The organism is Amycolatopsis ultiminotia (genome assembly GCF_039536925.1).
Lineage (GTDB): Bacteria > Actinomycetota > Actinomycetes > Mycobacteriales > Pseudonocardiaceae > Amycolatopsis > Amycolatopsis ultiminotia.
Window position 1 is genome coordinate 1 of sequence record NZ_BAAAZN010000021.1, and the last position, 56,806, is coordinate 56,806.

The 56,806-nt window shown below is 69.0% G+C and carries 55 protein-coding genes, 2 tRNA genes and 3 pseudogenes (1 of these 60 cut by a window edge); 26 read left to right on the top strand and 34 right to left on the bottom strand.

Annotated features, from left to right (window positions below):
* Positions 1-389: pseudogene (locus tag ABD793_RS34740) on the top strand (integrase core domain-containing protein); the annotation flags it as partial.
* 480 nt (positions 390-869) lie between these two features.
* Here the strand turns inward: ABD793_RS34740 and ABD793_RS34745 are convergent.
* Positions 870-2,060 carry a cytochrome P450 gene (locus ABD793_RS34745; protein WP_344867560.1) on the bottom strand — a complete coding sequence of 397 codons (1,191 nt, stop codon included), beginning with the start codon at positions 2,058-2,060 and terminating at the stop codon, positions 870-872.
* A gap of 290 nt (positions 2,061-2,350) precedes the next feature.
* Here ABD793_RS34745 and ABD793_RS34750 point away from each other — a divergent pair, with 290 nt between their 5' ends.
* Positions 2,351-3,127 (top strand): class I SAM-dependent DNA methyltransferase, encoded by a 777-nt coding sequence (locus tag ABD793_RS34750; protein ID WP_344867562.1) that lies wholly within the window; start codon positions 2,351-2,353, stop codon positions 3,125-3,127.
* Between the two features lie 10 nt (positions 3,128-3,137).
* On the opposite strand, the pseudogene ABD793_RS42885 reads toward ABD793_RS34750, so the two are convergent.
* Positions 3,138-3,325: pseudogene (locus tag ABD793_RS42885) on the bottom strand (IS5/IS1182 family transposase); the annotation flags it as partial.
* 30 nt (positions 3,326-3,355) lie between these two features.
* Here ABD793_RS42885 and ABD793_RS34760 point away from each other — a divergent pair.
* Positions 3,356-3,583, top strand: a complete 228-nt coding sequence (locus ABD793_RS34760; protein ID WP_344867564.1) for a hypothetical protein — start codon at positions 3,356-3,358, stop codon at positions 3,581-3,583.
* 191 nt (positions 3,584-3,774) lie between these two features.
* Positions 3,775-7,059, top strand: a complete 3,285-nt coding sequence (locus ABD793_RS34765; protein ID WP_344867566.1) for a GH92 family glycosyl hydrolase — start codon at positions 3,775-3,777, stop codon at positions 7,057-7,059.
* Between the two features lie 82 nt (positions 7,060-7,141).
* Here the strand turns inward: ABD793_RS34765 and ABD793_RS42890 are convergent.
* Positions 7,142-7,435 (bottom strand): annotated as a pseudogene (locus ABD793_RS42890) (FAD-dependent monooxygenase); the annotation flags it as partial.
* Positions 7,436-7,901: 466 nt separating this feature from the next.
* Entirely contained in the window at positions 7,902-8,585 is a 684-nt protein-coding gene (locus ABD793_RS34770; RefSeq protein WP_344867568.1) for a GntR family transcriptional regulator, read from the bottom strand.
* 530 nt (positions 8,586-9,115) lie between these two features.
* Between ABD793_RS34770 and ABD793_RS34775 the strand changes: the two genes are divergently transcribed.
* Positions 9,116-9,188, top strand: a tRNA-Arg gene (locus ABD793_RS34775).
* Between the two features lie 376 nt (positions 9,189-9,564).
* On the opposite strand, the gene ABD793_RS34780 is transcribed toward ABD793_RS34775, so the two are convergent.
* Positions 9,565-10,485: a helix-turn-helix transcriptional regulator gene (locus ABD793_RS34780; RefSeq protein WP_344867570.1), complete on the bottom strand. Its 921-nt coding sequence runs from the start codon at positions 10,483-10,485 to the stop codon at positions 9,565-9,567.
* 195 nt (positions 10,486-10,680) lie between these two features.
* On the opposite strand from ABD793_RS34780, the gene ABD793_RS34785 reads away from it, so the two are divergent.
* The 9 genes from ABD793_RS34785 (at position 10,681) to ABD793_RS34825 (ending at position 19,967) form a co-directional block, all read left to right on the top strand.
* Positions 10,681-11,634 (top strand): aldo/keto reductase, encoded by a 954-nt coding sequence (locus tag ABD793_RS34785; RefSeq protein WP_344867571.1) that lies wholly within the window; start codon positions 10,681-10,683, stop codon positions 11,632-11,634.
* Between the two features lie 97 nt (positions 11,635-11,731).
* Complete coding sequence (locus tag ABD793_RS34790) at positions 11,732-12,103, top strand: TetR-type transcription factor C-terminal domain-containing protein (RefSeq protein WP_344867572.1); 372 nt, start codon at positions 11,732-11,734, stop codon at positions 12,101-12,103.
* 598 nt (positions 12,104-12,701) lie between these two features.
* Positions 12,702-13,355 carry a response regulator gene (locus ABD793_RS34795; protein ID WP_344867574.1) on the top strand — a complete coding sequence of 218 codons (654 nt, stop codon included), beginning with the start codon at positions 12,702-12,704 and terminating at the stop codon, positions 13,353-13,355.
* A 9-nt stretch (positions 13,356-13,364) separates the two neighbouring features.
* Positions 13,365-13,985, top strand: coding sequence for a trimeric intracellular cation channel family protein (locus tag ABD793_RS34800; protein WP_344867576.1), 621 nt, complete (start codon positions 13,365-13,367; stop codon positions 13,983-13,985).
* A 52-nt stretch (positions 13,986-14,037) separates the two neighbouring features.
* Entirely contained in the window at positions 14,038-14,730 is a 693-nt protein-coding gene (locus ABD793_RS34805) for a response regulator transcription factor (RefSeq protein ID WP_344867578.1), read from the top strand.
* A 23-nt stretch (positions 14,731-14,753) separates the two neighbouring features.
* A complete protein-coding gene (locus ABD793_RS34810) occupies positions 14,754-16,148 on the top strand; it encodes a sensor histidine kinase (protein WP_344867764.1) in 1,395 nt (464 codons plus the stop codon).
* A gap of 105 nt (positions 16,149-16,253) precedes the next feature.
* Positions 16,254-17,054 carry a DeoR/GlpR family DNA-binding transcription regulator gene (locus ABD793_RS34815; RefSeq protein WP_344867580.1) on the top strand — a complete coding sequence of 267 codons (801 nt, stop codon included), beginning with the start codon at positions 16,254-16,256 and terminating at the stop codon, positions 17,052-17,054.
* The gene (gene galT / locus ABD793_RS34820) at positions 17,051-18,133 is read left to right on the top strand and encodes a galactose-1-phosphate uridylyltransferase (protein ID WP_344867582.1); all 1,083 of its coding nucleotides are present in this window, start codon (positions 17,051-17,053) and stop codon (positions 18,131-18,133) included. Before ABD793_RS34815 ends, galT begins: the two co-directional genes overlap by 4 nt.
* 79 nt (positions 18,134-18,212) lie before the next feature.
* Positions 18,213-19,967, top strand: a complete 1,755-nt coding sequence (locus ABD793_RS34825) for a trypsin-like peptidase domain-containing protein (RefSeq protein ID WP_344867583.1) — start codon at positions 18,213-18,215, stop codon at positions 19,965-19,967.
* Positions 19,968-20,491: 524 nt separating this feature from the next.
* On the opposite strand, the gene ABD793_RS34830 is transcribed toward ABD793_RS34825, so the two are convergent.
* The 5 genes from ABD793_RS34830 to ABD793_RS34850 form a co-directional block, all read right to left on the bottom strand.
* On the bottom strand, positions 20,492-20,965 hold the full coding sequence (locus tag ABD793_RS34830) for a hypothetical protein (RefSeq protein WP_344867584.1): 474 nt from the start codon (positions 20,963-20,965) through the stop codon (positions 20,492-20,494).
* Positions 20,962-22,128: a molybdopterin-dependent oxidoreductase gene (locus tag ABD793_RS34835; protein WP_344867765.1), complete on the bottom strand. Its 1,167-nt coding sequence runs from the start codon at positions 22,126-22,128 to the stop codon at positions 20,962-20,964. The genes ABD793_RS34830 and ABD793_RS34835 overlap by 4 nt, the downstream gene beginning before the upstream one ends.
* Before the next feature lie 179 nt (positions 22,129-22,307).
* Positions 22,308-22,937 (bottom strand): methyltransferase domain-containing protein, encoded by a 630-nt coding sequence (locus ABD793_RS34840; protein ID WP_344867585.1) that lies wholly within the window; start codon positions 22,935-22,937, stop codon positions 22,308-22,310.
* Positions 22,934-23,611: a TIGR04282 family arsenosugar biosynthesis glycosyltransferase gene (locus ABD793_RS34845; RefSeq protein ID WP_344867586.1), complete on the bottom strand. Its 678-nt coding sequence runs from the start codon at positions 23,609-23,611 to the stop codon at positions 22,934-22,936. The genes ABD793_RS34840 and ABD793_RS34845 overlap by 4 nt, the downstream gene beginning before the upstream one ends.
* Positions 23,608-24,267 carry a glycosyltransferase family 2 protein gene (locus ABD793_RS34850; protein ID WP_344867587.1) on the bottom strand — a complete coding sequence of 220 codons (660 nt, stop codon included), beginning with the start codon at positions 24,265-24,267 and terminating at the stop codon, positions 23,608-23,610. Before ABD793_RS34850 ends, ABD793_RS34845 begins: the two co-directional genes overlap by 4 nt.
* A gap of 145 nt (positions 24,268-24,412) precedes the next feature.
* Between ABD793_RS34850 and ABD793_RS34855 the strand changes: the two genes are divergently transcribed.
* Genes ABD793_RS34855 through ABD793_RS34865 form a run of 3 tightly spaced genes read left to right on the top strand, consistent with a single transcriptional unit; the run spans position 24,413 to position 27,572 of the window.
* Positions 24,413-25,816 (top strand): hypothetical protein, encoded by a 1,404-nt coding sequence (locus ABD793_RS34855; RefSeq protein WP_344867588.1) that lies wholly within the window; start codon positions 24,413-24,415, stop codon positions 25,814-25,816.
* An 8-nt stretch (positions 25,817-25,824) separates the two neighbouring features.
* A complete protein-coding gene (locus ABD793_RS34860; RefSeq protein WP_344867589.1) occupies positions 25,825-26,526 on the top strand; it encodes a response regulator transcription factor in 702 nt (233 codons plus the stop codon).
* Positions 26,523-27,572, top strand: a complete 1,050-nt coding sequence (locus ABD793_RS34865; protein ID WP_344867590.1) for a sensor histidine kinase — start codon at positions 26,523-26,525, stop codon at positions 27,570-27,572. The genes ABD793_RS34860 and ABD793_RS34865 overlap by 4 nt, the downstream gene beginning before the upstream one ends.
* A 1,027-nt stretch (positions 27,573-28,599) precedes the next feature.
* Here the strand turns inward: ABD793_RS34865 and ABD793_RS34870 are convergent.
* Entirely contained in the window at positions 28,600-29,424 is an 825-nt protein-coding gene (locus tag ABD793_RS34870; protein ID WP_344867591.1) for an MBL fold metallo-hydrolase, read from the bottom strand.
* A 48-nt stretch (positions 29,425-29,472) separates the two neighbouring features.
* Positions 29,473-30,540 carry an SDR family NAD(P)-dependent oxidoreductase gene (locus tag ABD793_RS34875; protein ID WP_344867592.1) on the bottom strand — a complete coding sequence of 356 codons (1,068 nt, stop codon included), beginning with the start codon at positions 30,538-30,540 and terminating at the stop codon, positions 29,473-29,475.
* A 121-nt stretch (positions 30,541-30,661) separates the two neighbouring features.
* On the opposite strand from ABD793_RS34875, the gene ABD793_RS34880 reads away from it, so the two are divergent.
* The gene (locus tag ABD793_RS34880; RefSeq protein WP_344867593.1) at positions 30,662-31,162 is read left to right on the top strand and encodes a MogA/MoaB family molybdenum cofactor biosynthesis protein; all 501 of its coding nucleotides are present in this window, start codon (positions 30,662-30,664) and stop codon (positions 31,160-31,162) included.
* Between the two features lie 184 nt (positions 31,163-31,346).
* Positions 31,347-31,514: a hypothetical protein gene (locus ABD793_RS34885; protein ID WP_344867595.1), complete on the top strand. Its 168-nt coding sequence runs from the start codon at positions 31,347-31,349 to the stop codon at positions 31,512-31,514.
* 3 nt (positions 31,515-31,517) lie between these two features.
* Here ABD793_RS34885 and mscL read toward each other — a convergent pair whose 3' ends face one another.
* The 4 genes from mscL to ABD793_RS34905 all read right to left on the bottom strand — a co-directional run bounded on the left by mscL (position 31,518) and on the right by ABD793_RS34905 (position 33,829).
* On the bottom strand, positions 31,518-31,934 hold the full coding sequence (gene mscL / locus ABD793_RS34890) for a large-conductance mechanosensitive channel protein MscL (protein WP_344867596.1): 417 nt from the start codon (positions 31,932-31,934) through the stop codon (positions 31,518-31,520).
* 75 nt (positions 31,935-32,009) lie between these two features.
* The gene (locus ABD793_RS34895) at positions 32,010-32,669 is read right to left on the bottom strand and encodes an SAF domain-containing protein (RefSeq protein ID WP_344867597.1); all 660 of its coding nucleotides are present in this window, start codon (positions 32,667-32,669) and stop codon (positions 32,010-32,012) included.
* 129 nt (positions 32,670-32,798) lie between these two features.
* Positions 32,799-33,149 carry an FmdB family zinc ribbon protein gene (locus tag ABD793_RS34900; protein ID WP_344867598.1) on the bottom strand — a complete coding sequence of 117 codons (351 nt, stop codon included), beginning with the start codon at positions 33,147-33,149 and terminating at the stop codon, positions 32,799-32,801.
* Positions 33,150-33,238: 89 nt separating this feature from the next.
* Positions 33,239-33,829, bottom strand: coding sequence for a 5-formyltetrahydrofolate cyclo-ligase (locus ABD793_RS34905; protein ID WP_344867600.1), 591 nt, complete (start codon positions 33,827-33,829; stop codon positions 33,239-33,241).
* Between the two features lie 24 nt (positions 33,830-33,853).
* Between ABD793_RS34905 and ABD793_RS34910 the strand changes: the two genes are divergently transcribed.
* The 5 genes from ABD793_RS34910 to ABD793_RS34930 all read left to right on the top strand — a co-directional run bounded on the left by ABD793_RS34910 (position 33,854) and on the right by ABD793_RS34930 (position 37,861).
* On the top strand, positions 33,854-34,759 hold the full coding sequence (locus ABD793_RS34910) for a UTP--glucose-1-phosphate uridylyltransferase (RefSeq protein ID WP_344867602.1): 906 nt from the start codon (positions 33,854-33,856) through the stop codon (positions 34,757-34,759).
* Complete coding sequence (gene glp, locus ABD793_RS34915; protein ID WP_344867603.1) at positions 34,756-36,045, top strand: molybdotransferase-like divisome protein Glp; 1,290 nt, start codon at positions 34,756-34,758, stop codon at positions 36,043-36,045. Before ABD793_RS34910 ends, glp begins: the two co-directional genes overlap by 4 nt.
* 12 nt (positions 36,046-36,057) lie before the next feature.
* Positions 36,058-36,717: a GNAT family N-acetyltransferase gene (locus tag ABD793_RS34920; RefSeq protein ID WP_344867604.1), complete on the top strand. Its 660-nt coding sequence runs from the start codon at positions 36,058-36,060 to the stop codon at positions 36,715-36,717.
* 161 nt (positions 36,718-36,878) lie between these two features.
* Positions 36,879-37,718 carry a divisome protein SepX/GlpR gene (gene sepX, locus ABD793_RS34925; RefSeq protein WP_344867605.1) on the top strand — a complete coding sequence of 280 codons (840 nt, stop codon included), beginning with the start codon at positions 36,879-36,881 and terminating at the stop codon, positions 37,716-37,718.
* A gap of 70 nt (positions 37,719-37,788) precedes the next feature.
* Positions 37,789-37,861: transfer RNA gene (locus ABD793_RS34930), tRNA-Ala, on the top strand.
* Between the two features lie 533 nt (positions 37,862-38,394).
* On the opposite strand, the gene ABD793_RS34935 is transcribed toward ABD793_RS34930, so the two are convergent.
* The 16 genes from ABD793_RS34935 to ABD793_RS35010 all read right to left on the bottom strand — a co-directional run bounded on the left by ABD793_RS34935 (position 38,395) and on the right by ABD793_RS35010 (position 52,756).
* Positions 38,395-38,574, bottom strand: coding sequence for a hypothetical protein (locus tag ABD793_RS34935; RefSeq protein WP_344867606.1), 180 nt, complete (start codon positions 38,572-38,574; stop codon positions 38,395-38,397).
* 92 nt (positions 38,575-38,666) lie between these two features.
* On the bottom strand, positions 38,667-39,110 hold the full coding sequence (locus tag ABD793_RS34940; RefSeq protein WP_344867607.1) for a hypothetical protein: 444 nt from the start codon (positions 39,108-39,110) through the stop codon (positions 38,667-38,669).
* A 263-nt stretch (positions 39,111-39,373) separates the two neighbouring features.
* Complete coding sequence (locus ABD793_RS34945) at positions 39,374-40,219, bottom strand: methylenetetrahydrofolate reductase (RefSeq protein ID WP_344867608.1); 846 nt, start codon at positions 40,217-40,219, stop codon at positions 39,374-39,376.
* Positions 40,220-40,247: 28 nt separating this feature from the next.
* A complete protein-coding gene (gene purU, locus ABD793_RS34950; RefSeq protein ID WP_344867609.1) occupies positions 40,248-41,123 on the bottom strand; it encodes a formyltetrahydrofolate deformylase in 876 nt (291 codons plus the stop codon).
* A 46-nt stretch (positions 41,124-41,169) separates the two neighbouring features.
* Entirely contained in the window at positions 41,170-42,525 is a 1,356-nt protein-coding gene (locus ABD793_RS34955) for an aminomethyl transferase family protein (RefSeq protein ID WP_344867610.1), read from the bottom strand.
* A gap of 85 nt (positions 42,526-42,610) precedes the next feature.
* Positions 42,611-43,549 carry a thioredoxin-disulfide reductase gene (gene trxB, locus ABD793_RS34960; protein WP_344867611.1) on the bottom strand — a complete coding sequence of 313 codons (939 nt, stop codon included), beginning with the start codon at positions 43,547-43,549 and terminating at the stop codon, positions 42,611-42,613.
* Between the two features lie 176 nt (positions 43,550-43,725).
* A complete protein-coding gene (locus tag ABD793_RS34965) occupies positions 43,726-44,766 on the bottom strand; it encodes an AraC family transcriptional regulator (protein ID WP_344867612.1) in 1,041 nt (346 codons plus the stop codon).
* 271 nt (positions 44,767-45,037) lie between these two features.
* On the bottom strand, positions 45,038-45,754 hold the full coding sequence (locus ABD793_RS34970; protein WP_344867613.1) for an SDR family oxidoreductase: 717 nt from the start codon (positions 45,752-45,754) through the stop codon (positions 45,038-45,040).
* Positions 45,755-45,771: 17 nt separating this feature from the next.
* Complete coding sequence (locus ABD793_RS34975) at positions 45,772-47,271, bottom strand: bifunctional 3-(3-hydroxy-phenyl)propionate/3-hydroxycinnamic acid hydroxylase (protein WP_344867614.1); 1,500 nt, start codon at positions 47,269-47,271, stop codon at positions 45,772-45,774.
* Positions 47,272-47,315: 44 nt separating this feature from the next.
* A complete protein-coding gene (locus ABD793_RS34980) occupies positions 47,316-47,738 on the bottom strand; it encodes a YciI family protein (RefSeq protein ID WP_344867615.1) in 423 nt (140 codons plus the stop codon).
* Between the two features lie 12 nt (positions 47,739-47,750).
* Entirely contained in the window at positions 47,751-48,584 is an 834-nt protein-coding gene (locus ABD793_RS34985; protein WP_344867616.1) for an SMP-30/gluconolactonase/LRE family protein, read from the bottom strand.
* Positions 48,581-49,507: a VOC family protein gene (locus ABD793_RS34990; protein WP_344867617.1), complete on the bottom strand. Its 927-nt coding sequence runs from the start codon at positions 49,505-49,507 to the stop codon at positions 48,581-48,583. The genes ABD793_RS34985 and ABD793_RS34990 overlap by 4 nt, the downstream gene beginning before the upstream one ends.
* Before the next feature lie 17 nt (positions 49,508-49,524).
* On the bottom strand, positions 49,525-50,388 hold the full coding sequence (locus tag ABD793_RS34995) for a fumarylacetoacetate hydrolase family protein (protein WP_344867618.1): 864 nt from the start codon (positions 50,386-50,388) through the stop codon (positions 49,525-49,527).
* Positions 50,389-50,417: 29 nt separating this feature from the next.
* Complete coding sequence (locus ABD793_RS35000) at positions 50,418-51,347, bottom strand: glycine/sarcosine/betaine reductase selenoprotein B family protein (protein WP_344867619.1); 930 nt, start codon at positions 51,345-51,347, stop codon at positions 50,418-50,420.
* Positions 51,348-51,798: 451 nt separating this feature from the next.
* Positions 51,799-52,080, bottom strand: coding sequence for an AMP-binding enzyme (locus ABD793_RS35005; protein WP_344867621.1), 282 nt, complete (start codon positions 52,078-52,080; stop codon positions 51,799-51,801).
* Between the two features lie 340 nt (positions 52,081-52,420).
* Positions 52,421-52,756: an ArsR/SmtB family transcription factor gene (locus ABD793_RS35010; protein WP_344867622.1), complete on the bottom strand. Its 336-nt coding sequence runs from the start codon at positions 52,754-52,756 to the stop codon at positions 52,421-52,423.
* A gap of 119 nt (positions 52,757-52,875) precedes the next feature.
* On the opposite strand from ABD793_RS35010, the gene ABD793_RS35015 reads away from it, so the two are divergent.
* Positions 52,876-54,024, top strand: coding sequence for an FAD-dependent monooxygenase (locus tag ABD793_RS35015; protein WP_344867623.1), 1,149 nt, complete (start codon positions 52,876-52,878; stop codon positions 54,022-54,024).
* A 488-nt stretch (positions 54,025-54,512) separates the two neighbouring features.
* Here the strand turns inward: ABD793_RS35015 and ABD793_RS35020 are convergent, their stop codons facing one another.
* Positions 54,513-55,526, bottom strand: a complete 1,014-nt coding sequence (locus ABD793_RS35020; RefSeq protein ID WP_344867624.1) for an NADPH:quinone reductase — start codon at positions 55,524-55,526, stop codon at positions 54,513-54,515.
* 14 nt (positions 55,527-55,540) lie between these two features.
* Positions 55,541-56,374 carry an enoyl-CoA hydratase/isomerase family protein gene (locus ABD793_RS35025; protein WP_344867625.1) on the bottom strand — a complete coding sequence of 278 codons (834 nt, stop codon included), beginning with the start codon at positions 56,372-56,374 and terminating at the stop codon, positions 55,541-55,543.
* Between the two features lie 187 nt (positions 56,375-56,561).
* Between ABD793_RS35025 and ABD793_RS35030 the strand changes: the two genes are divergently transcribed.
* Positions 56,562-56,806, top strand: the 5' portion of a protein-coding gene (locus ABD793_RS35030; RefSeq protein WP_344867626.1) for a TetR/AcrR family transcriptional regulator. It continues 409 nt past the right edge of the window; 245 of the gene's 654 nt are visible here — the first part of the coding sequence; its start codon is at positions 56,562-56,564; the stop codon falls past the right edge of the window.

Here is a 56,806-nt window from a genome sequence, read left to right on the forward strand (position 1 = left end):
CGATCATTCCCGACCCGCCTACAGCGAAATCCTGCCCGACGAGAAGAAGGAAACCGCGGTCGCGTTCTGGCAGCGCTCCCAGATCTTCTTTGCTGCCAGCGCAATCACCGTTCAGCGGACACTCACCGACAACGGACCATGCTACAAGTCCCGCCTCTGGCACGAAGCTCTCATCACGGCTGGGATCATTCACCAACGGGAAAGCGGAACGGTTCAACCGCACCCTGCTCGACGAGTGGGCCTACGCCCAGCCCTACCAGTCCGAAACCCAACGCCGCGAAACATTCCCGCGATGGCTGCACACCTACAATCACCACCGCAGCCACACCACGCTCGCCGGGCACCCACCCGCCAGCCGCATCTCCAACCTCCCCGGGCAGTACAACTAGGGAAGTCAAGCTGGTTGAGGGAGCTCGGGCAGCACGGCCGGACAACGCCGCTCGTGCTGCGGCCTCGGCATCGAGGGGGTCGGGCTTGCCGCGTCGGCGTCGTTCACCACGGTCTGTGCGGTTGACCTCGATGACCGGGACCGCTGGCGGGGCGAGGTGACGGGCCGGCGCAGCACGGTAGGAACCGGTGCATTCGATACCGGCTCGCCGAACCGTCCCGAATTCGTGCGCCCAAGCCAGCTAGTCGCAGACAGCCCGCCGACGTGGTCGGGAACGTCTCGGTGCCCAGTAACACCCCAAGCCTGGTGATCACGGCTGCGACATGGATGTCTTACAGGTGGCCGTCCTCGGGTCGATGTCCGCGGTCAGGACTGTGATGACGCCCTGGTGCAGCAAGGCCCCGAGACACCCAGACCCAACGGCAGCAGGCATCGCCCGCACCGTCACCGACGTCGAGCCCGCATCGCACCAGCGGCCCCGCTACCAGCTGATCGGCAGTGACCGGGGTCCGCGGAGCAGGCGGCCGGTCTTGAACGGGACCTCGTCCGCCGGTACTGCCAGGCGCAGTTCCGGCAGCCGGCGGAGCACCGTGCCGAGGCCTGCTTGCAGTTCCACCCGGGCGAGCGGCGCGCCGAGGCAGTGGTGGATCCCGTGCCCGAACGAGATGTGCGGATTGTTCTCGCGGTCGAAGTCCACCTCGTCGGCCTGCGCGAAGGCCAGTTCGTCGCGGTTGGCGGCGGCGATCTGGCAGACCACGGTCTCGCCCTCGCGTACCAGGGTGCCGCCTACCTCGATGTCCTCCCTGGCGATCCGGCCGAAGGTGACCACCCCCAGCGGGGTGATCCGCGCCAGTTCCTCGACCGCCTTGGGTACCAGCGCCGGGTCTGCGCGCAGCCGCTGCCACAGCTCGGGCCGGGTCAGCAGCGTGTACACGTAGCCGGAGAGCTGGTTGGCGGTGGTCTCGTGCCCCGCCGCGAGCAGGGTGACGCCCAGCTGCACCAGCTCGTCGTCGGTCAGCCGGTCCTCGGCTTCGCGCGCCGAGACGAGCTGTCCGATCAGGTCGTCGGTCGGTTCCGCGCGGCGTTCGGCGGCAAGTTCGGCGAAGAACAACTCCAGCTGACGACGGGCCTCGACGATCTCCTCGACCGGTACGTCGGAGATGGCCGCGCCCTTGTCCGACCACTCGTGGAACTGGGAACGGCGGTGTTGCGGGACGCCGAGCAGCTCGCTGATCGTGGTGACCGCCAGCGGCAGCGTGAAATCGGCGACCAGGTCGGCAGGCGGGCCCAGCTCGAGCATCCGGTCCAGCAGATCGTCCACCACCCGCTGGATCCTGGGCCGCAGCACCTCGATGCGGCGCACGGTGAACGTCCGCGCGACCACCCGGCGCACCCGAGTGTGCTCCGGCGGGTCCAGGTTCAGCAGTCCGGGCGTGCTCTCCACCATCGGAACCGTGCGCGGCATGTCGTTGTGCAGTGCCGCCGCGCGGCTGAACCGGAGGTCGGCGAGCACGAGCTTGACATCGGCCAGCTTGGTCGCCAGCCACGCGCTTCCACCGTAGGGCATCTCGACCCGGCCCAGCCCGTCTTCCCGGCGGAACCGGCCGTACTCCGGCGCGAGGTTCAGCCTGCCGGCCTCCTGGAACGGATAGGGGCAAGCCACGGTCGTCATCGGGAAACCTCCTGCACGAGCGGTCTTTCGAGTAGTAGCACGACGTCCGGGGACCGTCCAGCGACTATGATCGGCACCGGAAGCGGCCTGACCACAAAGGGCAGACTTGTGGCACGACCGCGCCGAGCGCCACGACCCGGTGCAGCGCACCGCGTTCCCGGCGCAGCACTCGATCCGCCTGCGAGGTGGTGTCCGGATGTGGTTGCGACCGCGTGCTCGGGCGATGATGAGCGACCGGGCGGCGAAAATGGGGTGTGGAGCGCACGGCCGCGGGAGTAGCGTCGGCGACCGTGATCAGTTCGGCCACCCCGGGAGATGATCCGGCGGACGGCTGGTTCCCGGAGAGCGTGGCTGCGGACTACGACTCCCCGGGTGGTGCGAACCTGCCCGAAGTGGTGACGCCCGCGGTAGCTGTCCTCGAAGACTTGGCCGACGGCCCGGTGCTCGAGTTCGCCGTCGGGACCGGGCGGATCGCCGTGCCGCTGGCCGCTCGCGGGGTGCCGGTGAGCGGCATCGAGCTGAGCCGGGCGATGGCGGCGCGGATCGCGGACAAGCCGGGCGGTGCCGCGGTCGAAGTCGTGATCGGCGACATGACGACGACGCGGGTGGCCGGTCAGTTCTCGATGGTCTATCTGGTGTTCAACACCATCAGCAACGTGACCACGCAGGACGGGCAGGTCGAGGTCTTTCGCAATGCGGCCGCGCATCTGCGGCCGGGCGGGCTGTTCCTCGTCGAGGTGGGCCTGCCGGACCTGCGTCGCCTGCCACCCGGGCAGGACACCGCCGCGTTCACGGTGGCGCCCGGTGCCGCCGGCGGCTATGTCGGGTTCGATCAGTACGACGTCGTCACGCAGCAGTTCACGTCGAACCACGTCACCGTGTCACCGGACGGAAGCGGACGGTTCCGCCGAATTCCGTTCCGGTACGCATGGCCTGCCGAGATGGACCTCATGGCTCGCATCGCCGGGATGAGCCTGAAATCCCGCTGGTCGGACTGGGACCGTTCGGAATTCACCGCGGAAAGCACCAAACACGTGTCGGTCTGGAAGACCGCCCCGAGCAACTGACGGTGTGTGCCCCTTTCCTGACCCGGACGGATGCTCCGTCGGGGACCGCATGATTGGGCCGGTGCCACGGGCCGGCCTCGGTCCACTCGGTGAACGTCCGGTGCGCGGTCGGCACCGTCCTGCGCACCCACCGGTCAGCACGAAGACCACCGCCGTGCACGCTGCCCCGGGGTCGGTCCGGGAGCTGGACGCGCTTTCGCCGCTCGACCGGTCTGCTGATCCGCGACCGTGGCAGCGGTGATCTTCTGCCTCGGCTCGGGCGACCGGCGAAACAACTATCCGCGACTGGCCAATGTGGACAGCAGGCCGGTCTTGCTGCTTGCCGATGACCGGGGGATCGACGTCGAGCGGGCCTCCGCCGTCGCGATGAGCCCGAACTGCGCCGCGCAGGTCGCCGCTTGTGCGGACGTCGGACCTGGCGTGCGCCTCTTGTGGGAGCCGGAAGAAGCGGGCTAACGTCATCTGCGGGCTCATGACAACGGTGTCATGGACGTGAACACGACGAGGATGACATGCGGTCAGCGCGATACGCAGTAGCCCGGCACAGCATCAGAGCTCGATGGGGGGCAGTTGTACTCAGCGTCGCCCTCGCGGTCGCGGGATCCGTCGCCGGTGCGGCGGCAAGTGCGAACGCAGCCGCGCGGCCGTTGGCGTCTGCCTCGGCGCCGGGGGTGCCGGCCGATCCGACGAAGCTGGTGAATCCGTTCATCGGGACGGAAAACGAGGGGCTGGACTTCCCTGCCGCGGGCGCGCCGTTCGGTCTGGTGCAGGAGAGTCCGCTGATGAAGACCGCCGGTGGCACGGGGTGTGCCACGCAGTCCGCCGACACGGTCACCGGGTTCAGCCAGACGACGATCAACGGGTGCCGGTTCAACTACCTGCCGATGATGCCCACCACCGGGGCGGTGAGCTCGACCGACCCGGCACAGTACGCGTCGACCTTCAGCCATGCCAACGAAACGACAAGTCCGGACTACTACCGGACAGAACTCGACAAGTACGGCGTGCGCGTCGGGCTGACGGCGACCGCGCGGACCGGATGGCAGCAGTACACCTTCCCGCGGACGAGCCAGGCGAACGTGCTGTTCAACGCCGGTGCCGGCGTGACCGCTTCCGAGATCCACGTGGTCGGCGACCGAACCGTGGAGGGCTGGGTCGAGGACTCCAAGAAGACCTACTTCGTCGCGGAGCTCAGCAGGCCGTTCGCGTCGTACGGCACCTGGCAGGGATCCGAGCGGACGCCCGCCTCCCGGGATTCGGCGGCCAAGGGGGCCAACGGGGCATGGGTCACGTTCGACACGACGAAGAACGACGCGCCCGTTGTTGCGAAGGTGGGGCTTTCCTTCACCGGCCTTGCCGGCGCCGGGAAGAACCTGGCCACGGAGACGGGGAAGCTCGGATTCGACTTCGACGCCGCGCACAAGACGTTGCACGATCAGTGGAACACGATGCTGCACAAGGCCGCGATCGCGGGCGGGTCGCACGATCAGCAGGTCGCGTACTACACGGCGCTGTACCACTCGATGCTCGATCCGAACCTCATCGGGGACGTCGACGGCCGCTACGTCGGAGCCGACAAGAGGATCCACACGGCCCGCGATTACACGCCCTACAGCAATTTCTCGCTGTGGGACACCTTCCGGTCGCAGAACCAGCTGCTCGAGATGCTCGTGCCGAAGGTCGCGCACGACATCGACATGTCGGTTCTCGCGATTGCCCGAGAGGGGGGAGCGTTGCCGCGCTGGTACCTGGAAGACCAGGAGGGCAACATCATGACCGGTGATCCGGTCACCCCGTTCCTGGTCGAGGGCTGGTCGAAGGGGTTGCTCACCGGAGCGGACGCCGAGGAGGCCTACAAGTACCTCCGGGCGAACGCGACCGAGGTGCCGTCCGCCGACGTCCGCGAGAACGGGCGCGCCGGTGTCGCGTATTACGCGGAACGCGGGTATGTCCCGTACGGCCTCAACATCACGTCGAACGGCGACTGCGCGACGGGCGGAACCGGCGGCAACTGCTGTCCGACCAAGGGCAACGACAACGACTGCTACTACGGCACGTCGGCCACGTTGGAGTACGCGGCAGCCGACGCGTCACTGGCGCTGATGGCGAAGGGTCTGGGCCACGCGTCCGACGCCACGATGTTCGCCAAGCGCGGACAGGCGTACAAGAACGTCTTCGACACGCAGACCAAGCAGTTCCGGCCCCGCACCGCGGCCGACGGTACCTGGCTGACCCCGTACGACCCGGTCACGAGCAACCACGCGTTCCACGAGCAGAACGCGAGCCAGTACCAGTGGATGGTGCCGCAGGATCCGGCCGGACTTGTCGGCATGCTGGGTGGCAGCGACCCGGCGACCGCCCGGCTGAACGACTTCTTCGCCTACGAAGATCTCGTCACCGATCCGGCGGGGACCGCGCGCAAGGCGTGGGTGAGCGACCCGTACGACTACTACGACTCCACCAAGTACAACCCGAACAACGAACCGAACCTCATCGCGCCGTACCTGTACGCGTGGACCGGGCGGCCCGGCAACACCGCGACCGTGGTCAAGGCGCAGGAGACCCTGTTCACGAACACCCCCGGCGGGATCCCCGGCAACGACGACATGGGTGAGATGTCCTCCTGGTACGTGCTGTCGTCGCTGGGGCTCTACCCCACGACAAGCGGTGCCAACTTCGAGGTCCTCACCACTCCGCAGTTCCCGGCCGCGCAGGTGCAGATCGGCGGCTACGGGAGGACATCGGGCGGGACGCTGACGATCTCCGCGCCGGGCACCAGCATGAGCAACCGCTACATCGCTTCGGCGACGGTGAACGGCAAACCGTGGGGCAAGGCTTGGGTCGACCAGGCCGATATCGCCAACGGGGGTCGCATCGATTACGCACTGAGCACCAAGCCAACCGCATGGGCAACGGCCGCGAAGGACGCTCCGCCGTCGATCGACCCGACGCCGAACCCGCAGCATCAGCTGAACGTTGAGGTCGCACCCGGTCAGGTCGTCATGGCGCCCGCGGCGGGTCAAGCTTCGCAACAGGAAGCCGATCTGACGCTGCTCGCCACGGCGCCGCGCACCGCACGCATCACCGTGACCACGACGGGGCCGAAGGGGTGGTCGGTCTCCCCGTCCTCCGCAGTGCGCACAGCCGACTCGAACGGGCTCCCGGCCCAGGTGAACGACAAGCTGCGGATCACGGCGCCGGCCGGGACCAAGGCAGGTACCTATCCGGTGTCGGTCACCGCCCAGCTCCCCGGCGCCGCTGCGGTCGAGAAGACCGTCACCGTCGTGGTCCAGCAGGCCGGGAGCTGCGCGATCCAGACGAACACCTCGTGCGCCGTCGATTTGAACGCTGCCTACAACAACGACGGCGTCGCGACCCTCGCTGCCCCCGGCGAGGGCAACTTCGACGGCACCGGTACGAGCTACGCTGCCGACCAGCTGCCCGCGCCGGGACCGGTGACCCTCGACGGCGTCACCTACCAAGCCCCTCCGACCTCCGGCACCAGCCGGAACTTCGTCAAGTCCACCGGGCAGGCGCTCGCCCTCCCGTCCGGGCACTACCGCAGCCTCCACATCGTGGGTGCGTCCGACAACGGCAGCACCGGTGCCGCGTCGGCCACCGCGGTAGTCACCTACACCGACGGCAGCACGGCGACGGTTCCGCTGGAACTCACGGGCTGGGCGAACGAAACCCCGGACTTCGGCAACGCCGTGGCGCTGACGACTGCGTACCAGCTCAAGGCCGGAACCGGGAAGATCGACAGCAAGGCCTCGCTCTACGAGACGACAGTCCCGCTGGAATCCGGGAAGCAGGTCCGTTCGCTGTCCCTGGCCACCCCGTCCGTGCCGGCCTGGGTGGCACCCGGATCCGGAGGGCTCGATTGGCAACGCAACAGCGGGCTCGGGATCTACGCGATGACCCTGCAGCACTGAGCGTCGCGATCGCTCCTGCCACCGAGGCCCGCGGGAGAGGGGATCCTCGGGCCAGCGGCCACGGGGAACTGATGTTGAGGTTCTGGTACGGGGATGACGCTCCGGAGAAAGTCGAGCCGATGGCCTCACAGGTGACGCCCCGCGCGCCATCGCAGCAGGCAACATATGCCGTGGTGGCCTCGTAAATCGATCCGTCGTCGCGTGTGGTCTCGCCGGTGACGGAATCGCGGGACTCCGTCAGCGTCGTGACACGTTCTCCGAGGCGAAGTTCCACGAGCCCGGTCGACGGCAGGTGAACGCGGAGCACCTCCTCGACGGTCGGCTGCGGAACCTGTTGCTCGCCTTCGGTGAAGAGGCCACTGGGCTCGGTCCGCATCCCGACTGAAGGTCCCGGGCGTGCGTCCGGCCGACCCGCTGCGGGGAGCTGACCCTGGATCGGGTGTTGCGGTCGTTCACCAGAGCACGGCACTCCGGATCGTCAACCAGCTTCTGCGCTTGGGGGCGTTGGAACTCCGCGACGACGGGGAGTTCGTGGTCGGTCTGCAGCTGTTCGAGATTGCTTCGCTCGCTCCCGCGGCCGCGGGGAACGAGCGAGTGGAGGACCTGCACCACATCACCCGCCAGCACATCCTGCTGGCTGTGCGAGGGGGTGCCGGTCGAGCGGCTCTCGGCCACGGACGCGACGGCGGTCAATACCGCGTGGGAGACCGGATCCCCTTCGACGGGCCTGGCATCGGCGTTGCGCTGCTGGCGTTCGCGCCGGACTCCCTTGCCCGATCTGTGCTTGGCCCGGGTGGCCAACCTGGTCACGATCCGCACCGCGAGTCGCGCGTCGGGCCGGCTCAGCCGGAAGTCGTCGTCTGGCGGCTCGCGATCAGCAGTTCGGTGGTGAGTCGGATGTGTCGCTCACTGCGGGTGGCGGCGGCCTCGGCGTCGCGGCCGATGGCGGCCTCCATGATTTCGCGGTGCTCTGCTTCGATATCGCGATGCGTCCGGCGGTTCTCCGACGTCGACCAGCAGCGGTAGACCTCCGAGATCGAGCGGAGGCGGGCGGCCGCCTGGTAGAGATAGCTGTTGCCGCAGCCGGCGAGGATGGCGAGGTGGAACTCCTCGTGCGCGGTGAGCCACTCCTCACTGATCTCCGGCCCGACGACAGTGCGGCCGATCCGCTCAAGCCGGTGGTGCTTGGCGACGACGTCGGATTCCCACGCGATGTCGCCGTGAGCGATCGCCTCACCGAGCACGAAGGTCTCGATCGCGACCCGTGCCTCGGTGAGTTGGGTGAGGTTGTCGATCGAGACATCGACGACGCGGAACCCCAGCTGCGCCTCGGAAGTCGCCAGCCCCTGCTCGACGAGCCGGGGCAGCACCTCGCGCAGTACCCCGCTGCTGACGTCGTACCGCTCCCTGAGCTCGGCGAAACCCAGCTTCGAACCCGGCGCCAGCCGACCGTTGAGGACATCCGAACGCAACTGGTGAAGCACCACGCTCGACCGCGTGGCGGTGGCAACGCTGGATCGGGCCATGCAGCAACCCTAGTCCACGATGTCGACATCTGGTGCAATCGACTCCATCGAGGATAATATCGATATTATCTCAATATGTCGAATTCGGTGAGACAGTGTCATCGAGTTGGACCGCACGGCTGATCCCGGGAGTGTGCGTCACGGAGTGGGCGGTGACGTTGGACCGGCAGAACCGGGAACAAGATCTGTTGCTCTGCAAGGAAAATGGCAACCGGTGGATACGTCCACGCTCGTTGCCCTTGGCGCCCGCACGGCGCCGATCACCGGCGGCTCCCGCGGTTTCGTAAGGATGATCGCCGAGGGCTGCGTCCACGTCGGCATGAATCGCCCTCGGGCATCCCCGCCAAGAACGCCGGCGCGGCAGGGGTGCACCGTTCGACACCTTCCCCGAGCCCGGCTGGGACAAGATGCCGGACCTCAACCTTTGCTCGCGGCGCCCCGAGCAGACCGCCAGCTCAGGGCCGCCGCACCTGCCCTTCAACCCGCCTTGGGTGATGGATCTGCTGGTGAGTGATAGTGTGGCGCCGATCGCCCTCGTAGCTCAGGGGATAGAGCACGGTTCTCCTAAAACCGGTGTCGCAGGTTCAAGTCCTGCCGGGGGCACTCCAAAGGTGGGAATGGCAGAGGCGCCGGCCATGGCACCCTCTTTGTTGTGTTTGCGCTGGTGAAGTTCTGTGCGTTCGTTGTTGATGTCGCGGACGAAGTTGAGCTTGTCGACGATCGCAGGTCGCGGGATCGAGATTGAGCCGGTCTGCGATGGCCTGGTAGCCGAGGCGTTCGGTGATGCGCCAGTGGTCTCCAGTATGTCGACGACCTAGAACCCGGAAATGCTCTGCTCGACCCGGCGGGTCAGCAACGACGTAGCGACCTTCGGCTTACGACCGTCCACTGTGGCCAGTCGGAAGGACTCATCGGCCGCGAGCAGACGGACTCGACGCGACCCTGATCGGCCCGGACGCGGTGGCAATCCCGTTCGACCTCAGAGCGGTCCGGGCTGAGGGGACTGGCGGGTGGGTCCCGCCGCCCGGGATTGCGTAGCTGCCCAGCTGGCCAGGAGTTTGAGCCGGTCTTCGGATGCGGTGCCGGGTTCGGCGGTGTAGGTGATCAGGTTGTGTACGGCCTGGCCGGACAGGGGCAGGTCGAGGGACTGGAAGGTCAGTTCCAGGTGGCCGACGTCGGGGTGCTGGAGCCGTTTGATGCCGTCGTGGCGGATCAGGACGTCGTGCGCGGCCCATCGGCCGTGGAACGCGGGGCTGAGAGTGGACAGCTCGTCGACGAGTTCGCGCAGTGCCCGGTCCCGGGGCTCGCGCGCGGCCTCGGCGCGCAGCAGGGCGGCGGTGGCATCGCCGGCCGCGTCCCAGTCGACGAAGAAGTCGCGTGCGCCGGCGTCGAGGAAGATGTAGCGGGCGATGTTGGGGCGGCCGCGCCGGTCGACGGTGGCGCTGTCGAACATCGGTGCAAACAATGCTCGGGCCAGGGGGTTACCGGCGACGACGTCCGTGCGGCCGTTGCGTACGAACGCCGAGGACATCGTCACGGAGTCGAGCAGCCACTGGACCTGTGGCGCGACTTCGACGTCCCCGCGACGCGGTGGCGTGCGGTTCTCCGGCCGCGATGACCGGGCCAGGTCGAACAGGTAGGTGCGTTCGTCGTCGTCCAGTCGCAGGGCGCGAGCGACCGCGTCGAGGACCTCTTCGGACACGCCGCCGATGTGCCCCTTCTCCAGCCGCGTGTACCACTCCGTGCTCACGCCGGCCAGGACGGCGACCTCCTCGCGTCGCAGCCCGGCGACCCGGCGACGGGTGCTGGTCGGCAGTCCGGCCTGCACCGGGGTGATCCTGGCGCGCCGACTGGCGAGGAAATGCCGGATTTCGCCGCGGTTTCCGGGCTGCTGGTCCATATCGTCCACGGTAGCCGCTGAGCACAGCGCGAGGGGGGTTGAGGTGGTACCCCCTATAAACGCAACCTTCTCCGGCGGCGGGGATCGCGGTCTCCTGGGCATCGGACGTTGCGGCCGGACATGTCGTGACACTGGCGGCCGGGGCGTTCACCACAAGCCGCCACGGCCGGAGAACAAGCAACGGAGGTAGCGGACATGACGAGCAAGACGCTGACCGCGCCGGCGGTGGCGCTGGGCACGTGGGCCTGGGGGGACAGCGGCGAGGTGGGCGACGGCTATTTCGGCAGTCAGCTGACCGAGCCCGGCCTGCGAGAGGTCGTCGAGAAGGCGCAATCGAACGGGTTCACCCTGTGGGACACCGCGGTGGTGTACGGCATGGGCCGCTCGGAGACGGTTCTCGCTCAGGCGTTGAAGGGCTACGCCCGCAGCGAGTACCAGCTGTCGACGAAGTTCACCCCGCAGGTCGCGGGCGACGGCGACGATCCGGTCGCGGACATGCTGGAGCAGAGCCTCGGCCGGATGGGCACGGACTATGTGGATCTGTACTGGATCCACAACCCCGCCGACGTGGCCCGTTGGACGCCGCTGCTGATTCCGCTGCTGCAGAGCGGCAGGATCAAGCATGTCGGCGTCTCGAACCACAACATGACGCAGATCGCTATTGCCGATCAGATCCTCGGCGAGGCCGGGTTTCGTGTGGAGGCGGTCCAGAACCACTACAGTCTCCTGTACCGCAGCTCTGCACGCGCGGGCATTCTTGATCACTGCCGCGAGCACGACGTGCGGTTCTTCTCCTACATGGTCCTCGAACAAGGGGCGTTGACCGGCAGGTACAGCCCGGCCCATCCGTTGCCGGAGGGCAGCAGCCGGGCGGTCGTGTACAACGGCATCCTGCCCCAGCTGCAGAGGCTGACGGACAGGATGGCGGCGATCGGCGAGGAGCGAGGCGCGTCCGCCGCCGACATCGCCACCGCCTGGGCCATCGCCAAGGGAACCACCCCGATCATCGGGGTCACGAAGGCGGACTACATCGACGGGTTGGTCCGAGCGCACGGCATCGAGCTCACCGCCGAGGAAATCGCGGAGCTGGAGGCGCTGGCGGATGCTGCAGACGTCGACACGCGCGGCAGCTGGGAGCACAACATGTAGCAGTGGTCGGCGGAGCAAAGCAGGCACGACGCGGGAAAGGAAGGGGAGCTTCTTCCGCCGCTCCTGGCGGCCGGACTCTCTCCGTCGGTATCGGTCAGTGGCCTGCGAAGCCGCCGAGGTACGTGCGGAATTCCGCAAGTTCAAGCGGAAAAGCGACCTCGTGGTTCAGGAGATCATCGGCGAAGGCATGCGCAGCGGCGAATTCGTCAGCAGTGACGAGAACGTCACCGTCTTCGCGATCGACGGAATGTGCAACTGGTTGTGGAAATGGTACCGGTCGTCCGGGGCACTGAGTGCCGAGGAGATCGCCGACAGATTCACCGACCTTGTGCTGTTCGGCCTGGCCTCGCGAGACGATGAGCCGGTCGAGGGCCCGGCGGCTCGCACCCGGGATGAGCTCATCCGGTACCACTCGCGGGCCATCCGCTTCCACACCGAGCGGATCGAGGCACTCGCCACCGAAGAATGACCCGCGCCGTACGCTCCGGTGGGACCGCCTGGGCGCGCGTGGCGGCGGCACTACCAGGCAGAAGGAAGGGATGGGCGACGAGCCCGCTCCCGCAAGCCGCACACCGGTCCACGGGCAACCCCGGCCGCGGCTTCGACTTTCGAAGGACAGCGGCGTGCGCCCATCGACCGGATTCCCCGCGGAGCCACTGCCCGGACGATCGATGGACCCTCACGCCCGCCCGCACCCGGTTGCGCCCGCCCGCACCCGACGGTGCGGGCCTGTTGCCCGGCTGTGCCCGACGGTGCCGGCCAGTGCCCGACTGTGCCCGACGGCGCCGGCCAGCGCCCGGCTGTGCTCGGCGGCGCCGCCACTGCGCGGACGCTTGGCCACGGTGGACGGTGTCCCGGTCAGTGCCGTGCGCATGGCGCAGGGATGTCGAGACTCGGGTAGCCCATGTGGGGGATAGTCGACGGGGTCGACCAGCGGTCCGGCCCGTTCAACCGGACCAGTGGGCTCACCTGGTCGTGTCTGGTTTCGAAAGCCTGAACAACAGTAGGTAATCTTCCGTAACGGGTGCGGGGAGCCGCCTCCAACCCAGGGCTGCCGGAGGGCTTCGTTGATCAAGCTCATGTTCGCCGACGACGAGGAACTGGTTCGGTCGGGGCTGCGCGCCATGATGTCGGGGGCCTCGGACATCGAGATCGTCGGCGAGGCGAGTGACGGCAGATCCGCGGTGGAGGTCGCCCGCCGGTACCACCCGGACGTGGCTCTGCTGGACATCAAGATGCGCGCACCGGACGACGGGATCCGGGCGCTCCGGGCCATCCTGGCGCTGCCGGATCCGCCTCGCGTCGCGATGCTGACCACCTTCGACATCGACGAGTACGTCAGCCTGGCGCTGCGGCTGGGGGCAAACGGTTTCCTCCTCAAGGACATCGACCCCGCGGCGTTGCTGCGTGCCATCCGGGACCTCGCCAAGGGCGGTGCGGTGCTCGACCCCGGGGTCGCGGCGCGCATGGTGCAGAGCCACCGCGACGAGCAACGGGCCGCGCAGCCGGCACGCAAGCTGCTGGCATCGCTGTCCGAACGGGAACGCGAGGTCGTCGCGCTGATCGGGCAGGGCATGTCCAACGCGGAGATCGGCGGCCGGCTGCACCTGTCCGAGGCCACCGTGAAGGGGTACGTCTCGGCAGTGCTGTCGAAGATCGGCGCCGCCAACCGGGTGCAGGCGGCGCTGCTGGCCTATCGCGGTGGGTTGCTCGACCAGTAAGACCGGTACATGCTCCTGATCGCGCTCGAGTTCCTCGGGCTGGTGGCGTTCGCGGCGTCCGGTGCGCTCGCCGCGGTGCGGGCTCGGCTGGACGTGTTCGGTGTGATCGTGCTCGGTCTCACCACGGCGCTCGGCGGCGGCATCATCCGTGACGTGCTGCTCGGCATCACCCCGCCGACCTCCCTGCGCAACTGGCCTTACCTGGCGGTTTGCGCGGCCACCGCACTGATCGTGTTCGCCTTCCACCCGCAGGTCGCCCGGTTGCGCCGCGCGGTGCTGCTCGCCGACGCGCTCGGGCTCGGCGTGTTCGCCACCGCGGGGACCACCGTGGCGCTCAACGAGGGCGCGACCGTCTACGCGGCCTGCCTGATCGGCATGACCAGCGGCATCGGCGGCGGCGCGGTCCGCGATCTGCTGCTCCGCGAGATCCCGCTCGTGTTGCGCAAGGAGATCTACGCGGTGGCCGCGCTCACCGGGGCGGTGTGCGTCGGCGTCGGTCACGCTCTGCGACTTCCGGCGGGTCCGGTCACCGTGGTGGCCGCGGCGGCGGTGGTCACGATTCGGGTCGTCTCGCTGTGGCGGCAGTGGAACGCGCCGGTCGCGCGGCCGCCCGAGGAGGGGACTTCGTGAGTTTCGCGGGTGTTCTTAGGCGGGTCTCAGCACTCTGCGTAAGACTGACCGCATGCGCATCCTCGTGGTGGACGACGACCGTGCCGTCCGTGAGTCACTCAGGCGGTCACTGGAGTTCAACGGCTACACCGTGGAGCTGGCCGGCGACGGTGCGCAGGCATTGGAGGCGATCATCGCCAACCGGCCGGACGCGATGGTGCTCGATGTGATGATGCCCCGCCTCGACGGGCTCGAGGTGGCCCGCCGGCTGCGCAGTACCGGCGACGACCTGCCCATTCTCGTGCTGACCGCACGCGACACCGTTTCCGACCGGGTCTCCGGCCTCGATGCCGGCGCCGACGACTACCTGCCCAAGCCGTTCGCACTGGAGGAACTGCTCGCCCGGCTGCGCGCACTGCTGCGCCGTGCCGTGCCGGACAGCCAGCAGGGCGAGACGAGCGAAGCGCTGTCGTTCGCCGACCTCACGCTGGACCCCGGCACTCGCGAGGTCCGCCGCGGTGACCGCGAGATCAGTCTCACCCGCACCGAGTTCGCGCTGCTCGAGTTGTTCCTCTCGTACCCCAAGCACGTGCTGACCCGCGGAAGGATCCTGGAGGAAGTATGGGGTTACGACTTCCCGACGTCGGGCAACGCACTGGAGGTCTACGTCGGCTATTTGCGCCGCAAGACCGAAGCGGGCGGGGAGCCCAGGCTGATCCACACGGTGCGGGGCGTGGGGTACGTGCTGCGCGAAACTCCGCCGTGACCGACGAAGCCGCGGTGCCGACGGTGAACGTCACCGATCCCCGTGGCGACCGGTGGGGCGCCCGCCGGTTCTCCTTGCGCGGCCGGGTCACGCTGCTGGCCGCGGCCTGCGTCGCCGGTGCGGTGGCGCTGGTGTCGCTGTGCGCTTACCTGATCGTGCAGAGCAATCTCTACCAGCAGCTCGACGACAACCTGCTGGCACGCGCCGAGTCCGCGGTGCAGTCACCGCAGGTGCAGACCCAGCTCAAGCAGGTGCCGGGTGCCTTCCTCGCCAGTGCCGACCTGCAGATCGGCCAGCTCAACGGCCTGACCGGTGAGCTGATCTACCCGCAGGCGGGCTCACCGCCGCCGGTGGGCCCGTCCGAGCTGCGCGTCGCCACCGGCGGATTGCCGCAGTCGCTGCGCACCGACCAGGCCACCGGAACCCGGGTGGTCGCGCTGCCCGCGGACCACGGCGAGGCGATGGTGCTCGCGCAGTCGATGGCACCCACGAAGCGCGCGCTCAACGAGCTGGCCGTGGTGCTGTTCCTCGTCGGTGGCGCGGGGATCGTGGTGGCCGCGGGCGCGGGCACCGCGGTGGCCCGCGCCGGGCTCCGGCCGGTGGACCGGTTGACCTCGGCCGCCGAACGGGTCGCCCAAACCGGGGACCTGCGGCCGATCCCGGTCAGCGGGGACGACGAGCTCGCCAGGCTCACGCACAGCTTCAACACCATGCTCGGCACGGTCGCCGATTCGCAGGAACGCCAGCGCCAGCTTGTCGCGGATGCGGGGCACGAACTGCGGACCCCGCTGACGTCCTTGCGTACCAACCTGGAGCTGTTGCTCTCGGCAAGCAGGCCGGGCGCGCGTGCGCTGCCGGACGAGGACCGCGCCGAGATCGAAGCCGATATCCGCGGCCAGATCGACGAGCTCACCCAGCTGATCGGCGACCTCGTGGAACTGGCGCGCCAGGACGAACCACGCGAGCTGACCGAACGGGTCGAGCTGGTCGACGTGGTGGAGCGCGCGCTGGACCGAGCCCGCCGCAGGGCAGGCGAAATCGAGTTCGACGTGACCATGCAGCCGTGGGTGCTCACCGGCGACAACAGCGCGCTGGAACGTGCGGTGCTGAACCTGCTGGACAACGCGGTCAAGTTCTCGCCGCGGGATGCGCGGGTGCGGGTGAGCTTGCGCCCGCTCGGCGACGGCACCGCCGTGGTCGAGGTCGCCGACTCCGGTCCTGGTATCGCCGAGGAGGACCTGCCCAAGGTGTTCGACCGCTTCTACCGTTCGTCGGAGGCCCGCACGCTGCCGGGATCCGGCCTCGGGCTGGCCATCGTCAAGCACGCCGCGGAACGCCACGGCGGTGCGGTGTATGCCAACCGCGCGGCAGAGGGCGGCGCGCTGTTGACCATCCGGCTGCCCGGTGCGCCGGGCTGAGCACACCTCGCCCGGCCGGGGGAGGCCGACCGGCACGTCCCGCGCCGACATGTTTGATCGTGTAGGATTTTGTGTGGTTGACAGTTCGTGGTTGGGGAGTGGGCGGTGCTCGCGCGGCAGCGACAGGCAGTGATCCTCGAGGAGGCACGCCGGACCGGTGCGGTCCGGGTCAGTGACCTCGTCACGAGGCTCGGCGTGTCCGATATGACGGTGCGCCGTGATCTTGACGTGCTCGCGGGCCGCGGCCTGGTGGAGAAGGTCTACGGCGGCGCCACTTCGGTGGTCGGCAAGAGCACCGACGAGCCGGGGTTCGAGGCGAAGTCGGTGCGCCAGCGCGCGCAGAAGGAAGCCATCGCCGAGCTGGCGGCCACACTCGTGAAGCCGGGTACCGCGATCGGCCTGTCCGCAGGCACCACCACGTGGACGCTCGCCCGTGCGCTCGACGGCGTTGCGGGGCTCACCATCGTGACCAATTCGATCCAGGTCGCCGACGTACTGCGGGCCGCGCCCCAGCCGGACCGCACGGTGGTGCTCTCCGGCGGGGTGCGCACGCCGTCCGACGCGCTGGTCGGCCCGGTCGCCGTGCACAGCCTCCGGTCGCTGCACCTGGACCTGGTTTTCCTCGGCGTGCACGGGATGGCCGACGGTCCCGGGTTCACCACGCCGAACCTCACCGAGAGCGAAACCGACCGTGCGCTGGTGGAAGCGGGCCGCAGGCTCGTGGTGCTGGCGGACCACACGAAGTGGGCCACGGTCGGCATTTCCACCATCGCGGAGCTCGAAGAAGCGCACGTGGTGGTGACCGACGACGGGCTGCCCGATTCGGCGCGGGAAACCCTCGCCGACCGGGTGGGTGAACTCATGATCGCCGAGACGGCGGAGAACCTCGAGGCAGACGAAGCGTGAAACGCACCTTGCGACACCTGGCCGACGGCCGCGACATCATCTATTTCGACCACATCGCCGCGCACGAGCGTCTCGCCGAGGACACGCGGGACCTGCCGCCGGTCGCGGCGGCCTCGGAGATCCGCCGTGACCCGTTGACCGGGGAATGGGTGGCGATGGCCGCGCACCGGCAGACCCGCACCTACAAGCCGCCTGCCGATCTGTGCCCGTTGTGTCCGAGCAGGCCCGGAAAACCGAGCGAGATTCCCGAGTCCGGTTACGACGTGGTGGTGTTCGAGAACCGGTTCCCGTCGTTCGCGCAGAACGTGCCGGGCGAACCGTCCACTGTGGACGACCTTGGCCTGGTGCCGACCGCACCGGGGCGGGCCCGGTGCGAGGTGGTGTGTTTCACCAGCGACCACGACGGCGCGTTCTCCCGGCTGAGCCGGGAGCAGGTGCGGCTGGTCGTCGAAGCCTGGGCGGACCGCACCGCGGAACTCGCGCGGACCCCGGGTGTGGAACAGGTCTTTCCGTTCGAGAACCGCGGTGAGGAAATCGGCGTCACGCTGTCGCATCCGCACGGCCAGATCTACGGATACCCGTTCGTCAGCCCGAAAACGGAGCGGATGCTCGAGGTCGCGCGGGCTTACGTTGCCGAGCACGGCCGTCCGGTGCTCGGCGACGTGCTTGCTGCCGAACGGGAATCCGGCGCACGGGTGATCGTGGCAGGCGAGCACTGGACCGCCTTCGTGCCACCGGCTGCGCGCTGGCCGGTGCACGTCCAGGTCGTGCCGCACCGGCAGGTGCCCGACATCCCGTCACTGACCGGCGCCGAGCGCGACGACTTCGCCCGGGTGTACCTCGACGTGCTGCGCCGCTGCGACGCGCTCTACGACCGTCCGCTGCCCTACATCGCGGGCTGGCACCAGGCGCCGGTGCACCGCGACCGCGAGCTGGCCTGGCTGCATCTGGAGCTGTTCTCGGTGTTGCGGTCGAAGGACAAGCTCAAGTACCTGGCCGGCTCCGAATCGGGCATGGCGGTGTGGATCAACGACGCCACCCCGGAACAGATCGCGGAGCGGCTTCGCGCGGCGGAGTGAGCGGTACCGGCGGCATACTCATCTGCGAAACACAGGTTCGACTCAGCAACCTCTCAGGCCCGGCCGCTTAGGTGAAGACATGACCGAGAACGACCCCAACGCGCCCGACTCCGCGGCGGGTCACCAGAACCCGGGTGCCCAGCCGGGCTCCGAGGCAACGGCGGCCTGGAGCCAGTCCTCGAGCCAGCCGGTATCCGGTGATCCGGCCGCACCGCCCCCTGCCGGACAGCCCGGCCAGTCGGGTGGCGCCTACCGGCCCGCGGAGGGGTACGGCGCACCGAGCCCGTGGTCGGCCCAGGGCTCGGCGGCTGCCGGTTCCCCGCAGGGCACGGCGGTTCCCGGCGGTCCGGCCGGTTCCGCGCCGGGTGGCGCGGTGCCGGGTGGTGGTTCACCCGCTGGTTCCGCGGCTGGTGGTGCGGTGCCGGGTGGTTCGCCCGCTGATGGTGCGGTTCCGGGTGGTTCCACTCCCGCCGGCGCGGTGCCGGGTGGTTCGACTTACGGCGCCGCGGTTCCGGACAGCTCGGCGGGCACTCCGCCGCAGGGCGTCACGCTCCCCGCTGGTTCCGCGCCGGGCGCGACGATTCCCGGCACGGGTGCGTATCCGGGCGCCGGATCGGCGTCGGCAAGCGGCGCTGCCGGTCAGGGTTACGGGCAGCAGTACCAGTCGTATCCGCCGAGCGGACAGCAGACCAACCCGTACGGCGCCGCCAGCACTTCGGTGTACGGCGTGCCGTCGCAGCCGTCGAAGAAATCCGGTGCGGGCAAGCTTCTCGCGAGCGTCGCGGCGATCGCGCTCGTGATCGGTGGTGTTGCCGGGGGGACCGTCGGGTACCTGACCGGTGGCTCGTCCGGTCCGTCGGTGAACGCGCTCGACCAGCCGAAACCCGCGCAGCAGACGGGGAACGCGCCGGCCGGGTCGATGGAGTCGGTGTCGCAGAAGCTGTCGCCGAGCGTGGTCGAGCTGCAGGTGTCCGGCAGCAGCGGCGCGGGTGAGGGCTCCGGCTTCGTACTGAGCAACGACGGCTACATCCTGACCAACAACCACGTGGTCGAGGTCGCCTCGAACGGCGGCAAGATCCAGGCGGTGTTCCCGGACGGCAAGAAGACGACCGCGAGCGTGGTCGGCAGGGACCCGACGACCGATATCGCGGTGGTCAAGGTTTCCGGCGTCGGCAATCTGACCCCGGTGCAGCTGGGCCGTTCCGACGATCTGCGGGTCGGCCAGCAGGTGGTGGCCATCGGCTCGCCGTTCGAACTGGCAGGCACGGTCACCTCGGGCATTGTCAGCTCGCTGCACCGTCCGGTGCAGGCCGGCGGCGACCAGGGTGACCAGGCCACCGTGATGGACGCGATCCAGACCGACGCCGCGATCAACCCGGGCAACTCGGGCGGCCCGCTGGCGAACATGAGCGGTCAGGTCATCGGCATCAACTCGGCCATCTACAGCCCCAATTCCGGACAGGGGCAGGGCAGCGGCACCGAGGGCGGCAACGTCGGCATCGGCTTCGCCATCCCGATCGACCAGGCACGTCGCACTGCCGACGACATCATCAAGACCGGGCACGCCAACCAGACCTACATCGGCGCCCAGGTGCGGGACGCGCAGCAGGGCGGGGCCCAGCTCGGCGACATCACCCCGGGCAGCCCGGCGGAGAAGGCAGGCCTCAAGGCGGGCGACGTGGTGACCAAGATCGACGACCGCGTCATCGACAGCGCCGACACGCTCGTCGCCGCGATCCGCACCCGTGCCCCGGACGAGAAGGCGACCTTCACCCTCGGCGACGGACGGACCGTGCAGGTGACCCTCGGCGGCCAGCCGGTCCCGGCGAACTGATCGCTCGGCCGCCCGGCGCGGCCGAGACCAACCACGGCTCGACCCCCTTGGGCAGGGGCCGGACCCTTCAAGGCCACGCGCGACCGAGCGAACCAAAGCCGGTCGCGCGTGGCTTTTCCCGATGACCCACTGCTGGCGGCGCAACCGGCAGCAAGTGTGTGAGGCGACCGGAAACCGATCGATGGGGACGACCGGCGACGGGTGTTCGAGGTGTCGCAAGCCGGTCCAGGAGCGCGACCGGCGGCGGTGCGTGAGGGGTCCGGAATCCGGTCCATGGGGACGACCGACAGCAAATGCGTCAGGCGACTGGAGGCCGGTGCCTGCGACGGTAGGAAGCCGCTCCATGGCGACGACCGGTGGTCGGTGCCGGAACGCACAAACCGGTGCCGGAAAACACGAAGAGGCTCTCCGTGCCGCCTCCGACTCGGCACGGAGAGCCTCTCCGCCGGCGGTGAGATGCCCAGCCGCTCGTTCTCTCAAACACCGATTTCGCGGAAAAATTCCGTTCCGGCCGAAGAGCCTGGTCAACGGCCCGTCACCGGCCGAGATTTCTTCCGCACCGGCGCCCGTGGCCGTCGCCGCGCCCGGTGCGTCGCCACGGTGCGCACGACTCCGACGCCCACCACGACCGTCCAGACCACGGCCAGCGTCAGCAGCAGCCCGGCCAAGGTGTTGCCGTCGCGCAGCCCGGGTTTCGGGGCCACGCCGTAGGTCCGCCACAGCAGCGGCAACGCCAGGAACCCGAGCACTGCGGTCAGCACTGCGCCCACCTGCACCGGCGCCCGCCACGGCCGCGGCAGCACCCGGCCGAGCAGCAGCCCGAGGATCGCCGCTACCGGCGCGAATACCGCGTCGTTGACGATCGGTCCGCCACCGATCCACAGCACCGTGGTGAAGCTGTCCGGCCACGCCGGCGCGGCGTAGTCGGCGAACAGCACCACGCCGAACGCGAGCGCGGCGAGTCCGGGCAGCGCCAAGAGGAAACGCGCGGTCTTCACAGCACCTCCAGCTTCTCGACCCACTTCGTCTGCAGTACGCCCGGCCGGCTGGGCGCGATCACCCGACACGGGTAGCCGTGGTCGAGGTTCAGCACTTCGCCGTTCAATTCCAGCGCCAGCAACGTGAGCGGGTCGGCCGTGTGCTCGCCGGGCAGCATGCTGCTGCCGTACAGTCCGGCCTTCTCCATCGACGACACCCGCACGTCGGCGCCCGGTTCGCCACCGACGGCACGCAGCAGGTCGGGGAACGAGATGCCGCGCCACGTCGCGATCTGGCTCCAGCCCTCGACGCACGCGATCGGCAGCTCCGCGGTGGTCTGCGGCAACGCGCGCAGTTCGGCGAGCGTGAGGTGCTTCGTCCCGGCCCGGGTCACCACCGCGAGGCGCCAGCCCGGATCACGCGCGGTCCGGGTGACCTGGGCCGCCACGGCCGTGCGGTTGACCGGCAGCTTCTGCGTGCCCTTGTCGGTCCGCCAGGACAGGCCGGACACGTTCCGCAGCGCGGGCACGGTCGCCCCCGCGGTGGCCACCACCGCCACTCCGGTCGCAATCCACGTGGTGCGCAAGAATCCGCGTCGCGACAGTCCTGTCGCAGCCGGTTTTTCCGGTTCGGCCCCGCGGGTGAGCGCCCGCCGCAGCACCGGCAGTTTCACCGCGACGTGTACGAACACCGACCCGATCGCCACCCACGCCACCGCGTAGTGCACCTGCGGGAAATAGAAGTTCCACGGGTAGTTCTGCGCGACGTTCAGCAAACCCGAGCTCAGCTCGAAGAACGCCGCCCCGGACAGCACCAGAATGGACAGTCGTTCCAGCGCGTGCGGCAGCGAACGCACCAGCGGGCGTTCGAACAGCTTCGGGTACACGCTCCAGAGCTTCGCCAGCAGCAGTGGAATCGCCGCGATCCCGGAGATCACGTGTGCGCCTTGGGTGATGCGGTAGAGCCAGATCGGCCGGCTTGGCCAGAAGAACCACTCCGGCGGGTGCTGGATGAGGTGGCTCAGCAGACCGGTGATGAAGCAGATCAGGAACGCGATGCCGAGCAGGCTGCCGATCCGCGCGGTCACGCGTTCCCCGTGCGCACCGCCCTTGAACTGCTCCTCCTTCGGGATGGGCAGCCGCTCGATCCGCTCGTCGACTCGACTTTTCGCTTGTCTCGCAATGGTTTTTGCCTGCGTCGCGCTGGCTCTGGCTTGCGCGGCCCGCGCGCCGAACCTGGTCTGTGCCTCGTCGACCCATGCGTCGAATCCCCGCCACGCGGCGACCAGCCTGCCTGGACGCGAAGCCTGGGCCTCTCCGTCCGGCTCCGGTGGTTCCTCGTCGTCCAGCGGGGATTGTTCCGTCATGCCCGGTCCAGTTTCGCGAACCAGCGATGTCCGTGGCTGGTCGTCCAGTCGACCCGGAATCCGGTCCGCGCGGCGACTTCGGCGACCGCGTCCACCCCTACCCAGGCCCAGGTGAACCACCGCCCGCCGGCGGACCTCGGCCGCAACCGCACGTGGTCGCGGCGCAGTCCGTGGCCCGGCGCTTCGAGCTCCACGAGCACGTCCCCGTCACCGGTGAGCAGTTCGCGCACCCGCCGCAGCAGTACGCCCGGATCACCGCCGATGCCGATGTTCCCGTCGGCAAGCAACACGTGATTCCACCGCCCTTCACCGGGCAGCCGGTCGAAGACGTTGCGCTGCAACGCACTCGCGCCCCGTTGCCGGGTCAGCTGCACGGCGATGGGCGAACTGTCCACGCCGAGTGCCACCACACCGCGACGGGTCAACGCGGCGGTGAGCCGCCCCGGGCCGCAACCGACGTCGAGAGTCGGTCCCTCACATGCGTCGAGTAGCACGGCGTCGCCCTGCCCGCAGCCGTCGGTCCACCGGTCGACCGGCAGTTCGACGCGCTCGCCACTCGCGAGTTCCAGCCAGCAGTGCCTGCCGAGCAGTCCGTGGTCGAATTCCCTTCCCGACGCCAGCTTCACGCGCGCACCCCCACCGCGTCCACCGCGGCCGCGAACCGGCCCTCCGGCCGGAGGGCAGCGACTCGCCGTGCGTCCACCATGGTGTCCACATCGGACAGAATTGGCAGTTCGCCTGTCCGGATACCGTTGGTGGACAACGCTTCGCGAGTCCGGGCACCGGTGTCCTGCTGTGACATCGGGACCCGGGCAAGCACGTCAGCATGCCGGGGATCGGCGAGCCCCAGCCCCCACCAGCCGCCGTCCTCGGCCGCGCCCAGCACCGCGGAACGAGCGCCTGCCAGCACCGGTTCGATGCACGCGGCCAGCAACTCGGACGTGACCTGCGGCGTGTCCATGCCGATCTGGAACACGGGCAGCCCGGCGTGCGCGGCCGCGGTGTCGGCGTGCGCATTGGCGAGCCGGGTGGCGAAATCCTCGCCTCGCTGGGCGAGCACGGTCACCCGCTGCAACGCCTGCCGGATCTCGGTGCCTCTGGCGGCCGCGGTCAGGTCGCCGGTCATCGCGACCACCGGCAGCGCCCCGGCGGTGGCGTTGACCGCGTCAAGGGTGTCCAGCAGCGCCGCGGCCGCGATCTCCCCGGCCTGCTCGGCGGTGGCCGGCGGACACAGCCGGGTTTTCGCGAACCCCGGCACCGGCGCCTTCGCGATCACCAGCAGGCAGAACGTCCGCGTCATCGGGCCAGCACCCGCCCGAAGTCGCGCACCGCCCGCAGCGTGCCCCGCGCCGAACCGGACACCTTCGATTTGGTGCCTTTCGCCCGCTCCCGGTAGGTGACGTCGAACTCCCGGACCTGCCATCCGGCGCGCTGAGCCTTCACCAGCAGCTCGAGCGGGTAACCGAAAGCCCGGTCGGTCACGTCGAGAGCCAGCAGGTCTTCGCGACGCACCGCGCGCAACGGCGCGATGTCCCGCACCGGCAGCCCGCGTGACCGCAGCAGCAGGGACAGCACGGCGTTACCGGCCCGCGCATGCCATGGCCACACCTCGCGCCGCACCGGTACCCGCTTGCCGACGGCGAGGTCGGCACCTTCACCGACCGCGGCCACCAGCGGTGGCAGGTCGCCCAGATCGAGTGATCCGTCCGCGTCCGCGAAACACACCACATCGGCGGTCGCCGCCTCGAGCCCGGTGTGCACGGCGGCGCCGTAGCCACGGCGCGGCTCGTGCACCACCTTCGCGCCGAGTTCGGCAGCCACCTCGGGCGATCCGTCACCGGATCCGTTGTCCACCACGAGCGCGCGGTATCCGGGTGGCAGCGCGGCGAGCACCCCCGGCAGGGCAGCGGCCTCATCGAGGCAGGGCAGCACGACATCTACTCCGAGATCGTTCACCCGGCGTACCCTAAGTCCGTAAAGGACTGTCCAGAACCCTTGTGGTGCTTACCGAATCCTGACGTGTAGCGGAATCTTACCGAGTTCTCACGGATCTTCGCCGGAGCGGGGCGGACGGCCCTCGGCAGCGCTATCGTGAGCGGCGATGAGCGAGTCGACCACGGCTGACCGGCTCGCCGAGCCGGCGCCGCCCGTTTCCCGCCGCACCGGCGTGCGCGCCGACCTCGTGACGGTCGGTGTCGCTCTGCTGGTGATCGCGGCTGCCGCCGGCGTGGGCCTCTATTACAACCGGCCGGACTCCGGTGTGGTGATCTACGCCTTCGTCCCTCCGCTGTTCGGGAACTGGCTGCCGCACGTGGGTCCCGGTTCGGTGTTTGCCGTGCTGATCGCCGCCGCGGTGGTCCTGCAGGGGCCGGCGCTCGCGGCACGCCTGCCGTGGCGGCGGGCGCTGGCGGCCGGCTACCTGGCGTCGTTGGCGTGGATCTTTTCGCTCGCCATGGTCGACGGCTGGTCCCGCGGATTCGCCGGCCGCCTCACCACGCCGCAGGAGTACCTGCACGAGGTCCCCGGCATCACCGACATCCCGCGGTTCCTGCGGGAGTTCTCCTCCCGGATCCTCGACTTCCAGCCGAACTCCTGGACCACGCACGTCTCCGGCCATCCGCCGGGCGCGACGCTGGTGTTCGTCTGGCTCGACCGTCTCGGCCTGCACGGCGGTGCCTGGGCCTCGACCGTGGTCGTGCTGGTGGCCGCCCTGATCGCGGTCGCAGTGCCGGTGACGCTGGCAGCGCTGGGCCGGCCCGAGGCAGCTCGTGCAGCGTTGCCGTTCGCCGTGCTCAGCCCGGGTGCGGTCTGGCTCGGTGTCTCCGGCGACGGTCTCTTCGCCGGCGTGACGGCCACCGGCATCGCGCTCCTCGCCCTGTCAACGGCCGCGTTCCGTGCGCGCCGCGGGCACGCCTGGCCCACCGCGCTGGCCGCGGGCGTGCTGCTGGGTTACGGGATCTTCCTCTCGTACGGCCTCGTCCTGCTCGGCGTGGTCGCGGTCGCCGTGGTGATCCTCGGCAGGCAGTGGCGGGCCGCCGCATTCGCCGTGCTCGGCGCGCTCGCAGTGGTCGGGGCGTTCGCGGCCGCCGGTTTCTGGTGGCTGGACGGCTACCACCTCGTGGTCGAGCGCTACTACCAGGGCGTCGCGCTGGTCCGGCCCTACTCGTACTGGGTGTGGGCCGACCTCGCCGCCGTCGCGGTCGCCTGTGGCCCGGCTGTGGTCGCCGCCGCCCGGCGCGGCGTGACCGCCGCCTTCCTGCCGCCCACCCGGCGTAGCCTGCTGCGGGACCCGGTGCTGCTGATCGCCGTGGCCGCGGTGCTCGCGATTCTGTTCGCCGATTCGTCCGGTCTGTCGAAGGCTGAGGTAGAACGGATCTGGTTGCCGTTCTCCGCGTGGCTGGTCCCGGCCACCGCGCTGCTGCCCACCGGCCACCGCCGCGGGTGGCTGGCCGGGCAGGCAGTGGTCGCGCTGGCGGTCAACCACCTGGTGCTGACGAACTGGTGAGGTGAGGCATGGAGGAACAGGCCGGTCGCGTGCTCGTGGTCGACGACGACGAGACGGTGCGCGACGTCGTCCGCCGTTACCTCGAGGTCGCCGGGTTCACCGTGGACCTGGCGGGCGACGGCACCGCCGCGCTCTCCCGGTTCGCCGCGCGCAGGCCGGACCTGGTGGTGCTCGACGTGATGATGCCGGGGCTGGGCGGTCTCGAGGTGTGCCGACGGCTCCGTCAGGTCAGCCAGGTGCCGATCGTGATGCTCACTGCGCTCGGCGAGGAGGAGAACCGCATCGCCGGGCTGCAGCTGGGTGCGGACGACTACGTGACCAAGCCGTTCAGCCCGAAGGAGCTGTCGCTGCGGGTCGCTTCGGTGCTGCGGCGGGCCCGGATGCCGCTGCCCGAACCGCCCTCGGCCGAACTGGTGGACGGTGACCTGCGGCTGCAGATGACGGCTCGCCAGGCCGTCCTCGGCGGCGCCGTGCTGCCGCTGACCACCCGCGAGTTCGATCTGCTCGCGTTCTTCCTCTCCCATCCCGGAGTCGCATTCAGCCGGGCGGACCTGCTGGAGAAGGTGTGGGGCTGGGACTTCGGCGATCAGTCCACAGTGACCGTCCATGTGCGACGGTTGCGCGAGAAGATCGAACGTGACCCGGCCAAGCCCGCCCGCGTCGCGACGGTGTGGGGCGTCGGCTACCGCTACGACGGGACGCCGCGATGATCACCACCGGCGAGTCCGGGTGGGCGATGTTCGTCCACGTCCTGCACATCCTGCCGTTCGCGCTGCTGTTCGCACTGCCGGTGGCGGCACTCGGCGGGCTCACGCTCTACCTGGTGCGGCACCGCTCGCTGGCCACCACGATGACGACGCTCGTGCTGACCCCGGTTGCCGCGTTGCTGGTCGGGATCCTCGGCGTGAGCGGGTTCATGTTCACCGAAGCGCTGACCACCGAACTGCTGGTGTGCCTGTTGGTGGCATTCGTGACGGTGCCCGCGGCGATGGTGCTCGGCCGGGTCATCGCGCGACGCAGCGTGTGGGAACGCGAGGCGCGCGAGCGCGAACGCGCGGCCGAGGCGTCGCGGCGGGAACTGGTCGCCTGGATCAGCCACGACCTCCGCAGTCCCCTGGCGGGGATCCAGGCGATGGCGGAGGCAGTGGCCGACGGTGTGGTCGCCGAACGGTCCGAGGTCGCCGGTTACGCCCGGCGCATCAGCGGCGAGACGACCCGGCTGTCCGGGATGGTCGGCGACCTGTTCGAGCTCTCCCGGATCACCGCGGGAGCGCTCGAACTGACCATGTCCGCCGTACCGCTGCGCGACGTGGTGAGCGACGCGGTCGCCGCGCAGTCCCCGGTCGCCGAACGCAAACAGGTGCGGGTGCTGGAGAACGCCTCGGCATGGCCGGTCGTGTCCGGCAGCGACCCGGAGCTGGCGCGGATCGTGCGCAACCTCGTGTCCAACGCCATCCGGCACACTCCGCCGGACGGGACGGTCGCCGTCCAGCTGGGCATCGACGGCGACCAGGCCCTGCTGGCCGTCGACGACTCGTGCGGCGGCATCCCGGACGACGAGATCGGCCGGGTCTTCGACATCGCCTTCCGCGGTACGCAGGCCCGCACCCCGGACCGCACCGGAACCACCAGCGGCGGCGGACTCGGCCTGGCCATCGCGAAGGGCCTGGTGGAGGCCCACCGCGGCAACATCGGGGTACAGAACCACGGCCCCGGCTGCCGCTTCGAAGTCCGGCTGCCACTGGCCGCACCCTGACCGTCTCTATTGTCCACAGTGGATCGTTTTGCGCGCAGCGTGCGCGGGGAAATCCGGCAGACAAGGCAAACCGGCACCGACACTCGAAGGTGAACCGGGATCCGAGGCGGTAAGGCAATCCCGGGACCGGCGTGGTGAGGCGCGCTGGGGATTCGAGGTGGGAAGGTGATTCCGGGACCGGCGTGGTGAGGTGTGCTGGGGATTCGAGGTGGGAAGGTGATTCCGGGACCGGCGTGGTGAGGTGTGCTGGGGATTCGAGGTGGGAAGGTGATTCCGGGACCGGCGTGGTGAGGTGTGCTGGGGATTCGGGGCAGGAGGGTGCTCTCGGGGGCGGCGCGGGGAGGTGCGCCGGGCATCCGGGGCGGCAAGGCGACCCCGGGGCCGATGCGCGAAGGCGAGCCGGGGATCTGAAGCGGGAAGGCGGACCGGGGTCCGGGGCGGCGACGCGAATCCAGGGTCGATGTGCGAAGGCGGGTAGGCCCGGCCGGGTCGGCAGCGTGAGCCGGGCCGGTGCGGTACGGCGAGCCTGGGGAACCTGGGGAGCCGCAAGGCCCGGTGCGCTGGGTAGCCGCGGGCAACGTGCATTGGCAGTGACCGAGCGGCACACTCCGAGCGACCGCGGGGCCATCGCGCGCCGGTCTGCGTCGGACGAGGTTCGCTGAGAACGACGGGGCGGCGTGTGCCGGACACCGGTGAGGCAGCGTGCGCCAACGGCGGTGGCTCGACATACGTTAGGCAGCGGCGCGGCGACCCATGTTGGTTGCGGTTCGAAGCGTACGTCGGGCGATGGCGAGACGGCGTGCACCAGGCAGTGGCGGGGAAACATGAGCCACCGGTGGAGCGGCCTGCACAGGGGCAGTGGTGGGGCGGCGTGTGTCGACGGTGGAGGAGGCGTGTGCAGGGCAGTGGGCGGCGTGTGTCGACGGTGGTGGCGGTGTGTGCCTGGGTGTAGTCGAGCGGCGCGCGTCGGGTGGTCGTGGTGGCGGCGTGTGCCGGGCAGCAGTGGGGCGGTGTGACCCGGCGTGGTTCAGGCGGCCCGGATCGCGGAGACCGGTTCCGCCGTGTGGTGTGTGGTGATCCGGAAGAACTGGTCGCCCGGGAAGTGACCGGCAGCGGCGATCGTGTCGGTGCCTGCGAGTTCGTCCAGCCAGTACCGGCGTGTCTGCTCAGCCTGTACCGGGTCGCGGTCGAAGGAGAAGCCGATGCCGGGATCGGCCAGCTGGGCCGGAATCTGGAACACGCCGCCGAGCAGGACAGCTCGACGGTCCTGGTCCGCGATCTCCAGCACGTACTGTCCCGGGGTGTGTCCGGGCGCGGGCCGCGCGGTGATACCGGGTGCGATTTCCTCGACTCCGCGCAGGCCGCGAAGCTGCCCCTCGGCGCGAGCGGCTTCCAACGTCACGCGTGCCCATTCGTGCCGTCCGGCCGGCTTGATCAGCGCGTCCCAGTCGGATTCACCGTGCAGCACCTCGGCGTTCGGGAAGAACGGTTTGCCATTCGGTGCGACCCAGCCGACGTGATCGGGGTTCAGGCCGGTCAGCAGCAGCGTGTCGACGTCACCGGGAGCGCAGCCCGCCGCGGCGAGTGCGTCGGGCAGCGCGCCCGTTCCCTCGGTGTACGGAAGTTCTTGCGGTGAGCCGACCGCCCGCGGACCGAACCCGGCGTCGACGAGAATCGTCCGACCGTGCCCGCGGACCAGAAAAGCGCCGGTGGTCACGGAAACGCTGCCGTCCGTGGCCACCGCTTCCGGGTGGGTGTCCGATTCGAGGCCCGGGAAGTGCGACGCAGGCCACCGCAGCCTGCCGTCCGTCAATGCCTGGACTTCGATGTCCCCGATCTGGATGGAACGCATGTCCACCACCAAGATCCGGCGCCGCCGAATAATTCCGGGAAGTGATCTTCACCTCATCGTGTCGACCGGCGCGCGCAGCTGCGCGGTAGCGAACGAGGCGATGCCCTCCTCGAACGACGTTTCCGCGCTGAACCCCACCAGCTCACGGGCCCGTGACGGGTCGGCGACCACGTGCCGCACGTCGGCCGGTCGTGCACCGCCGACGATCCGCGGCTCCGGCCCGCCGCAGGCGCGCGCCAGCTCGCGCGCCAGATCACCGACGCTGTGCGGCTGTCCGGAACAGACGTTGAGCGGGGTGAGATCCGCGGCCGGCCCCTCGGTACGGAGTGCGAGGACGTTGGCCCTGGCCACATCGTCGACGTGCACAAAGTCGCGCTGCTGCTGCCCGTCTTCCAGCACGGTCGGCGCCTCACCACGTTCCAGCGCCGAGCGGAACAGCGACGCCACCCCGGCATACGGCGTGTTCTGCGGCATCCTCGGGCCGTAGACGTTGTGGTACCGCATCGCCCAGACCGTGCCGCCGGTTTGCCGCGCCCATGCGCCCGCCAGGTGCTCCTGCGCCAGTTTGGTTGCTGCGTAAGTACTCCGGGGCAGAAGCGGAGCGTCTTCGGGGACCAGCTGCCAGCTCAGCTCGCTACCGCACTGCCTGCACCTCGGCTCGAACCGCCCTTCGTCCACATCGGACTGGCGACGGGGTGCCGGCAGCACGACGCCATGCTGCGGACAGGAATAGCGACCCTCGCCGTAGACGACCATCGACGAGGCAAGCACGAGTTTGCGCACCTTCGCCGCATGCATCGCGGCGAGCAGCACCGCGGTTCCGTAGTCGTTGTTCAGCGCGTACGACGGGGCATCGGAGGGATCCACTCCGTGCCCGACCACCGCGGCCTGGTGGCAGACGGCATCGACCTGGTCGAGCAGCTCGGCGACCAGTTCGGTGTCGGTGACGTCGCCACGCAGGAACCGGTGCCGGCGGGTGTACTCGGGCGGCGTCGCGGAGCCGTGCGCGGTGGGCAGCAGGTTGTCCAGGACGACGACCTCGTCGCCGTCGTCGGCCAGCCGGTCGGCGATCCGGGACCCGATGAACCCGGCTCCGCCGGTGATGAGCACTCGCACCCGCCCGACGGTAGGCGTCCCCGGTTGCTCCCGCCCGGCCTGCGCGGACCACGTCACCGAATCGTCAGAATCGCCGGGCCCGCGGCGGCGGAGCAGGCCCGGCACCGGATACGGTGTCGGCATGGAACGGAGCGCACAGCGGCTGGGCCGGGCACTCGTGGTGATCGTGGACGACCGGGTCGCCCACGGCGAGCACGACGACTCGTCCGGGCCCCTCGTCACCGAGCTGCTCGAAGAGGCCGGATTCATCGTCGACGGCGTCGTGGTGGTCGAGGCCGAGACCGCGGCGATCCGCAATGCGCTCAACACCGCGGTGATCGGCGGTGCCGACCTGGTCATCACGGTCGGCGGCACCGGAGTGTCGCCACGCGACCGCACCCCCGACGCCACGGCCGGCGTGCTGGACCGGCCGATTCCCGGCATCGGTGAGGCGCTGCGTGCGTCCGGTCTCGCCGCAGGGGCGGTGGACGCCGGGATCTCCCGTGGCCTTGCCGGGGTTTCGGGCAGCACGCTGGTGGTCAACCTGGCCGGCTCGCGCGCCGCGGTGCGCGACGGAATGGCCACCCTGTCGTCGCTCGTGCCACACGTGATCGACGAGTTGTCCGGGCTCGAAGAGGTCTGATCCGGGGCGACGTGCTCGGGCCGAGGCGCCGTTGCTCGTCCAGACGCTCCACACACACCCGCGGTGCCCGTGGCGTACCTGATGAGCCGTGCTCAGCCGACGACGGTGCGCGCCGCGTCGCCGCGAGCCGCCGCTCTTCGATCCACTCATTAGTTGTCAAACAGCTGGTGGGACCATTGGGGACATGCCGCACGAGGAACCACGCCCCCCGGCGAACGAGGCGCAGCGCCGGCGGATGGACGACGTCTTCGGCGATGTGCTGCCCGAGACGACCTCCGATGAGCGGGGCCGGGACCGAGACACCCCGGATTCCTGGTATCTCGAGAACCGGCCGCCGCACCACGATCGGTGACGCTCAGTCTCCGGAGCGCGACGAGCCATTGGCCTGCGCGCGCAGCAGATCCCGGATCTCGGTGAGCAGTTCGGTGTCCGTGGGCTCCGACGGACCGGTTTCCTGGCCGCGCTTGCGCCGCTCCTGCAGGTGCTTCACCGGCAGCACGATCAGGAAGTAGACCACCGCGGCGACGATCACGAAGTTGATCGCCGCGTTGATCACGCCACCGAAGTCCATGAACGTGGACCCGTTGGGGCCGAGAATCCGGAAGCCAAGACCCTGCGCTGCGTCGGAACCGCCGATGGCGTTGATCAACGGTTTGATCAGGCCGTTGGTGAACGCGGTGACGATCGAGGTGAACGCCGCGCCGATGACGACCGCGACCGCGAGGTCGACGACGTTGCCGCGCATCAGGAAGTCTTTGAAGCCTTTCAGCACTGCCACTCCTGGGTATTCGGGGATGGGTACGTGGTCCGGTTCTGCCCGGCCATCGCCCATCGCAACAGGGACGGGTTAGCGGAGAGTAACCGTTACCTGCTGGTCCAGCGAAGAGGCGGCGACCTGCGTGGCGACCGGCATCGGCAGGGCGAGCAGCACGAGTGGATCACGCTCGGAAGGCTCCAACGCGTGACTGCCAGTGTTTTCGGGACGGTGCACGGTCACCACCGTGACCCCACTGGCCAGCACAGACGCGGAATTCGCCGCGGTACCACGGGCTATCACGTCGACGCGCTGCCCTGGCCGCAGCAGCTCCGCGACCGCCGCGTCGGCGAGCCGGACGGCCACCGTGACCGAACCGGGTTCACCCATTACGGGGAGGCCGGCCCCGACGAGCCGGACATCGGTGATCGGTTCCCCGGCTCTGGCCGGGCCCGACAGCAACCGGCCCACCGCGGCTTCCGGTGCGGTGAGCGCACCGGCAGGCCGGACGTCGTCGGGCACGGTGAGGAGCCGCACGTCGGCGGCACGCAGGACCGAACCGGCCGGGAGGTCTCGGGCCGAGACCACGGTGGTGGTCGCCGGCGCACCACGTGCGGCGGGTGGCAGGAGGAGAAGGAGCAGTCCGGACAGCAGCAGCGCCGCGGCCAGGCACCGGCGGATCAGCCGGGCTCGGGGACCGCGCAGCCTGCGCAGGTCGGGCAGCGCGGGAAGGCGGCTGAGCAAGGTGTCCACGGTCGTCTCCTCGAGGGTTCCGGCGCGGCGAGGCACCGCACGAAACCGACGTTAGGGACGTCGTGGACCGGCGGAAAGGGCCGAATCGCGCGCCTGTGGACAACTACCCCCTTGTGGACAACCAGGGGCTCAGGACGACGAGGAAGCGGTGCTGGTCGTGCTCGAGGAGGACGATGAATCCGAAGACGACGACGAAGAGGACGACGACGAGGAGGTGCTCGATGACGAGGACGCGTCCGAGGAGGATTCGGACTTGCCGCTCTCGCTCTTCGCCGGGGTCGCGGAGGTGTTCGGCTTGGCCGAGTCGCGCGAGTCCGTGCGGTAGAAGCCGCTCCCCTTGAAGACCACGCCGACCGAACTGAAGACCTTGCGCAGCGAGCCCGAGCACTGCGGGCAGACCGTCAGGCTGGGGTCGGAGAAGGACTGCACGGCCTCGAAGCGGTGGTCGCATTCCTTGCAGGCGTACTGGTACGTGGGCACCGAAGCTCCTTCATGTGCTGGCACTCGACCGACAGGAGTGCTAACCCAATTGTGCTGGATGGCATTCCCCCAGCGCAATCGCCCCTTGCTCACACCACCGCGGCAGGCAGCCGGACCAGACCATCCGGGGTCAGCGCGGCACTCATCGGCACGTCGTGGGGTTCCCCGGGCAGCCGGTCCACAAGTTCCTCGGCCCGAACGACAGCAAGGAGGTCCGCAGTGGCGGAGACCAGAGAACGATCGTAGTGACCCGCGCCCCGGCCCAGCCGGACTCCGCGGCGATCGACCGCGAGTGCCGGCACCAGGATCACCTCCGCCGCGCCGACCGCGGTCACCCCCAGCCGTGGCCCGGAAGGTTCGAGGATGCCGCGCAACCTGCCCGGCGCGAGTTCGTCCGGTCCGGTGTAGACGGCCCAGTCGAGCGGGCCGGACGTGTCCTGGATCACCGGCAGCAGCACCCGGGCTCCGGTGCCGGCCAGGGCCTCGACCAGGGAAATCCGGCCGGGTTCAGTGCCGAACGGCAGGTACGCGCACACCGTCTCGGCCTGCACCGCACGAGCCGCGGACGCGAGGTCGGCGGCTTCCCTGGCGTGCTGTTCGGGGGGCACCTCGGCACGGGCGTGAAGAATTCGTGTCCGCCACTCCGCCTTGCTCAGGTGCTCATTGCCCGGCACGTGCATGGGACCAGGTTAGGCTTTGCGCCCATGACGGGCGCCGCATCCACCCAGACGTTCAGAACCGCCATCGTGCCTGCCGCCGGCCTCGGCACGCGCTTCCTGCCGACCACCAAGGCAGTGCCGAAGGAGCTCCTTCCCGTGGTGGACACACCCGGGATCGAGATCGTCGCCACCGAGGCCGCCGCGGCGGGCGCGAAACGGCTGGTGATCGTGACCTCACCGGGGAAGGAAGCGGTGGTCCGGTACTTCGAATCGCAGCCCGACCTGGAGAAGACTCTCGAGGACAAGGGCAAGACCGACCTGCTGGAGAAGGTGCGCCGCGGGCCTGGCCTGCTCGACGTCGAGACCGCCATCCAGGAACAGGCTCTCGGGCTCGGCCACGCTGTCGCGCAGGCCGAACCGAACCTCACCGACGAGGACACCGCGGTCGCTGTGCTGCTGCCCGACGACCTGGTCCTGCCGTCCGGGGTGCTGGAACGGATGTCGGCGGTCCGGGCCCAGTACGGGGGCAGCGTGCTGTGCGCGTTCGACATCCCGAAGGAGCAGATCTCGCCCTACGGCGTCTTCGACGTCACCGACACCGACGACCCGGACGTCAAACAGGTGCACGGCATGGTCGAGAAGCCCAAGCCGGAGGACGCTCCTTCGACCTTCGCCGCGGCCGGCCGTTACCTGCTCGACCGGGCGATCTTCGACGCACTGCGCCGCATCGAACCGGGTGCCGGCGGCGAACTGCAGCTCACCGACGCCGTCGCACTGCTGATCCGCGAGGGCCATCCGGTGCACGTCGTGGTGCACCACGGGGGCAGGCACGACCTGGGCAACCCCGGCGGTTTCCTGCGGGCCGCCGTCGACTTCGCCCTCGAGGACCCGACCTACGGGCCGTCGCTGCGGACCTGGCTGACCGAACGGATCGGGAACGATCGCCCATGACGGATTCGCTCGACGCCACCCCGACCGACGAGCCCGACGAGCCGACGGTGGAGCTCCGCTCCGTCGAGGCGCAGATCGCGCTGACCTTGGACGCCGCCGTGCGGCCGAGGCCGGTCCGCGTGGCGATCTCCGAGGCACAAGGTCTGCTGTGTGCGGAGGAGGTGGTTGCCGAGCACGCGCTGCCCGGATTCGACCAGGCCGCGGTGGATGGCTACGCAGTCCGGAGCGTCGACGTGCGCGCTGCCGGTGAGGAAGGTGCGGAAGCGGTCCAGCTGCCGGTGGTCGGGGAGATCCCCGCGGGTTCACGGCAGCCGAGGCGGTTGCAGCCGGGGCAGGCGGTACGCGTGGACACCGGCGCACCACTGCCCACTCTCGCCGACGCGGTGGTGCCCACCGCCTACACCGACGGGCACCAGGCCAAGGTCACCGTGCACCGCTCGGTGCCTTCCGCCGGCTACGTGCGCCGCGCCGGTGAGGACGTGCAGATCGGCGACGTCGCAGTGCGCAAGGGAGACACGATCGGTTCCGCCCAGGTGGGTTTGCTCGCCGCGGTCGGCCGGGCGAAGGTGCTGGTCTATCCGCGGCCACGGGTGTCGATCGTGTCCGTCGGTGACGAGCTGGTGGACGTCGACCGCACGCCGTCGGTCGGCCAGGTCTACGACGTCAACTCCTACGCGCTGGCCGCAGCCGCACGGGACGCCGGAGCCGAGGTGAGCCGGGTCGGGATCGTGCCGGGCGACCCCAAACGGCTGCGTGAGATCGTCGAGGGCCGGCTGCTGATGTCGGAGATCGTGGTGGTCGCGGGTGGCGCCGGCGGCTCGTCCGGCGACGAGGTGCACGCGGCGCTGTCCGATCTCGGGCACATCGATCTGACGCGGGTGGCCATGCACCCGGGTTCGGTGCAGGGTTTCGGCAGGCTCGGACCGGACTCGGTGCCGACGTTCCTGATCCCCGGCAACCCGATGAGCGCGCTCGTGGTGTTCGAGGTGCTGGTGCGGCCGCTGATCCGGGCGGCCCGCGGCACGCGCAACCCGCACCGGCGCATCGTCGGGGCGCGGTTGCTGTCGCCGATCACATCGACCAAGGGGCGCCGCGGCTATCTGCGTGGGCAGCTGCTGCGCGACGAATCGAACGGCGAGTACCTCGTGCAGCCGCTCGGCACGTCCGGTGCCCATCTGCTCGCGTCGCTTGCCGAGGCCAACTGCCTGATCACGGTGGACGAGGACCTCGTCGAGGTGGCTGCCGGTGAACAGGTCAAGGTCACTTTCCTCGCGCAGCGGGCGTGACGGGCCCGGTCCGTGGCCACTCTCGCGTACCCGGTGGAGAGCCGTCATCCGGGCTGGCCTGCCCGGCTCGGTCCGTTGCGGGTCCCTGCCGGGGTCGTCGGTGTGCGCCCGGTGCTGCTGCGCGACGCCGGCGAGTGGAGCCGCGTCCGGCTGCGCGACCGGGAACACCTCGAACAATGGGAGCCGACCGGCCTCGGACCCTGGTCTGATCGCAACGCGTTCTGGTCGTGGCCGTCGCAGTGGGCCGCTCTGCGCGGGCTGGCGAGGCGCGGGCAGTGCCTGCCGTTCACGATCACGGTCGACGGAAAGTTTGCTGGTCAGATCACGGTGGGTAACGTAATCCGGGCCGCGTTGCGCTCGGCCTGGATCGGGTACTGGGTTTCGTCGGAAATCGTGCGTGGTGGCGTGGCGACCGCGGCCGTGGCGCTCGTGACGGATCACGCCTTCCAATCGGCCGGGCTGCACCGGCTGGAGGCGACCGTGCGGCCGGAGAACAACGCCAGCCTGCGGGTGCTCACCAAGGCCGGTTACCGGCAGGAGGGCCTGTTCGAGCGGTACCTCGACGTGGCGGGCAGCTGGCGGGACCATTTGTGCTTCGCCGTGACGAAAGAGGAAACCGGCGACGGGCTGGTGTCCCGGCTGCTCGCTTCGGGGCGCGCGGACCTGGCCTGACGGTGACTCCGCGTCGGCTTTCGAACACGCGTTACCACATCCTGTGAGATTCACCTAATGCGGTGATGCATTTTCGTGATCGAATCCGGCGAGTCTGCGGCTCCTGTGTGACTGTTGTGGCTAGCGTGACTACAGCAGAGGATCGGGGGAGGTGACGGGAGATGCCCAGCTCGCTGATCATCGTCGCGCTCGCCGCGGCATGGCTCGTCGTTCTCGTGCCCATGGTGGCTCGCAAACGACAGCAGGTCGCGCGGACGCCTACCTCCGCGCTGGCCGCACGGGTCGTGCGCAGCGGGAGTGCTCGCAACGAGGGACAGGAGGAGTACGCCGTGTCCGACAATGCGCAGCCGTCGGTCGAGGACGACCTCGCCGAACTCGAGTCGGAACTCGACGGCGACCTCGAGGAAGAACCGGAACCCGAGCCGCTCCCGCAGCCTTCGCGCGCGGAGCGAGCCGAATCCCCCCGCGAACAGCGTGGCTACCGGCCCGGCCGAGGCGGCTTCGACCCGGAGGCGGCCGAGATCGCCGCGCGTGCCAAATACGCGTTCCGCCAGAGGGTCGTCGTAATCCTGCTGATCCTGGCGGTTGCCACTGCGGTGTTCGCCGGATTCGTGCTTTCGCTGGCCTGGTGGGTGCAGGGCGCGGTCGACCTGGCACTGGTCGGCTATCTCGTCTACCTGCGTCGCCAGGTCCGCATCGAGGACGAGATCCGCCAGCGCCGGATGGCCCGCTACTCAACCACGAGCGCCCCGCGTCGCCCCGCCCCGGCCGAGCCGCCGGCCGCCCGGCCGGCGCCCCGCGACTCCCACGAGGACGAGGAGGACGACGACGTCGAGGTCGTCGCTCCGCCACCGCGCGAGATCGTGGAACGCAAGCCCTCGCCGATGTCCCGCGTCCGCCGCCAGGCCGTGGTGGTCGACCTGGACGACGAGGACCCGGCGTTCGAAGAACTCGACGAACCCGGCATGGGCGGCCCTTACCGCCGCGCAGTCGGGGAATGACCCCGGTGTTCAGTGCTCGCGGAGACGCTGATACTCTCTACGAGCACTGAACAAGGGGCTTTGCTCCTTGGGGGCTGTAGCGCAGTTGGTAGCGCGTCTCGTTCGCATCGAGAAGGTCAGGGGTTCGATTCCCCTCAGCTCCACATACGAAGTTGCAGATGAACCCCTAGAGTGCCCGGAAGACCCAGGTCAGGTGCTTGTAGGGGTTGTCTGTGTCGAAGGTTTGGCCGGGGTACGTTGGGTCGCTTCCTGGAACTTCGGTCGGGCTGTCTGGATCTTGAGCTGGCTCGTCATTCAGTCTCCCTGCCATCTCGACAAGGATCTTGGCGATCTTGTGCGCGTCGGGGGATCGTGTCGTACACCTGGAATCCGGACCTTCGACACGTGGGTCCGGGGGCTTGCGTTGCCGCTTCCTTGGTTTGGCCATGAGAAGTCAACCCCTGTCGCGACGGTTCGTTGATCCCGCAGGTGGGACGAGGATCTTGCTGTTCGCCAGTAGGGCTTGCTCACGCTGACCTGGATCTCTCATCGAGGATAACCTCGCAGCATTCGCGTGCCGTTCTCCTGCGATGGCTCCACGGGAGAACGGTGCGCGATTGCCCGTCGGCGTCTTTGTCCGGGTCCACAAGCGACAGTGCGGCGTCGTAGTCGAAGCGTCCTGGCACCGGGTGCTGGATCAGGATCCCGTGCACGCCGGGGTCCGCGTGGTGGCGAGGATCGCTTGCGACAGCTGTTCCGGGGTTCCGGCCGTCGCGATATGGGTGTGCGGTGAGCGGTTGTCGAGCTCCACAGCCTGCCGCTGTTTGATCCGGATGTAGCCCGCGCTCGTGTCGTCGTCACCGACCAGGATCGGCACGCACGAAGGGTGGTGACCTTGGTCCGGACCTCGCCGGGGACGGCTTCGGCGATGGGTTTCCCCGGCAGCAGCCGAGCTGGGCCATCAGGTGTTCACCGCAGGATCGGGCCGGTGACCGCGTCGTCCGGTCGCGGCGGGGCGTGCTCGGAGCGGAACATCGGTGACACACCGGCGGTTTCCCACGCGGCGACCACCCGGATCGCGGCGATCGTACCGGGAACGTCGTGGACACGTAGGCAATCAGCGTCGGCGAGAGCGGCCAGGATCGAGACCGCGGCGGTGGCACCGTCCCGGTGCTCGGGTGGCGGCACGATTTGCGGGACGGCCCCGATCAGCAAGGACCTGCCAAGCACGCGCAGCTCGTCCAGCAGCTGCCAGCTGTGGGTAGGCGTCTTCGCGAAACCGGGGCCGGATCGAGGACGACACCGGTCGAGAGCGACACCCGCGGACACGACTGCGTCCAGGCGACGGAGAAGCTCGGTGCGCACGTCGGCGGCGGCGTCGCCGTACTCTGCGAACCGGCATCGCCCGCGCACCCCGGCCGGGTCGTCTCACCGCCGATGTCGACGGCCGTGGCCGGCGGGTACGAGCCCGTGTTCGACGGCGCGGGTTCGAGGTACCGGCCGCCGTCGGAGAAGGAATCCGGGGTCACCTTGAGGATGCCCATGACCAGGCAGCGGTTGCGAATGAGCAGTCCGGTCATCTGCCGTGGTACTGGTTCGGCACCGCGGTTCCCGGCCGCGGGCGGGCAATCCCTTCCGGACTATGCCATGGCGGATTCTCCTTGCCGGGCAACGAGTCAGGCCAGGCCGGCCTGGCCCGACGGAGTGGTGACCTGGCGCTGCCAGTCGGCGGCGAGGTCGATCTGGTTGAAGCTGAACAGGTGCAGCCCTTCGATGCCGAGTGCCTGGCACTGTGCCTCGTCGCCGAGTGGGGACAGCAGCTGCTCCGGCCGGTATGCGTTGCCGCGCACCAGGTTCCTGACCATGCTGTGCTGCTTGGTCAGGTACCTGACCGACGAGCCGACGCCGATCCGCATCGAGAGCTCGATCAGCTTCCGGATCTGGACCGGGCCCGCGACGCCGACGCGCAGTGGCAGGGTGAGACCGTCGGCCCGCCGTTGCGTCAGCCAGCGCAGGAGCGCGAGAGCGTCGAAACACAGCTGGCTCACCATGTAGTCGGCGTGACGCTGCTTGCGGTGCAGGTCCGCGTCAAGCACCTCTTCGGCGATTGACGGATGGCCTTCGGGATAGCAGCCGACGCCGATCCGGGTGATCGGGTGCTCGATGGCCGCCAGCGCCTCGAGCAGGTCGGCGGCGCACGAGTAGGGCCCGGCGGGGCCCTCGGCGTCCCCGCCGATGACAAAGAGGTCTGTGACCCCGGCCTGACCCAGCCTGCCGACGATTTCGCGCAGCGTGGCCGCACTGCCGACCTGGCGGGCGGCGAGGTGCGGCACGATCCGGTAGCCGAGTCCGGCGACCTTCTCGGCGGTTTCGACCGTCCGGTCGAGGCCGAGCTTCGGCGAGCAGGTGAGGGTGAACGTGGTGCCCTCGGGAGCGGCGAGCATTTTCTCGACGGCTCCCCGCATGGGGATCACTTCGATGTGGGTGGATCGGGCGAGCGTGCCGACGGCGTCGCTGGGCACGGTGTACCTCCTTCGCGGAGAACGGGGTTCAGGTGAAGACGACGGTGCGGTGTCCGTCGAGCAGCACGCGGTTCGTGGTGTGCCAGTGGACGGCGCGGGCGAGGGCGAGACATTCGGTGTCCCGGCCCCGCGCGGAGACCTCGTCGGCCGACATCGAGTGGTCGATCCGGGCGAGTTCCTGCTCGATGATCGGCCCCTCGTCGAGGTCGGTCGTGACGTAGTGCGCGGTGGCGCCGACGAGCTTGACGCCGCGCTCGTGGGCCTGGTGGTAGGGTCGGGCGCCCTTGAAGCTGGGCAGCATCGAGTGGTGGATGTTGATCGCCCGGCCCTCGAGCTGCTTGCACAGGTCCTCGGACAGGATCTGCATGTAACGGGCCAGCACCACCAGGTCGACGCCGAGGTCCCCGACGAGCTCCAGCAGCCGGCGTTCGGCGGCCGGCTTGGTCTCGGCCGTGACCGGGACGTGGTGGAAGGGCACGTCGTTGTGCTCGGCGAGCAGCCTCAGGTCGGGATGGTTGGACACGATCGCGACGATGTCGATGCCGAGCGCTCCGGTGCTCGCCCGGTACAGCAGGTCGTTGAGGCAGTGCCCGAACTTGCTGACCATGATCAGCACGCGCTGATGGGCCCGCGCATCGGTGAGACGCCAGGACATGCCGAACGGGTCGGCGATGCGGGCGAAATCCCCGCGCAGGACTTCCGGGTCGAGCGACGCGTCGCCGACGGCCTCGAACTCCACGCGCATGAAGAAGCGGCCGGTGCGCCGATCGCCGTATTGCTGGCTTTCCACGACGTTGCCGCCGTGGTCGAACAGGAAGGCCGAGACGGTCTGGATGATGCCCGCGCGGTCGGCGCACGACAGCGTCAGCACGAGGTGGGCCGCGTCGTCCGCCCGCGCTCGCACGGGACTGGGTATGGGGGTCAAGGACATGGGTGCTCCCAGAAGGCGATCACGCGAGCGGACTGGTGCTGACAGTCGCGCGGATCTCGGTCTGCACGTGGTGTTCGACGTCGGGCTTGGCCGTGCCGCCGTCCGATTCGCCCCACACGACGGTGACCTCGGCACCGTCGACCGCGTCCGCTTCGTCGATCATGGCCAGCGACGACCAGCCGCCGACGTTGACGGTGTAACCGGTCCGGTTGGAGATGCCGACGACACGGTCCCCGGCGCGGACGGTGTCGTAGTGGAAGGTCGCGTAGACGGCGTACGGCACTTGCAGGTACTTCGTCCGTGCCTTGCCGCCGAAGAGCCCGCCGGCCAGCAGCCGGGTGACGTCTTCATCGTGCCAGCGCAGCCAGACTTTGCGCCGGTGCGGCTGTCCGGCCATCCGCTCGAGCGCCGACCGGCCGAGGAAGTCGTGGTCGAACTTGACGACGTTGCCGTAGCCGAGGTCCCAGGGCGTCGGGTAGTAGTCCTCGATGTCGGCGGAGTCGAAGCTGCCGCCCAGACAGGCCCGGCCGGCGAACGACGCGTCCGCGGTCAGCCATTCGCGGAACGCCCGGGTGGATTCGCCCGAGTAGATCGCCGGGACGGGCAGGCCGATCCACCCCGACTCCAGCGCCGTCGTGGAATAGGCGATGGCCCCACCCTGGCGCAGGCCGAACTCCTCTCCTGCGCGCAGCAGCGCCGCCAGGACGGCGGGCCCCTCGTCGAGAGGCCCGAACAGCTCGAGGCCGGTCATCTCCATGCCGGGGACGCCGGTCATGGTGTGGTTCAGCGCGCGCACCGTGTGCCCGGCGACGGTGAACCGGCCCATGCGGAAGAACCTGATGCGGTCGATCGGCCCGCCGTGGGCCTTTTCCGCGATCTTCAGCGCTGCCGGTCCCTGCAACTGGTAGCGGTACAGCGGCCGCCGTCCCTTGTTCAGCGGTGTGCTCTCGTCCCGGGTCACCTCGACCCGGTAGCCGCCCTGTTCGGCTTGGAACGTGATCCAGTCGTGCACCGACCCACCTCCGACCAGGCTGACCTTGTCGTCCTCCATGCCGAAGAGGATCGCGTCGCCCACGAAGTAGCCGTCCTCGCGAACCGCGACGTACTGCTTGGCCCGGTCGGTGCCGAACGTCGCGAAGCTGTTGACGCCGAAGTCGCTCATCAGCCGGTGTGCGTCGGGGCCGGTGAACGTGACGTCGAGCATGTGGTGCGACTGGTCGAACAGGACCGCGGTCTCTTTCCACGACGCCTGTTCGTCACGCCAGTTCGAGTGCTCGCTCTTGATCGGGAACGGGTGGGCCCCGCCCGGCGTGTGACGCAGCATCGGCACCGGGCCGCCGGACTGCCGGATCTTGGTTTCGAGGCTCTCGGACATGCGAATTCCCTTCTGCCGGCCGTCGGTGACCGCCGGGTGCGCGGAGGCTGTGGTGTGTCGCGGCTGTGCTGTGCCGCAGCGGTGGTCAGCCGGCGGGGGTGGCTGCCAGCCAGCGCTCCGCGTCGATCGCGGCGGAGCAGCCGGAACCGGCCGCGGTGATCGCCTGGCGGTAGGTGCGGTCGACCAGATCACCGCAAGCGAACACGCCGTCGGCTGTGGTGCGGGTGGTGGGAGAGGCGACGGTCACGTAGCCGTCCGGGTCGGTCGCGACGACGCCGCGGACCAGCTCGCTGCGCGGATCGTGGCCGATCGCGACGAACATCCCGGTGACGGCTAGGGAGGATTCCCGTCCGGTCGCAGTGTCGCGCAAGGTCAGGTGCGTGACCTTGCCGTCGGTTTCGCCGTTGACGGCGGCGACCGCGGCCCCGGTGCGCCAACGGATCTTGGCGTCGGCGCGGGCGCGGGCGAGCATGATGCGCGACGCCCGGAATTCCTCGCCGCGGTGCACGATCGTGACCGAGCGGGCGAACCGGGTGAGGAAGGTGGCCTCCTCCATCGCGGAGTCACCACCGCCGATCACCGCGATGTCCTGGTCCCGGAAGAAGAACCCGTCACAGGTCGCGCAGGACGACACGCCGCGGCCCAGAAGTTCCTGCTCGCCGGGAACACCGAGATACCGCGCCGCCGCTCCCATGGCGAGGACCACCGCGCGGGCGTGCTGGGTGACGCCGCCCGCGGAGACGGACTTGACCGGCCCGGTGAGATCGACGGACTCGACGTCCTCGGCACGCAGCTCGGCCCCGAAGTGCGCGGCCTGCTTGCGCAACTGCTCCATGAGCGCGGGACCGCTGACCCCCTCGGGGAAACCCGGGAAGTTCTCCACCTCCGTCGTGGTCATCAGGGCGCCACCGAACTGGGTACCCTCGAACACGAGCGGGCGGAGCCGGGCGCGGGCGGCGTACACCGCCGCGGTGTATCCCGCCGGACCGGAGCCGATGATGATCAGGTCATGGAACAAGGGCATGGCGAATCTCCTCGGCGGCGAAGCGAACGGGACGCCGGAGTGACGGTGGAATTGCTGTCCTGAAAGGACAGATGAAACTGAATCGGCAGACGCGGTGACCCGGGTATTCCTTCAACGGCAAAGTTATCCGCCGCGTCGCATCCGGCCGAGTCGTTGCCCGAAGCCGGAGGTGCCAGTTAGCGAACCGCGGGGCCGGACCGCAGCGTCACGGCCGGACGGATCCCGAACCGCTCGCTGTAGCTGGTCGCGAACCGGCCGGCATGCCAGAAACCCCAGCGGCACGCGACCTCGGTGACGGTGGTCCCATCGCCGGGGTTGGCCCGCTGCAGCTCGTCACGAGCACGGATCAGCCGCTGATCACGAATGAACTCCCGCGGCGTTTTACCCAGTTCCTTCCGGAAGCCCAGCTCGAGTGCCCGGACCGTGACGCCCGCCGCACGGGCCAGCTCGGGGATCGTCCAGGTGGCTTGTTCCTCGGCCGAAACCAGGTCGATCGCCTCGCGGACGCTGCGCCGGCCCGGCCGCACCCGCTCTCCCAGCAGCTTGGCCCGGTAGTTGTGGTCCAGGCCGAGCAGCACCGTGAAGAGGATCTGCTCCTCGAGGCGGCGGGTGAGCAGGGCCGGCAGCGGTGAATCCGGGTCCTTCCCGTCATAGCTGGCCGCCAGCAGTTCGGCTGTCCCCGCCAGCGACAGGCGAGCCGGTCCGGTGACCGGGCCGGACCGGAAGCGCAGGTCCGCGGGCGGCGGTTCCAGCAGCAGGTTCCCGAGCGCGTGCTCGACCGCGCGCGAGTCGATGCGCAGCGTGAGCACTGACGCCTGGTCGCTCCACCGCGCATGCATCGCGTCGCGCGAGCTGGTGACCCCCGCCGTTTCCCCGGCCACGAGGTCGAACTCGCTGCCCTGGTGGCGCAGCTGCACGTGGCCCTCGATCGGGAGCACGACCGCCAGGTAGTCGGCGCGCGAAGTACCGAGCCGGTCCACGACGACATCGGTGCCGTAGCTCATGTACAGCAGCCAGGCCGAGTGGACCCGGACCGCGCGGCAGGTGGCCTCGAATCGCTGGTCCTGATCGCTGACGACCAGCTGGTTCGTCGACAGAATCGCCGCCGACAGGGCCAGCGCCTCCACCGGGTCTTTGGTGCTGTACCGCTCGTAGGCGTGCAACGGGCCCTCGTGGCGGCTGCTCTTTGGGGCGACGACATTGTCGTGTTCGAGCATTCCGCTCTCCTTTTGCCCGGTTCGCCCCAAGCTTGACGACAGAAGTCGGAAAAACCAACTTAGCACTGCCGCGCCGGCCGGAAAAAATCACGGGACGGCCGGCGCGGGTGCCGCGCGAGGCGTAGCAGATCATCTCGCCGAACGACCAGTACAAGTCGACCAGGTTGCCGCGGCTGCAGGACACGCCGTTGACCGCCCCACTCGCCCGACACCGTCGGACCCCCGGTAGCTGCTGATCCGCATTGCCGGGCACTTTCGGATATCCGCTGCGCTAGAGCAGGTGCGCTCCCGCGTCCACGACGAGGTTCTCGCCATTGACGCTGGAACAGGTCAGCAGGAACAGCACCGCCGCGACGATGTCCTGCGGGGTGGGCAGGCGTTTCGCCGGCGTGCGCAGGCGCTGCGCTTCGAAGAATTCGGCGCGGATCGGGTCTGCGTTGTCGATTGCCTCCGTTCCCGCGACCGTGCCGGGCGTGATGGCGTTCACCCGCACCGGGGCGATCTCGACCGCGAGCGAGTTCACCAGGCCGGGAATGGCGGAGTTGGCCATCGACATGGTCGTGGAACCCGGCGAGGGCCGCCACATGGACAGGCCGCTGAACATCACGACCGAGCCGCCCGGATCGAGCTTGGGCAGTGCGTGCGCGACGGCGTTCGCGTAGCCGACCGTCTTGATGAGCATCATGCGCGCGGCGGCGTCCGCGCGGAAGTCGGCCGCGGTGTTGTGGTCCCGTTCGATGGCGGTCAGCACCAAGTGGTCGACCACGTCGAGGTCGCCGAACAACCGGCCGACGGAGCCGGCGTCCAGGAGGTCGCAGGCCAGACCGCGGGCCGACGGGCCGAGTTCGGCGGCGCGGGCGGCGGCGACGTCCGCGTCCCGCCCGGTGACCGTCACTCGCGCGCCTTGTTCCGCCGCGGTCCGGGCCAGTTCGAACCCCAGGCCACGTGCTCCGCCGATGACGAGCAGGTGTGCGTCCTTCTTGAGCATCGTGCCAATCCTTTCTTCTACGAGGCCGGTACGGCGGACGGCAGCAACGTGGTCTCGAGCGTGGCGGCCAAAGCGTTCAATTCGGCCGAATCGGCGGCAGCGCCGAAAAGGTATCGATCGGGCCTGATGATCACGGCTGTGACGCCCAGACTCGTTACCCAGTCCCGGATTTCACCGGAGAACTCCTCGAGGACATGGACGCCGAGCGAGTCCAGCAGCGTCTTCGTCCGATCACTGGTCCCGGAAAGGACTGCGGGATCCCCCACCACGGCGAAGCGGTAGCCCACGACGTCGTCGAGGAGCCGGCCACCAGCGGTTCTCGGCTGGGCGCTCAGTGTTCCGGCGAGTTCGTTCGTATCGTCGCGGACACCCGGGCCCAGCCGCGGGCGCAGCGCTTCGGCCCGGAACACGGGCGGGTCCTCCTCCGCCGCCACCAAGGCCTCGATCTTGTTCGCCAGCTGCGCGGACAGCTTCGTGTACGCGTCCACATGCGGACGGCGCTCGGTCTCGTAGGTGTCCAGCAACTCGATCGGCGACTTGCCCCGGATCACCCGGCCGAGCTTCCAGGCGAGATTCGTGGCGTCCCTGATGCCGGAACACATCCCTTGGCCGAGGTGGGGCGGCATGGTGTGGGCGGAATCCCCGGCGAGCAGGACCCGGCCGGCGCACCACGGGCCGGCCGTGAGCGACCGCCACTCGTAGACGTCGCAGCGCAGCAGCCGGTACTGGTCCGGGCTGAACCAGGGCGACAGCAGTTCGTACGCCTTCTCGGTCCGCTCGAAAGCCGCCGCGTCGTCATCCGGGCGAAGCATCAGCTCGAGCCGCAGGCGGGGCGCGGCGATCGGCGTGAACGTCAGCGGATTGCGGATCGCTGCCTGGATGAAGGCATCGCGACCGGTGAGCTTTTCGTTGGTGACAAAGGGAGTGATGTCGATGATCAGGGATCGGTGGGTCGCGTGGTGATCGATCTGCGTGCAGCCCATGAACCCGCGCACGCTCGAATTGGCGCCGTCGCACCCCACCACGAACTTCGCCCGGATCTGGCGGTCGTGGGCGGTGGCGGTCTCGCGGACGTGCACCAGTACGCCGTCGCCCGCGTCCTCCAGCGCGGTGACCTCCCAGCCGAAGTACGTGCTCGCCTCGGCGTAGCTGTGGATCTTGCCGCGCAACACGGCCTCGAAGTCGGGCTGGTGGAACATGTAGTCCGACTGCCAGCCCTGCTCGGTGAGTCCCCGGTTCATCGCCATCTGCATCACGACGCGCCACTTCGAGTCGTAGTGGCGGTAGATGCCCATCAGCGAGAAGTCCTTCTCGAGGTGCCGCACACCGAGTGTCTGGAACGCTCTCATCGTCTCGTCGTCGACATGGGTCGCGCGGGGACGGGCCATCGGCATCCGGCCGCGGTCGATGACCGCGATCCGCAGGCCCTCGGCCTCCAGCAGCCGGGCGAGCGCCAGACCTGTTGTCCCGCAACCGATTACGGCGACATCGACCACGCCGTCGTCCATGCTGTTCATATCACCCTCGAGTCCGGTGTGGATGGATGGGGACGCCGCGCCGCTCAGCCGAGGCTGAACCTGTCGGTGAGCAGGCTGAAGCTGAGCCGGACGGTTCCCTCGTTCAGCTGCCAGCCGTGCACGGTGTTCGTTCGGAGGCCTTCGCGGTGGAACGGCTCGGTGTCGGAGATGGCCACCGCGGCTTCCAGGGAAGGTGCCCTGACGATGGCGGTGCCACTGCCGTCCCACTGGTCGCCGGCGGCGTTGGCTCCGGACAGGAACAGAACACCGTTCTCCTCCTGCTCTTCGAGCCAGAGGATGTGTTCCCGGAGATGGCGAGACAGATAGTCCAGCGGCGCGTCCACGGGATGGGGCATGTCCATCCGGATCATGTACAGCTGCACGCGACGCAGGTTTTGCAAGTGCTCTTCGAGGGTGCGCGAGTCCGCCGCGGGGCCGGGCCGGCTGCCGTCTTCAGTAGTGGTCATCTCTAATTCTCCTCAGCGGCGCACGCCTGGTTCGTGCACATCGACATGGGTTTTCAAGGTCCTGGCGGCGACTGCCTCCAGGACGGAGCGGCCGCCGGTTTCGGCCACGGTCACGAAGAGCCGGCCCGCCGGGTCGAGGCAGCACGCAACCGGCTGGCCGTCACCCGTGCCGATCCGGTCCAGCAGGCCGGATTCGTCGACGAGGGCGACCGTGTGGGCGCTGAGCGTGCAGACCCAGACGCCGTGCGCGGCGGCACAGATCCCGTCGGGTCGTGCCTCGGGGTGCACCACCGCGGCGAGGTCGGCGAACAGCCTCCGGTCGCTGAGCGCTCCGCCCGCACCGATGGTGAAAGCGGTCAGCCGCTGGGCCCAGGTTTCGGCGACGACCAGGGTCCGGCCGTCGCCGATGATCGCCAGCCCGTTCGGGAACTCGACGTCTTCCGCCGCCACCGTCGCCCGCCCGTCCGGAGTCACATGGATCAAGCGGCCCGGTCGCGGCTGCTCACCGAGGTGCGCGGCGTAGCCGACATCGTCGACATAAAGGCCGCCGTGACGGTCGCCGACCATGTCTCCCAACGGTCCCGCGGCGACGCCGGACAGGTCGGCGTACGCCCCGAAACCGGCTCCGTCCCAGAGCCCGACTCTCTTTTCCCGCATGATCGCGCCGACCAAGCGGCCGTCGGGCAGGAACCACAACCCGTTCGGCTGCGCGGCCAGCGGGGTGAAGGCCCAGGTGCCGCCGTTGTCGGTCCAGATCCCGCCCTTCTGGGGGTCCGAGACCCACAGCGCGCCGTCATGCCACCGTGGGCCTTCGCCCAGGGTCAGTCCTTCGCGGTACCGGCTCATGGTTTGCCGTGCGCCCCGGTCATGTGGGCGGCAAGGTCCTCCGGGCGGACGAAGGACGGCGGAAGCGGCGGGCCCCAGCTGTAGTTGGCCTTGTCGTCGTCCCAGACCTGCGGGGACCACAGCGCGTCGTCGACGATGCAGTCGAGGTCGGAGTAGTACTCGGAGAACATCCCCGCCGGATCCCTGAGGTACCAGAAGAAATTGGAGCCGATGAAGTGGCGTCCCAGCCCCCACGCGTGGCGCTCGGGATTGTCCTCGAGCATCGCCATCGCGCCGCGCCCGATTTCGTCGACGTCCTCGACCTGCCAGGCGGTGTGGTGCAGGAAGTTCACCGGCGCCCGCTGGACCAGCACGTTGTGGTGGTCGGACGAGCACCGCATGAACGCCGCGGTGTCGCGGACCTCGTCGGACACTTTCAGCCCGAAGCCGTCGGTGAAGAACCGCTGGCTGGTGGCCTGGTCGACGGACCCGATCACCACGTGGCCGAGTTTGCGGGGCCGCACCTTGCCTTCGCGCAGGATCGCGGGCGCGCGGGCTTCCGGCCGCTCGATGACTCCTGGCTGGTTGTGCGCGGCGTCCGGGGACGGATGCTGGACCAGCCGCCGGGTCGCCGTGGCCGTGACCTCGACCCCGGTGACCGGCTCGACGGCCGTCACGGAGTCTGGGGAGGGCTGGGAAACGGTGACGTCGATGCGCCGGAGCCGGCCGGCGATCCGGCCGATGTCGTCGGGATCGTCGACCCCGATCTCCATGCGCAGCAGCTGCCGGCGCGCGGCCGGGACCAGGCGGAGCTGCTTGCCGCCGTCGGCCGTCGACAGCCAGCCGCCGTCCTCGCTGACGAGTCCGAAGTCCTCGTAATAGCCGCGGACGGCCGTCGAGTCCGGTACCCCGATGGTCAGCGCGTTCAAGTTGTGCAGTGGCATGGGCTGTTCCCTCCGATTCAGGCAGTGCGTGCGACGTGCCGGGGACCTTCGGCGAACGTGGTGCGAAGGCGGCCGACGTCGGAGATCCAGGTCTCGAGGACGTCGCCGGGCGCGAGGTAGCGCCGCGGTGATCGGCTGTGCCCGACGCCGGACGGCGTACCGGTGAAGATGAGGTCGCCAGGGGTCAGCGGGAGGATCGCGGAGAGCCGCTCGATCAGGGAGGCCACCGGGAAGATGAGGTCGCCGGTGCGGGCGTGCTGGACGACCTCGCCGTTCACACTGCAGCCGATCTCGAGATCGTCGCGATCGGTGAGCTCGTCGGACGTGACGATCTCGGGTCCGATGGGACCGAAGCCCGGGAAGGACTTGCCGATGCTGAACTGGGGCGGGGTGCCGATGAGCTGACGGGTCCGTTCGGACAGGTCCTGCCCGACCGTGACGCCCGCGACGTGCTCCCAGGCCCGTGCCGCGTCGACGTGGACCGCGCGCCGTCCGATGACGACCACCAGCTCCGCCTCCCAGTCCACTGTGGACGTCGGCAGCTTCACCTCGTCGTTCGGGCCGGCGATGGAGGTCTGGAACTTGGTGAACACGGCCGGTTCGGGTGGCAGCGGCAGGCCGCCCTCCGCAGCGTGGTCGGCGTAGTTCATCCCGATCGCGAACACCTGCGAGGGGCGCGGCACGGGTGCCTTGAGGCGGCTCGGGTCGCAGGGCTCGATTCGGGGATTGCGGAGGTCGACGGCCCAGGCGGTGAACTCGTCCCAGCGGGAGAACACGGCTTGCGGGTCTGCGCAGAACCGCCCGTCGCCGGCTGCCTCGACATCGGTGACGCCGTCCGGGTGCTTGAGCACGAGCCGGCCGTCAAGATTGCTGATACGCATGCCGCGCACTTCCCTTTTGTTCGACGCGGTCAGCAGGCACACCTGATGGCGAACTCATGCTCGTTCCCACCGCCCAGGACCTGCGTGTGGGCCGCCGCATTCGTCCGGACGGCACCGCGGATCTCGTTGTCGACGCGGTAAACGTCCGCGACGAGGGCTTCCCAGTCGCGGTTGCCGTCCGCGGCCCACCGGAACGGCAGCCGGTTCAGTTCCCAGTCCGGCCCGGCCTGCTCGGCGTGCTGCAGCGCGGCCTTGACGATCTCCCGCTGCTGCGCCTTCTCCCGCGGCCGCCCGGCCGTGCACCCCAGCGGGAAGTCGAGGAACGAGGCACGAGGCGGCTTCAGGTAATTGGCGTGTTTGTACAGCGTGGTGATGCTGGTGGTCGGGAGTCCCCGCCGTTCGAGCGCGCGGGCCAGGACCCCGAAGGCCACGTGGCACTGCGGGCAGAACGGCACCACCAGCACCAGGTCGACGCCCATGGCCTTGAACTCCTCGGCGATCCGGGGAGCCACCTCGGTCGCCAGCTCGTCGAACTGGCTGATCGAGCCGGTCATCGACACGGCGTTGTCCGCGTACCGGCCGATGACGCCGTCCCGTTCCAGATCGAGCATGGTGTCCCTCGGGTAGGCCACGTTGGGGTCGGCGAGGGCGAAGGCGCGGATCGGGGTCATGTGCCCGAACAGCACCTCGTCCAAGTCGCGTTCCCTTGGCAACAGCCGGTAGGACAGGTCGCTGTGCTGCTTCAGCCGCGGCTGGTCCGGGAAGTAGGCGCCGGAGGACACCAGCAGCCCGACCGTGGCCTCCCGCAACGGGACCCGCATCGGCGTCAGCGCCGGGGAATCGAAGTCGGGCAGCGGTTCGGGCTCTATCCCGAGCACGTTCCGGAGCAGGTTGTCCGGGTCGAACACCGGGAAACCGGGATCCGCCAAACTGGAAGTCGTCTGATCGACGTCGGGCACGTCATCACCTCGGAAGGAGCGGCTGAATACGTTCCGGGAGGGCAGGGAGTTGCACCTCGGAATGGGACGCTATCGGCCACCCCGCATCCGGCCGAGTCGCTGAGCGAAGCCGGAGGTGCCAGTTGACGAACCGCGGTACCGGCCCGCGCCGCAGCGTCCTGGGTAGCTGTTCACCTGTGAGCTGAGCGCCTGGTGGGATGGTCGTGGACGTTGAGATGATCTTGGTGTGTCGGTTCCGGGGGGTGTCTCTTGACGATGTCCTGGCTGAGCTTGTCGAGCTCAGGCGTGCGGTAGTGGCCAGTTCGTTCTGGCCGCGGACAGTCACGCCGGCGCAGGATCTTCTCCCCGGAGCGGGCAGGTTCCTGCCGGCGGATCACAACGTGCCACTTCGCCAACCGTTCCGGCCGTGGGTCGAGCTGCAGCACGTCGACGAGCACCCGTTTCGAGGAGCTCATGCCGTCCAGCGGCGCACCGGCTCGTCGTGTCGTTTGGGGATGTCGCGGACCGTCTGCCGGCGCCTTGCGTCCAGCTCGGTGCCGAACTCGATGCGTTTGGGGCACTTGTAGCCCGCTGGTGACTTGTGGCAGTGGGTGATCAGTTGCTGGGCGGTGCCGTCGGTCATCACGAGCGTGGTGACCAGTTCGCCCCACTTCTCGTCCGGGATGCCGATGACGGTGGCCTCCTTGACGGCCGGGTGCGACATCAGCGCGTTCGCGGTCTCGATGGACGGCACGGTCTCGCCGTCGGAGACGTGACGTCCTTCGTTCGGTCGGAGATCACGAGGTAGCCGTCGTCGGTGTGGAATCAGTTGCGGGTGTGGGCCTCGGCGGTGGCGTCGGGCGGCTCCCGGTGGCCGTCGACACGAACGCCCGCCGGCACACCCAGCTGGTCGGCCTTGTGGCCTGGGTGCGGGCGTTGCGCGCCGCCTCGCGATGGGTAAGCGACCCCGGAATCCCGCGGTGTTGTGGGCGTCCCGGCTGTATCGCCGCGCGTCTTCACAGTCCGCTGGCGACAACCTTCGTGGTGGAGCGATCGAGCTTGGCCTGCGCCGGCCGTGAGGCGAGGGGCTTTGTTCAGTGAGGGGCAGTACCGTCCCGGTGTTCGGCTTCCAGGAGTGCGAGCAGCCCGGGAAATCTGCTGTCGACGTCTGTGCGTCGTAGGCGGATGCCCTTGCGGTTGCCGTAGTCGATCTCGTCGATGAGGCCTGCTTCGCGCAGGACCCGGAAGTGGTGGGTCTGGGTCTGCTTCGAGATCGGGAGCGCGAACGAGTTACAGCCTCGCTCGCTGTCGGTGCGGTCGGCGGCCAACTCCGTCATCACCGAACGACGGTGCTCATCGGCGAGAGCGCGCAGCACCACGCCCAGCTCGAGCGCATCGACCTCGGGACCGACCAGGTTCGTTCCGGCCACGGACACCTCCTTCAGGTACGCCTTGCATCGTACCTCAGTGGCGTGTTCTACTCGAGTACGAAATCAATCGTACCTAGACGGCCGGGAACGCGGTCGTCGACGCTCCGAGAGGTCCTGTCATGAACAAGCCCGAGGTGCTGATCGTCGGTGCCGGAATCGCCGGGCCCACGCTCGCGTACTGGCTCGCGCGGAATGGATACCGGCCGACCGTCGTCGAGCATGCCCGGCAGCTGCGCTCCGGTGGCAGCGCGATCGTCGTGAAGGGGCCCGCGATACCGGTCGCCGAGCGTATGGACATCCTTCCGCAGCTGCGCGAGCTCGCCACCCGCAATCGGTCGCTGACCCTGCTCGACCCGGCAGGCAAACCAGTCCTGCGGCTTCCCTCCTCGGCAGGGGCGCCGACGGTCGAGGTGACCCGGGCCGACCTGTCCGAGGTACTGCACCGGTCGGCGCAGGGCGATGCCGAGTTCGTGTTCGACGACACCGTCACCGGACTCGATCAGGACGAAGGCGGGGTCGACGTCACCTTTCGACGGTCCGCGCCACGGCGTTTCGACTTGGTGGTCGGCACCGATGGGATGCACTCCACCATCCGGCGTCTGGTGTTCGGGCCCGAGCAGCAGTTCGTGCGCGACCTGGGTCTCTACGGTGCGACCGTCCCGCTGGAACCCGGCGCCATCGACGACCCGAGCGAGCTGACAATGCTGACCGTGCCGAACCGGATGCTGGTCGTCCACCCCTCGCGCACCACGCCGCTCGCGATCTTCACCTTCCGGGCCGCCCGGCCTGCGCCCCACGACCGCAAAAACATCGCTCTCCACAAGCAAACTGTGGCCGATGCGTACGCCGATGTGCGGTGGCGGGCGCCGGAACTCGTGGCGGCCTACCTCGAGCACCCAGCCCCGTTTTTCGACCCTCTGACGACCGTCCGGTTGCCCTCGTGGTCCCGCGGACGGGTCGTACTGCTCGGCGATGCGGCGGCGGCCACTGCCCTGCTGGGCGACGGGTCCAGCATGGCGATGGCAGGAGCGTATGCCCTCGCGGAAGAATTCGGCTCCCACCACGGCGATCACGCCCGCGCCTTCGCTGCCTACGAATCGCGGCTTCGCCGCGAAGTACGACCGCGGCAGCGACGCGTCGGCCTGCTCTCCAGACTCCTGGTGCCCAGCACCCGATCAGGCCTCGTGGTACGCAACACGGTGGGCCGCGCGGTCGGTCGCACGAACCGGATTGCCGCTCCCGAAACCGCAAACGGAAAGACCGTGTAGCAGCTTGGGGTTGGCGTTGCCGCGGGTGACGCAGTTGCGGATCTGCGTGATCAGGACCTTGACGCTGGCGGAGGCGCCGTGCCGGACGGATTGGCCGGTGGTGACCGGCGAACCAGGTCTTGATCTGGTTGACCCACGCGGCGCCTTCAGCGGTGAGGTGGACCGGACGTTCGGATGCTCCTCCGCGCCATGGCCGGATGCCGGGGACGGGGTGGGTGGACAGGGTGTCCAGTACGACGTGGATCTCCTTGCCGGCGTGGGGTTTCACCACCCTTTTCGGAAAGTGGCGGCGTCTCGGACGGGGCAGCACTCGCCGGTGACCTCATCGATGCCGACGTTCACCGCGGCGAACAGGTTGGTCACGCCGTGCCGCACGTAGTCGTGGGTGCGTTTCTCGGTCTTGTCGAAAGTGATCGGCAGCGACGGCCGGGTCCGTCTCCAGTGCCTGCACCTGCTCGCGGCCCATTGCCAGCCCCACCCCGTCGCAATCAGGTCTCCGCTATGTCCAAGAGAACTTTGCCGACCGCTCCTTGTTCGACCGCGTCCTGCGCCACCGCGGCTTCTGCGAGGGGAAAGTGCTGGATCGGGAGCCCGGCGTCCTCGCCGATGCGGAAGCCACCAGCGGCGATGGCTGCCGTCACGTCACTCGCCGCCTGCGCCAGTGCCTCGGCGTGCAGGGAGTACAAGACAAGGTACTGGTATCGGAGGTTCTTGAAATAGGTTTCCAAAATGGGTACCGAGTATTCGTCGCCCCCGTTCTTGGCGTAGATCGATACGGTTCCGCCGGTTTTCACCACAGCAAGGTCCAGTGCGTTGTTCTGGGCTGGAGCGACCTCCACCACCAAGTCCACGCCGTCCGGCGCGGCCGCGCGTACCGCGCTCTCGGTGTCGCCTTGCCGATAGTTGATCACATGATGGGCACCGGCGGCCTTTGCCAACGATTCCTTCCTGGTGGAACTCACCGTTGTCACGACGGTTGCGCCCGACCAGCGCGCCAACTGGACTGCGGCGTTGCCCACCGCGCCTGCACCGCCCTGTACCAGGACGGTCAGTCCGGTCATCGCGCCTGGCGCTAGATGCGAGGGGCCGCGATCGTGCACTGTCAGAGCACGATGCGCAGTCAGGGCCGGAACCCCGATGGCGGCACCGACGTCGAAACTCACTCCGTCGGGTAAAGGCGCGACGCGGCTGGTCGGTTGCACTACGTACTCAGCTGCTGTACCGAAAGGCTTTTCATGCTGGGCGAGAATCAGCCAGACGCGATCGCCAACCGCAAAATTGGCTACCTGTGGCCCCACCGCGTCGACGACGCCGGCACCGTCTTGACCCGGCGTCACTTCATCGAACGACAACGGCCGGATTCGGAATCGCCAATCGGTGGGATTGACTCCGGAACGCATCAGGCGGACCCGGACCTCGCCCGGACCGGGCTCGGGAATGTCGCGCTCGGCCAGAGACAGCACGTCGGAGGTGCCGGGGCGAGTGTAGACAATGGCTCGCAAGTCGAGGCTCCTGACTAGAGATTGAGGTTGGGTTTGCCGTTACTGCCTCGATAGTGAAGGAAGTTGACCCATTCATATGCAGAGGCAGCGTCCAGGCTCAAATTAAGCTGTTCGGCCACTCGTCTCTTCACGACACGCTTGGTCAGCGCAAGCGCATAGGCGGACTTCGACAGCAGTTGACGAACCATGTCGTCAACGACCTGATCCAGTTCGGCCGCCGGCACTGCGTAGTTGATCGCACCCATCTTGGCCAGTTCGGCGGCCGTGTAGGGTTTCGCCAGAAGCAGGTATTCCATCGCTTTGGCCGGGAACATATGCAGGGGTACCAGCGCGCCTCCGCCGTCACCCGGAACCGTGTCAAACCCAAAGATCTTCTGCAGGTCCATATGCACATCAGCGACCATCGCATCTTCCCTGGCGGCGATCAGGTCACAGCCGAACATGATGCTTTGGCCGAACCCGATACAGTCGCCATTAACTCGAGCGATCACCGGCTTCTCCATTTCCGCCAGCGTTTGCTGAGTCAGCCGCACACCCTGGAACCCTTTCCACAGCCAATCCGGAAAGTCGACCGGCTCGGGATCGAGCCGGTTGCCCTCTGCATAGGGTGGAGCCGGCAGAATCCACGGTGCGCCGTCGTCGATGCCAGTGATGACCACAACTCTGACCGCATCGTCCTCCCGCAATCGTGCGAGCGCCCGGCCGAGGTCGAAGTGGAGTTCGGCTTGAGAGCCCTGCGCGCTGAGAACCGCTACTCGTTCTGTGGTCAACAACCGCACAGTCGCCACGGCCCTGCTGATCTCCACTTCGACCGATTCGAACAACTCGTATCCAACCGGCGTCGCCATGTGACACCTCCTCAGGAGCCGAAACTCGACCCGGGCAACCCATCGGACTTCCGCGCCGTCCGGCTTTCCGCTGAGCGCGCCTCCGCATCGACCGGTCATCTATGTGGAAGAAACTGTTCCATCTTGCGCACTGTACCGCGGCTCGAGAGAAGATGGAAGCATTACTTCCGGATGCTACGGTGGCGGCATGGGTGTGAAGCCGCTACGACGAGATGCGATGGAGAGTCGTGCTCGGATCATCAGCGCTGCGCGGGTGGTTTTCGCCGAGCATGGTTGTGAGGTACCGCTGTCTGAGGTCGCTGCTGCCGCCGGGGTCGGCGTGGCAACGCTTTCGCGTCACTTCGACCGCGCGCAGCTCGTCCAAGCCGTCATCGAACAGCGCCTGCAGGAGCACGTGAACACCGCTGACGAGGCGCTCGCGTTGGCTCCTGA

What these genes read in the sequence shown, in the direction of transcription:
- ABD793_RS34745 (WP_344867560.1), bottom strand. Translation starts at nt 2,060, where the DNA reads ATGACGACCGTGGCTTGCCCCTATCCGTTCCAGGAGGCCGGCAGGCTG.
- ABD793_RS34770 (WP_344867568.1), bottom strand. Translation starts at nt 8,585, where the DNA reads ATGGCCCGATCCAGCGTTGCCACCGCCACGCGGTCGAGCGTGGTGCTT.
- ABD793_RS34780 (WP_344867570.1), bottom strand. Translation starts at nt 10,485, where the DNA reads ATGGACCAGCAGCCCGGAAACCGCGGCGAAATCCGGCATTTCCTCGCC.
- ABD793_RS34785 (WP_344867571.1), top strand. Translation starts at nt 10,681, where the DNA reads ATGACGAGCAAGACGCTGACCGCGCCGGCGGTGGCGCTGGGCACGTGG.
- ABD793_RS34800 (WP_344867576.1), top strand. Translation starts at nt 13,365, where the DNA reads ATGCTCCTGATCGCGCTCGAGTTCCTCGGGCTGGTGGCGTTCGCGGCG.
- ABD793_RS34805 (WP_344867578.1), top strand. Translation starts at nt 14,038, where the DNA reads ATGCGCATCCTCGTGGTGGACGACGACCGTGCCGTCCGTGAGTCACTC.
- ABD793_RS34825 (WP_344867583.1), top strand. Translation starts at nt 18,213, where the DNA reads ATGACCGAGAACGACCCCAACGCGCCCGACTCCGCGGCGGGTCACCAG.
- ABD793_RS34845 (WP_344867586.1), bottom strand. Translation starts at nt 23,611, where the DNA reads ATGACGCGGACGTTCTGCCTGCTGGTGATCGCGAAGGCGCCGGTGCCG.
- ABD793_RS34855 (WP_344867588.1), top strand. Translation starts at nt 24,413, where the DNA reads ATGAGCGAGTCGACCACGGCTGACCGGCTCGCCGAGCCGGCGCCGCCC.
- ABD793_RS34860 (WP_344867589.1), top strand. Translation starts at nt 25,825, where the DNA reads ATGGAGGAACAGGCCGGTCGCGTGCTCGTGGTCGACGACGACGAGACG.
- ABD793_RS34865 (WP_344867590.1), top strand. Translation starts at nt 26,523, where the DNA reads ATGATCACCACCGGCGAGTCCGGGTGGGCGATGTTCGTCCACGTCCTG.
- ABD793_RS34870 (WP_344867591.1), bottom strand. Translation starts at nt 29,424, where the DNA reads ATGCGTTCCATCCAGATCGGGGACATCGAAGTCCAGGCATTGACGGAC.
- ABD793_RS34880 (WP_344867593.1), top strand. Translation starts at nt 30,662, where the DNA reads ATGGAACGGAGCGCACAGCGGCTGGGCCGGGCACTCGTGGTGATCGTG.
- ABD793_RS34885 (WP_344867595.1), top strand. Translation starts at nt 31,347, where the DNA reads ATGCCGCACGAGGAACCACGCCCCCCGGCGAACGAGGCGCAGCGCCGG.
- ABD793_RS34905 (WP_344867600.1), bottom strand. Translation starts at nt 33,829, where the DNA reads ATGCACGTGCCGGGCAATGAGCACCTGAGCAAGGCGGAGTGGCGGACA.
- ABD793_RS34910 (WP_344867602.1), top strand. Translation starts at nt 33,854, where the DNA reads ATGACGGGCGCCGCATCCACCCAGACGTTCAGAACCGCCATCGTGCCT.
- glp (WP_344867603.1), top strand. Translation starts at nt 34,756, where the DNA reads ATGACGGATTCGCTCGACGCCACCCCGACCGACGAGCCCGACGAGCCG.
- sepX (WP_344867605.1), top strand. Translation starts at nt 36,879, where the DNA reads ATGCCCAGCTCGCTGATCATCGTCGCGCTCGCCGCGGCATGGCTCGTC.
- ABD793_RS34955 (WP_344867610.1), bottom strand. Translation starts at nt 42,525, where the DNA reads ATGTCCGAGAGCCTCGAAACCAAGATCCGGCAGTCCGGCGGCCCGGTG.
- trxB (WP_344867611.1), bottom strand. Translation starts at nt 43,549, where the DNA reads ATGCCCTTGTTCCATGACCTGATCATCATCGGCTCCGGTCCGGCGGGA.
- ABD793_RS34965 (WP_344867612.1), bottom strand. Translation starts at nt 44,766, where the DNA reads ATGCTCGAACACGACAATGTCGTCGCCCCAAAGAGCAGCCGCCACGAG.
- ABD793_RS34970 (WP_344867613.1), bottom strand. Translation starts at nt 45,754, where the DNA reads ATGCTCAAGAAGGACGCACACCTGCTCGTCATCGGCGGAGCACGTGGC.
- ABD793_RS34975 (WP_344867614.1), bottom strand. Translation starts at nt 47,271, where the DNA reads ATGAACAGCATGGACGACGGCGTGGTCGATGTCGCCGTAATCGGTTGC.
- ABD793_RS34980 (WP_344867615.1), bottom strand. Translation starts at nt 47,738, where the DNA reads ATGACCACTACTGAAGACGGCAGCCGGCCCGGCCCCGCGGCGGACTCG.
- ABD793_RS34985 (WP_344867616.1), bottom strand. Translation starts at nt 48,584, where the DNA reads ATGAGCCGGTACCGCGAAGGACTGACCCTGGGCGAAGGCCCACGGTGG.
- ABD793_RS34990 (WP_344867617.1), bottom strand. Translation starts at nt 49,507, where the DNA reads ATGCCACTGCACAACTTGAACGCGCTGACCATCGGGGTACCGGACTCG.
- ABD793_RS34995 (WP_344867618.1), bottom strand. Translation starts at nt 50,388, where the DNA reads ATGCGTATCAGCAATCTTGACGGCCGGCTCGTGCTCAAGCACCCGGAC.
- ABD793_RS35015 (WP_344867623.1), top strand. Translation starts at nt 52,876, where the DNA reads ATGAACAAGCCCGAGGTGCTGATCGTCGGTGCCGGAATCGCCGGGCCC.
- ABD793_RS35025 (WP_344867625.1), bottom strand. Translation starts at nt 56,374, where the DNA reads ATGGCGACGCCGGTTGGATACGAGTTGTTCGAATCGGTCGAAGTGGAG.